This window comes from Streptomyces rugosispiralis, assembly GCF_024505145.1.
Classification (GTDB): Bacteria; Actinomycetota; Actinomycetes; order Streptomycetales; family Streptomycetaceae; genus Streptomyces; species Streptomyces rugosispiralis.
In genome coordinates this window covers 228,898-286,568 of sequence record NZ_JANIAA010000008.1, presented here as the reverse complement: position 1 = coordinate 286,568, position 57,671 = coordinate 228,898, and the positions used below count along the sequence as shown (strand labels likewise).

Here is a 57,671-nt window from a genome sequence, read left to right as displayed (position 1 = left end):
GAGATGTCCGGCGACTTCGGCGACACACGGGTCCTGGGCCTCGGCGGCGAGAGCGCGCAGCCGCTCCTCCGAGGCGTCCATTCCGCGCTCCAGCCGGGCCGTGAGCGCGGGGTCGCCGATGGTGAGCTCCATGGCCATGGAGCCCCTGGGCTCGGTTCTGGCGGACGCGACCATGCCGCGGACCGTAGGCGAGAGGCGTCCCGGAACCCCGAATTCCGTCAGGAAGGTGCCATTTCCGCATCCCAGGCCTTTCCCCAGGCCCCCCGGGAACTCCTCGGCGGGTGCCCGCCCCCTGCCGGTACCGTCAAGCTCGTCGACGCCGACCGTGAGCGAGGAGACCAGCGATGAGCAACCCCTTCGAGAACCCCGACGGCCGCTATCTCGTGCTCGTCGACGAGGAAGGGCAGCATTCGCTGTGGCCCGCCTTCGCCGAGGTCCCCGCGGGCTGGACGGTCGCCCACGGCGAGGACGACCGCCAGGCGTGCCTGGACTACGTCAATGAGCACTGGACCGATATGCGCCCCACGAGCCTGATCAACGCGATGGACGGCGCCTCGGCCTGATCAACACGATGGACGGCGCTTCGGCCTGATCAACGCCATGGACCGCGCCTCGGCCTGATCGCGCCCGCACGCGGTTGGCAGTTTCCGGCCGTATCTCTTCCTTTTTGGCGCCGCATGGCCGTAACGCGTGCCTTACGGTCGTCACGATGCTCACGGCGTTACGTTGGCGAGGTGACGGACGCGAACGCCGACCTTCCGGCGACCATGCGGGCATGGGTGGTCCCCGCCCCGGGCCGGATCGAGCAGGTGGAGCTGCCGGTTCCGCGGCCCGCGGAGGACGAGCTGCTGGTCCGGGTCCGGGCCTGTGGCGTCTGTCGCACCGATCTGCATGTCCGCGACGGCGATCTGCCCCCGCACCGCAGCCCCGTCGTCCCCGGCCACGAGGCGGTCGGCGAGGTCGTCGCGGCGGGCTCGCGGGCGCACGGCCCGCGCCCCGGAATCCGGATCGGCGTCCCCTGGCTGCGGCGCACCTGCGGCCGCTGCCGCTACTGCCTCCGGGGCCAGGAGAACCTGTGCCCGTTCTCCGAGTACACCGGCTGGGACGCGGACGGCGGCTACGCCGAGTACGTCACCGTACCGGCGGCCTACGCCTACGAGCTGCCCTCCGGATACCGCGACGAGGAACTCGCCCCGCTGCTGTGCGCCGGGATCATCGGCTACCGCGCGCTGCGCCGGGCCGACCTCCCGCCGGGCGGCCGGCTCGGCATCTACGGCTTCGGCGGCTCGGCACACCTCACCGCCCAGGTCGCCATCGCGCGGGGCGCCGTCGTCCACGTCCTGACCCGCTCGCCCGCCGCCCGCGCGCTCGCCCTGGACCTCGGCGCCGCCTCCGCGAACGACGCCTACGACCGCCCGCCCGAGCCGCTCGACGCCGCCATCCTCTTCGCCCCGGTGGGCGAACTGGTCCCGGTCGCCCTGGAGTCCCTGGACGCGGGCGGCACGCTGAGCATCGCCGGGATCTACCTCACCGACATTCCGTCACTCGACTACGAGCGGCATCTCTTCCGGGAACGCACCGTCCGCAGCGTCACCGCCAACACCCGGGAGGACGGCCGCGAATTCCTCGCCGCGGCCGCCGAGCACCGCATCAGCGCAACGGTCACGCCGTACCCCTTCGACCGGGCCGACGCCGCCCTCGACGACCTCGCCGGCGACCGCGTCAACGGGGTCGCGGTCCTGACGATGCCGCACTAGCGCGATGGCCCTGGGGCTCGGGTCCCGGGCCTGGTCCTGGTCTTGGGCCTGGACCCGGGAAACCTCCGTGCGTCAGGAATTCGACCAGCCGCGGCGGCACAGCACCAGTCGGTAGCCGTCCGGGTCCTCGATGGTGACGCCCCATTCGTTCCAGTACGGATTGGGGGAGGTGACGCGGGTGCCGCCATGCTGGGTGAGGCGGTCCACCAGCTCCTCGGGGACCGGTTCGTCGAGGTAGATCACCAGCAGATCCTCCTCGGTCGGCCGGGGCTCCACGGGGTGGGCCGCTTCATGCACGAGCTCCAGATGCCAGGCGGCGTCCGGCCGGCACACCATCAGCAGATCGTGCTCCCCGGCCCGGTCACCGCCCTCGACCCGGTACACCACGCTCAATCCCAGCCCCGCACACCAGAAGCGCTCCGCCGCCGCGAGGTCGCGTGAGGGGCGGGCGATGCGGATGTGGCTCTGACCGTCGGCGGGCATGGGCGCCTCCTTCGTCGTGGGGGACCGCATCGACTTCGTTGTCGCGGACCGCATCGACTTCGTCGTGGCGGAATACATCGACGGCACCGTGATCGCACCGATCGCCGGGCCGTGCCCCGAGCCTAGGGACGGGCCCGCCGCCGGAGCATCGGCCGCTCGCCGGGCCTTCCCACGGCCGTGGGACCTACGACCGCGGACCGGCCGGACCGGTCACCTCACTCGCGGACCGGTCACACCGCCTCGCGGACCGGTCAGCTCACTCCGGCGACCCTGGACGGTGGCCGAGCGGGCTGATGCGGCGGTACCCCGCCCGGGCGTTGACGACGCGGGCGAGCGCGGTGCCCGCGACGGCCGCCGCCAGGAGGCAGGCGAGCCACCGGGCGTCGCGGTCGCCCGCCCAGGAGAGCCGGCCCGCGGGCGGAATGGCGAAGCCGTTGAGGAACAGCCAGCACAGCGCCGCCGTACCGGGCGCCGCGACAAAGCGTGCGCACAGCCCCAGCAGGGCCGCCAGCAGCGAGAGCGCGACCAGGGCGAACATCGGGCGGCCATGGCCGCCGAGGAAGTTCAGAGCCGCCACCAGTACCAGCGCGCCCAGGGTGGCCCCGCCCCAGATGACGGGGGTGGCGACCGGATCGGGAACTGGCCTGATCCCGGTGCTGAGCCGCCTCCACTCGATCATGGGCACCATCCCTCCTCCGGGCGCCATCCTCTGCTTGGATGGATGGCCACCCCACCCATACGCGGTCGGCATCGTCCCATCGCACCCTCGTACACCTGCCGTCATTACCAATTCTTTGCCATTCGTTAGGGTGGCACAAGAATCGAGCGACGAGAGGGATGATTGTGGGCGCTCCGCGCATGAGCAGTACGCCATTGCCCGGCATCGGGGTTCGCTACGACCTGACGACACGAGAGAGTAGGCGGCTTTCGGTCATCGCGCACCGCGACGGCGGACGGACGCTGAGTGCGTACCGGAGGGAGGATCCCGATGAGTGTGCCCTGTCCACCAGGCTGACTCCAGGGGAAGCGGAGGCACTCGTCGGAGTGCTGATGCCAAGCCATCACAACCCGAACCTGCTGTCCACCACCGAGCTGGGGCTGGTGGCCGAGCGGATCGAGCTGTCGACCACGTCGTACTGGAACGGGCGGGTGCTCGGCGAGACGCGAATGCGGACGGAGACCGGCGCCTCGATCGTGGCCGTGCTGCGCAGGGCGGAGGCCATCCCCTCCCCGACCCCGGACTTCCGGCTGGCCGGTGGGGACGAACTGATCGTGATCGGCACACGCGAGGGCGTGGAGACGGCCGCGGCGATACTAGGGCGGGAGTGACCCATGCATTCGTCTGCCGTCTTTCTGATCGAGTTCGGCGCGGTCATCCTGGGCCTCGGGCTGCTGGGGCGGCTCGCCGGGCGGCTCCAGTTCTCCCCGATCCCGCTGTATCTGCTGGCCGGACTGGCCTTCGGCGAGGGCGGGCTGCTGCCGCTGGGGGCCAGCGAGGAGTTCGTCGCGACCGGCGCCGAGATCGGCGTCATCCTGCTGCTGCTGATGCTCGGGCTGGAGTACACCGCCAGCGACCTGGTCAGCAACCTCAAGACCCAGTACCCGGCCGGACTGGTCGATGCCATGCTCAACGCCCTGCCAGGCGCCATCATGGCCCTGCTGCTGGGGTGGGGGCCGGTGGCGGCCGTCGTGCTGGCCGGAGTCACCTGGATCTCCTCGTCCGGCGTCATCGCCAAGGTGCTCGGCGATCTGGGCCGGCTCGGCAACCGTGAGACCCCGGTGATCCTCAGCATCCTCGTCCTCGAGGATCTGGCGATGGCCGTCTATCTGCCGATCGTCACCGCCCTGCTGGCCGGTGCGGGCCTGGCGGCGGGCAGCGTCACCCTGGCCATCGCCCTCGGCGTGGCCGGTCTGGTGCTGTTCCTGGCCGTCCGCTACGGACGGCATATCTCCCGCTTCGTCTCCAGCGACGATCCCGAGAAGCTGCTGCTGGTGGTGCTCGGGCTGACGCTGCTGGTGGCGGGGATCGCCCAGCAGCTCCAGGTGTCGGCGGCCGTCGGCGCGTTCCTGGTGGGCATCGCCCTGTCCGGGGAGGTCGCCGAGGGGACCCACCTTCTGCTCAGCCCGCTGCGGGATCTGTTCGCCGCCGTGTTCTTCGTCTTCTTCGGCCTGCACACGGATCCGGCCAGCATTCCCCCGGTGCTGCTGCCCGCCATGACGCTGGCGGTCCTCACCGCCGGTACGAAGATCGCCACCGGCTACTGGGCGGCGCGGCGGGCCGGGATCTCGGTCCGGGGCCGCTGGCGGGCGGGCGGCACGCTGGTGGCCCGGGGCGAGTTCTCGATCGTCATCGCCGGGCTCGCCGTCACGGCTGGTATCGAACCGTCGCTCGGCCCGCTGGCCACGGCGTACGTCCTGATCCTGGTCGTCCTGGGGCCGCTCACCGCCCGCTGGACCGAGCCCGTCGCCCGGCGGGTCACGGCCCGGCTGGCGGCGCGCCGTGAGTCCGCTGCCGCGGCGGCGGCCGAGGGCGGGGGCGACGGTGTCGCGGCGGAGCCGCGAGAGACGGTGGACGACCCGGACGCGGTCGGGCGTCGTTCCTAGCCGTTCGCCGGTGTGTAGAGGGAGGGCCGCGGGACGATCCGCGGCCCTCCGTGGCCCTCCGCGGCGCGTAAAGCCTCCGCGGCGTTCAAAGCCTCCGCGGCGCTCCGGGGCTCAGCCTCGGTTTTCCTCCTCGGCCCCCGAGCTCTCCAAGTCTTCTGTGCCCCCTGAATCCCCTAAGCCCTTTAAGCTCTTTAAGCCCTTTAAATCCCCTAAGCCCGCAAAATCATCTAAGCTCGCCAAGTTCCCTGACGCGTCGCCGAGTCCGGCCGCGACCATGCCGCCGCCCACGGCTCCACCAGCCGCCGTACCGACCGTGGCGCCCGCGATGCCCGCGAGGGCCGCACCGGTGCGGCCCTCGCGGGCATCGCGGGCGGTATGCGTGGCGCGGGCTTCGATGAGCGCCCGGATCCAGGAGTCGACCTCACCGGTCCAGTCGCGCCGCCCGGGGCCCTCATGGCCGCTCACGGTGTGGCGGCCCAGGACGCCGGAGCGCCCGCCGCGCTTGTCGGCCTCCAGGACGACCTCCATGCCGTCGGGCCCGGCGAGAAGGGTCAGTGTGATCTCGTTCACGTCGTGGAGGTACTGAGGGGCGGGGGTGAGCTCGATCTCCTGGTGGAAGGGAAGCCGCTGCCCGGTGCCCGCGATATGGGCGAGCCGCAGATCGGCGGCGACGAGGCCGAAGCCGAGCCGCCCCAGCGCCCCCAGCACGGCCTCCTGGACCGGCAGCGGGCGCACGATCAGCGGTTCCGGATCGCCGTGGTCCTTCGCGCCCGCCGCCGCGACCTCGACCCGGACGCCCAGGACGACACCCAGCGGCTGCCCGGACACCTCGGTGAGCGGTGTTTCCCACGGTATGTGAATGGTGAACGGAATGTCTCTGTGCTCTCGCGCGTCGAGCCGGAACCCACCGCCGAGCCGGAGGCGGTCGAAGACCACACCGCCCTCGTGCCCCTCGCCGCCGTGTCCGGCCTCGACCCCGGCGACCAGCTCCAGCGCGAGGTGCTCGAGATCGCAGGCGTCGCCTCCGCCTCGGAGCCGCACCTGCCCCCGCACCACCCCACCGGGGCGCACAGGCTCCCGGTCCAGGATCGTGTCCACGACGGGTCCGCCGACCCCGAGCGAGCCGAGCACTCGTTTGAACACCATCGCGGCGTTCACTCCTTCACTGTCACTGTGATCGTTCTCTGTTCCGTGTGGGGTGCGTTCGTTCCTGAGTTCCGTGGGGGGCATGCGTGGAACGAACGAGAAGGTAAAGGGATTCCCATGTACGGGTCCTGGGGTGGCAAAACTGGCCAGGGGTGGTGCGGCCCAGGTCGCCGACGGGCCCGACGGCCCGGCTCGGGTGCCCACCCGCTTACGGAGAGCTATCTGAATGGGCCCTCCGGCCACGGGGACCCGTAGTTCGCCTGTGCGGAAGCCGGTGCGAAGAGCCGAGCGCGCCCGGGAAGAGCCGAGCACGTCCGCGAAGAGCCGAGCACGTCCGCGAAGAGCCGAGCATGTCCGCGAAGAGCGAGCACGCCCGCCCGGAGCGCGCCCGCCGAGAGCGGAACACGTCCGCCGAGAGCGGAACGCGCCCGCACCGGCACGCCCTCGAATGCGAGGCACTCATCCCAGAGGACGGGAGAATCCGATGTCACGTGTGCGACGGATGAGATCGGCGCTGCTGAGCGCCGTGGCAATCGTCGTGAGCGCGGGAATCCGGCGATGGCGGCGCAGACCGGCCCACGAGCCGCGCCCGGTACGCCGGTGAATGACCCGGCTTCCACGGCGAGTCGGGTCCGAATTGCCATTCCGCTTCGGGTAATGGTGGGCGAATCGATACATCGAATTCGTCGGCCGGTGCCGCCGGTCGCCCACCCCTGCAGACGGCCGAGGAGCGGACACGGACATGGCGACGACAACCAGGCCCGAATATGAAGCTCCCGCCGAACCCACCAAACTCGGCACCATCGTGGTCGACTGGCTCACCACCACGGACCACAAGAAAATCGGACACCTGTACTTGGTGACCGCGTTCGGTTTCTTTCTGATCGGCGGCCTTCTGGCCATGGTCATGCGGGCCGAACTCGCCCGGCCCGGACTGCAATTGATCAGCCCCGAGCAGTACAACCAGGCTTTCACCCTGCACGGCACGCTGATGCTGCTGTTCTTCGCCACGCCGGTCTTCGCCGGATTCGCCAACGAGATCATGCCGCTCCAGATCGGCGCCCCGGATGTCGCCTTTCCCCGGCTGAACATGCTCTCGTACTGGCTCTTCTTCTTCGGCGGGCTGATCGTGATCGGCAGTCTGCTCACCCCCGGCGGCGCGGCGGACTTCGGCTGGACGGCCTATACGCCGCTCAGCAGCAAGGTGCGGACACCGGGCGTGGGCGGCGACATGTGGGTGATGGGCCTCGCCCTCTCCGGCTTCGGGACGATCCTGGGTGCCGTCAACTTCGTCACGACCGTCGTGTGCATGCGCGCCCCGGGAATGACGATGTTCCGGCTGCCCATCTTCACCTGGAACATCCTCTTCACCTCGATCCTGGTGCTGCTCGCCTTTCCCATCCTGGCGGCCGCCCTGCTGGTGCTGGAGGCGGACCGCAAATTCGGCGCGGTCGTCTTCGAGGGGGCCAACGGCGGGCCGGTGCTGTGGCAGCACCTCTTCTGGTTCTTCGGCCACCCCGAGGTCTACATCATCGCCCTGCCGTTCTTCGGCATCATCACCGAAATCATTCCGGTGTTCTCCCGAAAGGTGGTCTTCGGCTATATGGGTCTGGTGGGCGCGACCATCGGCATCACCGGCCTCTCGGCGACGGTGTGGGCCCACCACATGTTCGCCACCGGAGCCGTACTCCTGCCGTTCTTCTCCTTTATGACGTTCCTCATCGCGGTGCCGACCGGGGTGAAGTTCTTCAACTGGATCGGAACCATGTGGCGTGGCTCGCTCTCCTTCGAGACGCCGATGCTGTGGGCCGTCGGCTTCCTGGTCACCTTCCTCTTCGGCGGGCTGACCGGAGCGATCCTGGCCTCGCCTCCGCTGGATTTCGAGGTCCACGACAGCTATTTCGTCGTCGCCCACTTCCACTACGTGGTCTTCGGCACGGTGGTCTTCGCGATGTTCGCCGGATTCTATTTCTGGTGGCCCAAGTTCACCGGCAGGATGCTCGACGAACGCCTCGGCAAGATCCACTTCTGGACCCTGTTCGTCGGCTTCCACACGACCTTCCTGGTCCACCACTGGCTCGGCGTCATCGGCATGCCGCGCCGCTATGTCGACTATCTGGCCGCCGACGGCTTCACCACGCTGAACACGGTCTCCACCATCGGCTCGTTCCTCCTGGGCCTGTCCACGCTGCCGTTCATCTACAACGTGTGGAAAACCGGGAAGTACGGGAAGCGGGTCGAACTCGACGACCCCTGGGGCTGGGGCCGATCCCTCGAATGGGCCACCTCCTGCCCGCCGCCCCGGCACAACTTCCTGACCCTGCCGAAGATCCGATCGGAATCCCCGGCCTTCGACCTCCACCACCCCGAGGTCGCCCCCCGCGAGGTCCTCACCACCGACCGACCGCTCCTCTCCGAGGCACCGGGCCCCGAAACGGGCGACGAGCCCGGGGGCCGCGAGGGCTGACCCTCGCCGTCGCACCAATACCGAGCCTCCGAATAGCGCGAAGACCCCCTCCGCTACGTGCGTAGAGGAGAGGGTCCGGTGCGCCCCCGGCAGGACTCGAACCTGCGGCCAAGCGCTTAGAAGGCGCCTGCTCTATCCACTGAGCTACGGGGGCCGGTGGTGGTCATGGAGCGGGTGAGCCCCCGGTGCCTGCGGGGCCGACGGGGCGGCCGTGGTGCGGGTGGCCGGGCTCGACGGACCGTGACCTTGCCGGGACAAGGATAGGGCTCCTTGCGCCTCGCCCCGGTTGCTTCACCTCCGTGGCACGTTGTGGAGGTTCGGTGAAGCGGTCTGATAATCGCAGGCAGGTCCGAAACTTGCATCGTTTTTCACGCCTCAAGGAACGGGTGTTGTGCACTCGTTATGCCCGCGCCCCTGCTGTCACGTCTGCCTCGTGCTCCTTTTGGGGTGATCCGGGTGGGTCTCTTTGACGCGCACGAGTGAGCATACGCTTCAAAAAGACACCAAAAGCGGGCATTCTTCACCACGTGGCGATCTTGGACGTACGGCCCCGGCTGCTCGACGCGCTGACCTCACTGCGTGACCGTGTCGACGCCGCTCGGTTTCCGCTCCCCCTTCCCGGCGCCGACCGCGCTCGCCGTAGCCGTGCCGAGCTGCTCGCTCAACTGGACGACTACCTCGTGCCCCGGTTGCGCGCCCCCGAAGCGCCCCTCCTGGCGGTAATCGGGGGATCGACGGGAGCGGGCAAGTCGACCCTCGTCAATTCGCTGGTCGGCCGACGCGTCACCGAGGCCGGTGTGTTGCGGCCCACAACGCGTACGCCGGTGCTGGTGTGCCATCCCGACGACCACCCCTGGTTCGCCGGGCAGCGGGTGCTGCCGCGGCTCACCCGGGTGTGGGTGCCGGCGCAGGGGGAGCGGGCGGAGAGCGCGTACGACGAGGAGGGGCGGGCGCAGGAGGGGCCGGCGGCGCTGCGGGTGGAGACCGACCCGGGGCTGGCACGGGGGCTCGCACTGCTCGACGCGCCCGACATCGACTCGCTGGTCGCGCGGAACCGCGATCTGGCCGCGGAACTGATCTGCGCCGCCGACATCTGGGTGCTCGTCACCACCGCCACCCGCTACGGCGACGCCGTCCCCTGGCATCTGCTGCGGACCGCCAAGGAGTACGACGTCACCCTCGTCACCGTCCTCGACCGGGTGCCGCACCAGCTGGCCGCCGAGGTCTCCCGGCAGTACGCCGGGCTCCTTACGGCGGCCGGCCTCGGCGATGTCCCGCGCTTCACCATCCCCGAGCTCCCGGAATCCGCGGGCGGCGGCAGCGGGCTGCTCCCGGCCACCGCCGTCGCCGCCCTGCGGGCCTGGCTCACCCAGCACGCTCAGGATCCGTACGCCCGTACCGTCGCCGCCGCCCGTACGGCCGCCGGGACCCTCGCCTCGCTGCGCGCCCGGATGCCCGCGCTGGCCGGGGCCGCGGCGGCGCAGCACGCGGCCGCGGTGCGGCTGATCCAGCGGGTCGAGGGCGCGTACGGGGAGGCCGGGGAGCGGGTGCGGCGTGAGATCGCGCAGGGCGCGGCGCTCGCGGGTGGCGCGCTCACCCACTGGCACGGCCTGCCGCACGGCAGCGCCCCCGATGAGCTCCTTACGGCGCTCACCGACGCCCTGGCCACCTTGCTGCGCAGCGCGACCGCCATGGCCGACGAACGGCTCGCGGAGGCCGGGAGGCAGGACCCGGCCGCGCGGGCCGGGCTCGCCCCGTGCGACGCGCGGGGCGCCGCCGAGCGGATCGGCGTGGCCGTACGGCACTGGCGGCGCTGCGCCGAGGAGTTGGCCGAGGAGGAGGCCCGGGTCCGGATCGCCGAATGCGGGGGGAGCTGCGAGCCCGAGGAGATCGCCGCTCTGCTCGCCGCTTCCCTCCTGGGCGGACGCCGTGCCCGTAAGGCGGGCGAGAAGCTCGCCGAGACCCTGGGCGCGCATGCGGCGTTGCGCCTGGGCGACCGCGGTGGACGGCTGCTCGACGGCTGTGTCACCCGTGTCATCCGGGCGGAGCGCGACCGCAGGCTCGCCCCTCTGGACGCCCTGGACATGTCCCCGGAACTCCAGGTCGAGCTGATCGCCGCGCTGTCCGTACTGCAGAAGGAGAGGTGACCGCAGGTGACGGCCACGGAGGGCAACGGCGGCAACGAGGGCGGCGGGGGAAACCGGGCGGTGGGGGGCCGCCACACCTGGGACGACGGCCTGATCGCCCGGCGCGTGCACCGCCGGGCCGCCGGGCGCGCCGCGGGCCGCCCGGCCCGAGCGATGGACCAGGGAGCGGCGGAGGAGGCAGCACCGGACATCCCCGGAGCCACGGCGGGCTTCTTCCCGGCGGAGGACTCCGGGCAGCGGTCCTTCGGCGGCCCTCCGTACGCCGTGTACCAGGCCGGCGTCCGCAGCTTCGCCACGGGCACCCTGCGGCCCCGTCTGGAGGCCCTGCGCCAGCTCGTCGGGCTGTCCCGGTCCCGGCTCGAGGGGCGCACGCTCGCCGGTGCCGCGCGGGTGCTCGACGAGGCGGACGCGCGGGGACGGCATCCTTACGGACACACCGTGGTCGCCGTCGCCGGGGCCACCGGAAGCGGTAAGTCGACACTGTTCAACGCCCTCGCCGGAGCCCCCCTCTCCGAGACCGGCATCCGCCGTCCGACCACCGCCACGCCCCTGGCCTGCGCGTGGACCGACCACGCGGATGGCCTGCTGGACCGGCTCGGCATCCCCGCGGTGGACCGGCGCAACCCGGGATATCCGTACGACCCCGCGCTGCGCGGCCTGGTCCTGCTCGATCTGCCCGACCACGACTCGGCCGCCCCGGGCCACCGGGAGCGGGTGGACCGGCTGCTGGGTCTCGTCGACGCGGTGGTGTGGGTCGTGGACCCCGAGAAGTACGCGGACGCGGTCCTCCATGAGCGCTATCTGCGGCCACTCGCCGGATATGCCGAGGTGACCTTCGTCGTGCTCAACCAGGTGGACCGGCTCCCCGGCGAGGCCGCGGACCAAGTGCTGGACGATCTGCGGCGGCTGCTGGACGAGGACGGGCTCGCCCTCGGGGAGCACGGGGAGCCCGGGGCAGCCGTGCTCGCGCTGTCCGCGCTGACCGGCGAGGGCGTCCGGGATCTCCGGGAGATGCTCGCGCGGCTCACGGCTGAGTGCGGGGCGGCCGAGCGCCGGCTTTCGGCGGACGTGGACGGCACGATGACGCGGCTGCGGCCGCAGTATGTGGCGGACAGCGGGCCGGTCGGGCTCACCGAGCGGGCGCGGGCGGAGTTCGAGGACCGGCTGGCCGAGGCGGCGGGCGCGGGCGCGGCGGGGAAGGCGGCCGAGCGCGCCTGGCTGAGGGACGCGGAGTGGGCGTGCGGAACGCCGTGGGGGCGGCTGCGGGGGAGGAAGGGCCGCGTGTCAGGGGGCTCTCGAGGCGGCTCTCGAGGCGGCTCTCAGGGCTCGCGAGCCATGGGGGACGGGGAGTGGATGGAGATCCCGGGCGCGCGGGCGCGCACGCTGGCGGTGGAGGCGGTCACGGCGCGCCCCGCGGTGGAGGAGGCGGTACGGACGCTCGGGGACGAGGCGACGGTCGGGCTGCCCGGTCCGTGGGCCCAGGCTGTCCGGGAGGCGGCGGGGTGGGGCGGCAGAGGGCTGGCGGAGGCGGTCGACGAGGCGGTGGCGGCCGAGACGGCGCACCGGCGGCCGGTCCGGCCCGTGTGGTGGTCGATGGTGGCGGCGGCTCAGGTGACCGTGCTGCTGGCGCAAGTGTTGGGGGCGCTGTGGCTGTTGGGCGCCATGGCCGGGGCGTTCGACGGGGCGGAGTGGTGGATGCCGGCGCTGCTGGTGCTGGGCGGCGCCGCGGTCGGCCCGATGCTGGCCTGGGGCTCCCGGGCGGCCGCACGGGGGCCCGCCCGGCGCCACGCCCGATCGGTGGAGGGCCGCCTGCGGGAGGCGGCGGCCGAGTGCGGGCGCAGACGGGTACTGGAGCCGGTGGAAACGGAACTGGCGCGGTACGGGGAGGTACGCGCGCAGTACGTGGTCGCGGCGGGCGGGGCGTAACGGGCGATCACTCGTCCGGGTGGCCGAGTTATCCACATTCGCGTGGTCGTGCACAGGCCCCGGCGGGGTTTCGTGAGGCCGGGCAGCATGGTCCACGAACGGCGCGGGAGAGCCGCGAAGTGATGGGGGAGGCGTAGCCGGTGAACGAGAGCTGGGTGACCGTGGTGGGGAATGCCGCGACGCGGCCGGACTTCTGGGAGACGGCGGCAGGTGTCGCGGTGGCCCGGTTCCGGCTGGCGGTGACGGTGCGCCGCTGGGACCGGGGGCGGGACGCGTGGGCGGACGCGTACACGAGTTTCTACACGGTCTGGACGTGGCGGTCGCTCGCCGCGAATGTCGCCGGGTCGGTATCGCTCGGTGAACCCCTCGTCGTCCATGGGACGTTACGGGTGTGGGAGCGCGAATGGGACCGGGAGCGGGAGAGGGACCGGCCGCTTCAGGGAGAAGAAGGAGGCGCGGTCATGCCTCCGCCCCCGGCCCCGGGCGGGGATTCCGGTGGCGGGGCGCAGCAGCCCAGGCGCTGGGTCACCGCGGAGATCGACGCGGTGGCGGTCGGACACGATCTCACGCGGGGTACATCCGCATTTCGCCGGGTTTCACAGGCCAAACCGCTTCTAAACACGCCGACCGGGGCAACTTCCCCGTGAGCGGCCATGACCATGGGAGATTTGTCGATAATCCCAGGTCATATGGGATCTGGAGATTAGATAACGATTCCGATTCGGATCGGTTGGGTCTAGGTATTCCCGGGGAGCGTGCGGTTCCTTTCTCCCTAGTATCCCTGCGTGCCCAACGGGGGTTCCTGAGTTTTGAGTTCGCTGGCGAGGCGCACCAACTGACTGGCGCTCGCCCGGAGGGGAAACCATGATTTCTGTAAGGAGGCGGGGCGCTGCCCGCCTTGCGGCCGCCGTTCTGGCGTCCGGTCTGGTCGCGGCGGGCGCGATAGCCACCGCCGGTACCGCCGCCGCCGATGACGTGCCCCCGGGGCAGGGCGGTGCCACCGCCACGCTGGACGGTCTCAAGACGTTCGACAAGGCCATCATCCACGACAACGGCAAGGACCAGCAGGTCGGCGCCGGTCTCTTCGAGATGTCGGTCGACAACGGCGGTTCCATCCAGACGTACTGCATTGATCTACATAACCCGACGCAGAGCAAGGCGAAGTACGAGGAGAAGTCCTGGGCCGAGACGTCCCTGGCGAACAACCCCAACGCGGGCAAGATCAACTGGGTTCTGCAGAACTCCTACCCGCAGGTGAACGACCTCGGCGCGCTGGCGAAGACGGCGGGCACCGGCCCCCTCACCGAGAAGACCGCCGCCGCGGGGACGCAGGTCGCCATCTGGCGCTTCTCCGACAACGCGAAGGTGGACGCGGCCGACCCGCAGGCCGAGAAGCTGGCCGACTACCTGGAGAAGAGCGCGCAGAACCTCCAGGAGCCCAAGGCGTCGCTGAGCCTGGACCCGCCGGCCGTCTCCGGCAAGGCCGGTGAGCGGCTCGGCCCGGTCAAGGTCCACACCAACGCCGACAGCGTCACCCTGGCTCCGGGCACCGAGTCCGCGGGCGGCGGAGTCAAGCTCGTCGACAAGAGCGGCAAGACCATCACCAGTGCCGCCGACGGCGGCGAGGTGTACTTCGACGTCCCGGAGGGCGCGTCGGACGGCTCCGCCACGCTGACCGCCCAGGCCGCCACCAAGGTTCCGGTGGGCCGCGCGTTCGCCAGCGCCACCAAGAGCCAGACGCAGATCCTGGCCGGCTCCAGCGAGAGCACCGTCTCCGCCACCGCCACCGCGAACTGGGCGAAGAAGGGCGCGGTCCCGGCGGTCTCCGCGGAGAAGGACTGTGCCAAGGGCGGCGTGGACATCACGGCCACCAACAAGGGCGACGAGGCGTTCACCTTCGAGCTGCTGGGCCAGAAGTACACCGTCGAGGCGGGTCAGTCGAAGACCGTCACCGCCCCGGTGAAGGAGGACGAGAGCTACAAGTTCACGATCACCGGTCCGAACGGCTTCGAGAAGACCTTCTCCGGCGTTCTCGACTGCAAGACCACCAGCAGCGGCGGCAGCAGCGACACCCCCTCCTCGCAGCCGAGCCCCGCGTCGGCCGGTGGCAGCACCGGTGGTGACACCTCCGGTGGCGACCTCGCCGAGACCGGTAGCAGCAGCAACACCCCGATGATCGCGGGCATCGCCGTGGCGCTGGTCGTGGTCGGCGGCGGCGCGATCTTCTTCGTCCGCAAGAAGAAGGCGCCCGCGGGTGAGTGAACGCCAGGGCGGCGACGCCAGGGCGGCAGTGATCGCTGAGTGAAGCGACGGTCACCGGATGTGGTGATCATCGAAGAACGCGGTGATGGAGGGCCGGAGCCTCGCGGAGGCTCCGGCCCTTCGTGTCACCGGGGGACGGCGAACGCGGGACCCATGCCGCACGCGGGACCAAACGGGTTTCCGCCTCGGGCGGGCTGTACGGCAAGATGGCTGTATCTGCCCTCACGCGGTGGAGCCGCCACGGATATGGACACCGCGGCGGAGCCGCACCTCGATACCTACCAGATTGCCGGACGGTTTCTCTTGGCTGAGTTCATCTACACCATGCGCAAGACGCGCAAGGCGCACGGCGACAAGGTGATCCTCGACGATGTCACGCTGAGCTTTCTGCCCGGCGCGAAAATCGGTGTCGTGGGCCCCAACGGCGCCGGTAAGTCGACGGTGCTGAAGATCATGGCGGGCCTGGAGCAGCCGTCCAATGGTGACGCCTTCCTCTCACCCGGCTACAGCGTCGGCATCCTGCTCCAGGAGCCCCCGCTGGACGAGTCCAAGACCGTGCTGGAGAACGTCCAGGACGGCGTGGCGGTCACCAAGGGCAAGCTGGACCGCTTCAACGAGATCGCCGAGCAGATGGCGACCGACTACAGCGACGAGCTGCTGGAGGAGATGGGCAAGCTCCAGGAGGACCTGGACCACGCCAACGCCTGGGACCTGGACGCCCAGCTCGAGCAGGCCATGGACGCCCTCGGCTGCCCGCCCGGCGACTGGCCGGTCACCACCCTCTCCGGTGGTGAGAAGCGCCGCGTCGCGCTCTGCAAGCTGCTGCTCGAGGCCCCCGACCTGCTGCTGCTGGACGAGCCCACCAACCACCTCGACGCCGAGTCCGTCAACTGGCTGGAGCAGCACCTCGCCAAGTACGCGGGCACCGTCGTGGCCATCACCCACGACCGGTACTTCCTGGACAACGTCGCCGAGTGGATCCTGGAGCTCGACCGCGGCCGCGCCATCGGTTACGAGGGCAACTACTCCACCTACCTGGAGAAGAAGCAGGCCCGTCTGAAGGTCGAGGGCCAGAAGGACGCCAAGCGCGCCAAGCGCCTCAAGGAGGAGCTGGACTGGGTCCGCTCCAACGCCAAGGGCCGCCAGGCCAAGTCCCGGGCCCGGCTGACCCGTTACGAGGAGATGGCCGCCGAGGCCGAGAAGACCCGGAAGCTGGACTTCGAGGAGATCCAGATCCCGCCGGGCCCGCGCCTGGGCAATGTCGTGGTCGAGGTAAAGAACCTCTCCAAGGCGTTCGGCGAGAAGGTCCTGATCGACGATCTCTCCTTCACCCTCCCGCGGAACGGCATCGTCGGCGTCATCGGCCCCAACGGCGCAGGTAAGACCACGCTGTTCAAGATGATCCAGGGACTGGAGACCGCCGACGCGGGCAGCATCAAGGTCGGCGAGACCGTCAAGATCTCCTACGTCGACCAGAGCCGCGCCAACATCGACCCCAAGAAGACGCTGTGGGCGGTCGTCTCCGACGAGCTCGACTACATCAACGTCGGCCAGGTCGAGATGCCCTCCCGCGCCTATGTCTCCGCCTTCGGCTTCAAGGGCCCGGACCAGCAGAAGCCGGCCGGGGTGCTCTCGGGCGGTGAGCGCAACCGCCTCAACCTCGCGCTCACCCTCAAGCAGGGCGGCAATCTGCTGCTCCTCGACGAGCCCACCAACGACCTCGACGTGGAGACCCTCTCCTCGCTGGAGAACGCGCTGCTCGACTTCCCCGGCTGCGCCGTGGTCGTCTCCCACGACCGCTGGTTCCTCGACCGCGTCGCCACCCACATCCTGGCGTACGAGGGCGAGTCCAAGTGGTTCTGGTTCGAGGGCAACTTCGAGTCGTACGAGAAGAACAAGGTCGAGCGGCTCGGCCCGGACGCGGCCCGTCCGCACCGCGCCACCTACAAGAAGCTGACCCGGGGCTGAGTGGATGGCGCGCCATATCTACCCCTGTCCCCTGCGCTGGTCCGACATGGACGCGTTCGGCCACGTCAACAACGTGACCTTCCTCCGCTATCTGGAGGAGGCCCGGGTCGACTTCATGTGGCGGCTGGCGCCGGGGAACGGGAGCGACGCGTTCACCGGCGGCGTGGTCGTGGCCCGGCACGAGATCGACTATCTGAAGCCCCTCGTCCACCGGCACCGTCCGGTGACGATCGAGACCTGGGTGACGGAGATCAAGGCCGCGTATCTCACCCTGCGCTATGAGATCAAGGACGAGGACGCCCTGTATGTGCGTGCCGCCACCCGCATCGTGCCCTACGACCTCGACCAGGGCCGCCCGCGCCGGGTCACCCCGGAAGAGGAGAAGTTCCTGACCGAGTACCTGGAGCCGGACCCGGTGAAGAAGGGCGCCGCCAAGAAGGCGTCCAAGGCGCCCGAGGCGGCCACGGAGCCCGCCGGATCCGCCGATGGCGCCGAGCGGGCGGAGGGGGCCGTCTCGGTATGACGGCCTCCAGCCAGGAGCTCCACTTCGCCGACGCCGGGGAGGCGGCCGATCTCGCCGCCTTCCTGGCCCGGCTGATCCACTACGACCGGGCGGCGGCGGTGCGGCTGCAGGCGGGCGGCGGTGTGCTCGCCGTCTTCGGCCGGCCGCCGTCCTTCGAGGTCCTCGCGATCCGTACGGCGCGGCTCGAGGCGATCGTCAGCACCGAGGCCGCGTCGGCCGCGTCGGACACGTCGGCCGGGGCGGGCGCCCTGGACGCGACCGTCTCGGCGGGCGAGTTCGCGGACGCGCTGGACACGGCGCGGGCCGAGCGGACCACCGACGGTTCCGAAGGCCGCGTCCGGGGCCTGGTGGTCCCGGTGCCGCAGGCCGTCACCGGGCCGCCATGGGCCGGGGTGCTGCCGCCGCGCGGCGGCTGGCGCCGGGTGAACGGGCTGCCGGGCGTGGACGAGGTGCGCGGGGCGGTCGCCGCCGCCGTCGCCGAGTTCCGGGCCCGTGACGCGGCGCTCCCCGAGGAGGGCCGTACGCGCGCCGAGCGCGACCGCATCGGCCATGAGATCTGGTCCCGCACCCTCGGCGACACCGGGCTTCCGCTGCGCGCCGTGCACGCCGCGCAGTCGCTGGGCTTCCTGCGCCCGGTCCGGGCGGCGGCACCGGCCGCCACCGCCCACGGGAGCGGCGTGGCCACCGCCGCGCCCGAGCCCCTGGCGCTGCTCGCCGCGGGCGGCTGGCTACGGCTGCGCACGCCGTACGGTTCGATCGCGGTGCGTACATCGGGTGTGTCCAGCGGCCTGTCCGGGCTGTCCGTCACGCCCGCCTGAGCCCGCCGGGGCGGCCCTCCACGGCAGCCCGCTGTTCAGCCCCCGGGTCCCCCGGGGGGCGACCCGCCGGGTCAGCCCTCCGTGTTGATCATGGAGGCGGCGGCGTAGGTGAGGTAGTGCCACAGCTGGCGCTCGAGCTCCGGGGCCAGCTCCAGCTCGTCCACCGCGTCGCGCATATGGCGCAGCCAGGCGTCATGGGCTGCGCGGTTCACGGTGAAGGGGGCGTGGCGCATGCGGAGCCGGGGGTGGCCGCGGTTGTCGCTGTAGGTGCGGGGGCCGCCCCAGTACTGCATCAGGAAGAGTGCGAGCCGCTCCTCGGCCGGTCCCAGGTCCTCCTCGGGGTACATCGGCCGGAGCAGCGGGTCCTCCGCGACCCCCTGGTAGAAGCGGTGGACCAGGCGCCGGAAGGTCTGCTCGCCACCGACCTGCTCGTAGAAGGTCTGCTCCTGAAGTGTGCCTCGCGGAATCTCTTTCACGCCTCCATGCTCTCAGACGCCCCCGTCCGGAAAAGGGGGCGTGGGTCGCGGCCGGGGGCCGGGCGCAGGAGAGTGGAGTCATGGGCAGCACGGGCGGGAGTACGCGCAGTGCGCCGGACGCCGCGGAGCGTGTGGCGCGGCGGAGGCCTGCGGGCCGGGAGGCCGATGGGCACGCCGAGGAGGCCGCGGCGCTGCGGACCGGGCTGGTCCGGGGGATCGTGGCGGGCGGCGGACTCACCGACCCCGCCTGGCGGGCGGCCTTCGAGGAGGTGCCGCGCCATCTCTTCGTGCCCTACTACTACGAGGCCGGGGACGCGGCCGCGGCGGCCGCACCGCAGGACACCAGGACAACACGGGCAGGAGAGGTGAGCGCGGCGCACGGGACGGTCGGCTACACCCGGCTGTGGCGCGACGACCCCCACCCGCTGCGCCGGGCCCGCTGGCTGGCCGGCGCCTACGCGGACGCCCCGCTCGCCACCCGGGTGCGCGACGGTGAGCTGATCACCTCCAGCAGCCAGCCGTCGCTGATGGCCCGGATGCTCCAGGCGCTCCGGGTGCGGGACGGGGACCGGGTGCTGGAGATCGGCGCGGGCACCGGCTACAACGCCGCGCTGCTGGCCCATCGGCTCGGCGACGCCCACGTCACCACCCTCGACCTCGACCCGGAGATCACCGAGGCCGCCCGCAACCATCTGGCCGCGGCCGGATTCCGCCCCGCGGTCGTCACCGGCGACGGGGCGCGCGGCTGTCCGCTGCACGCCCCCTACGACCGGATCATCGCCACCTGCGCCGTGGCGTCGATCCCGTCCGCATGGCTCGGCCAGTGCCGGCCGGACGCGCTGATCCTGACGCCGCTCGGGACCGGGCTGATCGCCCTGCGGGTCGCCGACGCCCGCCATGCCGAGGGTCACTTCCTGGCCATCCCCGCGTACTTCGTCCCGCTGCGCGGCGGCGGCCCGCCGACTCAGGTGCCCACCCACGGGCTGCCGTCCCGGCCGCTGCTGGACGACTCCTTCCGCTTCCTGCTGAACATGGCCGCGGGCCATATGGAGCCGGTCGAAGCCCTCGCGCTGTGGGAGCACGAGGGCAGGCCAGGGCGGGAGCGCTACGGGGTGACGGTGCGGGGCGAGCGCCAATGGGCCTGGCTGGACGATCCGGAGGGCGCCTACGGCTGGCCGCTGGGCCCTCCCGGCCGTCCTGAGCCCTTCGGGGGTCTCAGCCCCGTCGCACCGTGATCGTCGTCCAGGCGCCGACGTGGACGCGGTCGCCCTCCCGGAGCGGCACCGGTACGAACGGCTGGATCGGCTCCTCGCCGCCGTTGATCGTGGTCCCGTTGGTCGAGTCCTGGTCGACGACCGCCCAGACGCCGTCCTGCTGCTGGACGAGGAGCGCGTGCTGGTGCGAGACGCCCGGGTCCTCGGGCGGCCGCCCGAGGTCGATGTCGGGAGCCTCACCGGTGCTGTGGCGGCGCCGGCCGATGGTGATCTGGTGGCCGTTGAGCGGGAGCTGCTGCTCGGGGGAGTAGGCCGGGAGGTTCAGCCCGGCGGCCTCCGGGCCGCTGCGGTTCATCATCGCCATGAAGTACTCACGGTCCGGGGCGACGACGGCTATCCAGTTGCCGGGCGCCTGCACCGGGGCCCCGCCCTGGCCGAACTGGGCGCCGCCGGGGTGCTGCTGCTGCGGGGCACCGGGGTGCTGCTGCTGGGGTGGCTGGTGGCCCGGCCCCTGCTGCTGGGGCGGCGGGGCGTACCCCTCGTTCCCGTACGGCTGGGCGGGGGGCGCCTCGTTCCCGTACGGCTGGGCCGGGGGCGCCGGGGCCTGGGGGTAGCCGTAGCCGTACTGCGGGGCCTGGGGCGCGCCGTGGCCCGGGACGCCCTGCTGCGGGGCGCCGTGCGGGGGCGTGCCCGGGTGCGGTGCGCCCCCCTGCGGCGGCGGAAGCGTCCAGTCGCTGTCGCCGCCGAAGCCGGGGGGCTGACCGCCGCCCTGCGCCGGGTGCGGGCCCTGCGGCCCCCCGGGGCCGGGCTGCGGCGGACCGGGCTGCGGCGGCGGCGCGTATCCGCCCTGCGGCGGGCCGTACGGAGACGGCGCGTGCGTCTGGAAGTTGAAGCGGCACTCTTCGCAGAACGGGGCCTGCGCCTCACGCGGCGTACGGCACTGCGGGCACAGCTCCTGCTGCTGTGCCGGATAGCCGTAGCCCCCCGCGCCGCCGGGCGGCGGTGGGCCGCCCGGCCCGGGACTCCCGTAGCCACCCGGTGGCACGGGAACACCGGGCCCGTTCGGCGTGGGTGGAGGTGGCGGGACGGCGCCGGAGGGCATGGGTGTCCCCGACATCCGGTGCCCACACACCTCGCACCAGTCGTCGGCCGCCGATTGGTGGCCGTTGGGACAGGTCGGCATGTCGGATCCCCCTCTGTGGCGTTCTTGGCGTTTCTGCCGAGAAGAGCTACGTGAGTGCTGGTTATGTGCTACTTCTTGACGCGAACTGTCTTGGTGGAGCGCGTTTCGAGTGTCATCTCGTCCGCCTCCGCGACCTTCGCCTTCAGTCGCACAGTACCTGCCGCCACATCGAGCACGTCCACCACCTTCGCAAGCAGTTTCGCCGTGTCTTCGTTCCCCGATGCGGCCGCCAGCTGTACGGCACGCCCCAGCTTCGCGGTCGCTTGTTCGGCATCGCCGGACTTGCGGGCATTCATGCCCTGTTTGATGGCCTGTGCCAGTTCGGCCTGGCCCGTATAGTGCGCCACCTGCGGATTCATCGCGGTGGAGACGGCCAGATCATCGGTCCACACCGCGCGCACCAGCCCCTGCGCCAGAGGGCTCGGCGGGCTGCCGACCCCCTCGGGCGCCGGCTGAACCAGGGAGATCCTGGCCGCGAGCATCTCCTGGCCGACCTCGGCCGCCGGAACCCGCACACACACGTGGTAGTCACGGGACTCATCGCCCCAGGACCCGGTGGGGTAGTCGCCCGCGCGCGGGCCGGCCTCGACGCGCCGGGCGGTCAGATCCTCCACCGTCGGCGCGACCTGTTTCACATACGCCACCTCGGCGCCCTTGGGGGTCCACAGCCGGAGGCCGACGTCGGCGATCTCCTTGCCCATCGCCGTCTCCATCATCCGCGTGAAGTCCGCGGCGAGCCCGGCGGGATCGGCCACGATGTCCGCCGTTCCGAGCAGGGCGGCGGCGATCCCGGTGACCTCCTCGACCTCCCAGTCCGTGCCCACTCCGCGGGCGTCGCAGGTGAAGCGGCCCGCGCAGGCGTCGAGCACGGTCCTCAGCCGCTGCGGCTCCTCGTGCTCGTTCCGCCCGTCGGTGAGCAGGATGCAGTGCCGTATCTCGGCGTCGGTGGAGTCGAACAGCAGGTCGGCCTGGAGCAGCCAGGTGCCGATCGCGGTGCCGCCGCCCGGACTCAGGCTCCGCAGCGCGTCCTTGGCCTGGGCGCGGGTGAGCGGATCGGCGGTGGCCAACTGCCCGTTGCCGGGGAAGACCTCGACCGCCTTGTGGGTGCCCGCCACCACGGAGAAGGCCACGCCGTCGCGCACCGTGTCGATCGCTGCGGCGGTCGCGTCCCGCGCGTGGCGCATCTTCGTCGGCGGATAGTCCATCGAGCCGGAGCAGTCCACCATGATCACAACGGCCGCGCGGGCGGAGCCGCCGCCCCGGCCGGACGCGCTGTCGTACGCACCGGGAGCGTCCTGGTACGCGCTGGGAGCGTGCTGGTACCTACCAGGAGCGTCCTGGTACGCGCCGGGGGCGGGTATCGGCGGCCCTGCCGGGGCCCCGCCGCCGGCCGAGGTGACGGTGATGATCGCGTTCACCTCGCGGCCTCCCTCGGGGAGGTACTCGTTCTGGTGGACCTCGACCGAGAACCGCGGCGCATCGGGCGTGGAGAAGTGGGCCATGTCATCCGCTCCTTGGCGACCGTCAGGCGGATCCTGCCCGGCCCGGGGCGGCGGGGAACGGCACGACCGCCACTGTTACGTTGTCGTGGCCCCCGCCGTCCAGGGCGTGGCCGACCAGGATCTGCGCGCTGTTCAGCGGCCGGGCGCGGGCGTCCGGCGGCACCGCGCGGGCCATCTGCTCCGCCGATTCGGCGTAGTTCCACAGCCCATCGGTGCACACCACCACGACGCCCGGCCGGTCCGGCTTGTACGAGGCGGTGTGGGGCTCCAGCTCATAGGCGTCCGCCCCGAGCCAGCCGGTGATGGCGTGGGCGCGCTCGTCCGCGTACGCCTCCGCCTCCGACATCAGCCCCGCGGCCACCATCTGGGCCGCCCAGGAGTCGTCCTCGGTGAGCCGCGCGGGCGGGGCCGTACGGTCGTCGGGGACCCAGTAGGCGCGGCTGTCGCCGACCCAGCCGATGGTGAGGATGTCGCTGGTGACGACGGCGCTGACGATGGTGCACGCCGGTGCGTTCTGATGGCGCTGCCCCTCGTGGTGGGGGGCGGCCGCGCCGGTGTCCAGGGCCAGGGAGTTGACCGCGTCGGCGGCGGCGATGATCGCCTCGTTCATGGCCTGCTGGGGGTGGGCGCCGCGCGGCAGCGCGGCCTGCAGCGCCTGACCCGCGGCATGGGCCGCGGCGGCCGAGGCGTCGTCGGGCCGGGTGGCCGAGGAGACCCCGTCGCACACCACGGCGACCATGACCGGTGTGCCGTCGGGCAGCGCGGCGGTGGACACCGAGAACGCGTCCTCGTTGCGGTGGTGGCGCAGCCCCCGGTCGCTGGCCGCCGCGACTCCCTCCAACTCACTCTCCATATGGTCGCGTGTCCGTGCCTGGGCGTGCCCGCAGCGCTCGCAGTATCCGTCCTGGTCGATGGTGCCCTCCTGGCACGCGGCGCACCGGGGGCGGTGCTCGCCGCCGGGCAGCCGGGGGTCCGCCCCGGCGCCGGTCCCGCTGTCCGTGCTGCTCGCCGCGCTGGTGTGGGTACTCGCGTTGGTCTCCGGGTGGCTGCCGGACTCGCCGGGTGCCTCGGGCGCGCCGAGCGCCGCCGCGGCCCGCGGGTCGGCCACCTGGCCGTACCCGCCGGAGGTCGGGGCTGCCAGCTCGTAGTCGTCCGGCTCCGGCCCCGGGTGGCTGGACCACGCCGCCCCGTTCACCCGCGGCGGCACCGGCAGGTCGCCGTACGCCTCCGGCTGGTCGCCGTACGCCTCCGGCTGGTCGCCGTACGCCTCCGGCTGGTCGCCGTACGCCTCCGGCCGGCCGCGGTGCGCCTCCGACCGGTCGGCGATCGCCTCCGCCGACAGTGCGGCCTCCGCCGCCAGCGCGGCGGCCACCGTCAGATCGGCACCGCACCGATCGCAGTATCGGTCTCCCGCCTGCGGCGGCTCATCACAGGTCGGGCAGGCTGACAGCTGGGGCGGCTGCGGCATCTGCGACATCGATCACACCCACGTCCTGGGGCGGAAACGGTTGGCCCGCTCCACCAGTTCGATCCTCTCCTCGCCTCGCTGCGCGAGTCTGGCGAGTACACGGTACGAGCGCTCCAATCCGAAGCGCAGCCCACGCTCGTCCAGGCTGCTGCCGAGCAGAGGCGGCCGGTTGTGTCCCGGGGGCGCCCCGCTGCTGCCGGACAGTACCCAATCCAGGGCGCTGCCCAAGACCTCGGTACGCAGCCGCTCGCGCCGCACCGCGTCCAGACCGAACTCGCCCAGCCGCTCGACCTGGACCGCCGAGGCCGTCAGATCGGTCAGCAGGGCGTCGTACGGGGCACGCTGGCGCAGCCGGGCCCGTACGGCGGCGACCCGCGCCGCCGTGTAGTGGATCGAGGACTCCGGCACCGACTCCAGGGCGCGCACCGCGCTCGGGCGGTCCCCGGAGCACAGCAGGACCCGGGCGAGGCCGAAGGCGGCGCTCACGAAGCTGGGGTCGGCGGCCCAGACCAGCCGGTAGTACTCCGCCGCGTTGTCCAACTGGCCCAGAACCTCGGCGCAGACGCCGAGCGCCAGCTTGGGCGCGGGCTCACCGGGGAACGCGTCGTAGACGGCGTCGAAGGAGAGCGCGGCCGTCTCGCGGTCGCCGGTGGCCAGCGCGTGCAGCCCCCGGTACCAGACGATCCGCCAGTCGTCGCTGTACGCGGCCTCCAGACCGGTGAGCGCGACGCCCGCGTCCTGCTCCTGGGCCAGCTCCAGCTGGGCGCGCACCCGGCGCAGCCGCAGCTCGACCGAATCGACGGGCGCGGTCCGCAGCGCGGCGCTCACCTCGGCGGGGTCGGCGGCCAGCAGACCGGCCAGGAACCCGGCGTTGGGGTCCTCGGAGTCCACCAGCGGCACCGGGAGCGCCAGCGCGGTGGCCCGCCCGTCCAGCGTGGCGATGGCGGGCACCGGCAGGGCCAGGGGGCCCGGCGGGCGCTGTGCGGGGATGAGGGGCTCGGTGGTGGCGCCGCCGATGGACCGGGCGCCCAGCAGGGACGGATCCTTTCCGTCGTCGGCGAACAACTCGGTGTCCACGACGCGCGGTTCCGGTCCGAAGAGCGTGGACAGGGCCGGCCGGGGCCGCCCGGTCTGCAGCGCCACGACCTCCCGCAGCACCCCGGTCAGCTGGTCGGCCATCTCCCGCGCGGAGGCGAAGCGGCGCCCCGGGTCGGGATCGGTGGCCCGCACCAGCAGCCGGTAGAAGGATTCATAGCGCCGGAAGACCTCGATGTGCTCGGGGTCCGGCAGGCTGTCCACGAAGACGTTGGTATAGCCCTGGAAGTCGAAGGTGAGCACGGCCAGGGTGCGCGCCACCGTGTAGAGGTCGGAGGAGATCGACGGGCCGGACTCGGAGATCTCGGGGGCCTGATAGCCGACCGTGCCGTAGATGGGGCTGTCGTGGTCGTCCATCCGCCGGACCGCGCCCATGTCGATCAGCTTGAGCTGGTCCTGCTGCTGAATGGCGTTGTCGACCTTGAAGTCGCAGTAGAGCAGATTGCGGCTGTGCAGATGGCCGAGCGCCTCCAGGGCCTCGATGCCGTAGGCGCACGCCTGCTCCACCGGCAGCGGATCGCGGCGGCCGTCCGTGGTGCGGCGGGCGTTGGCGATGTCCTTCAGGGACTTGCCGCCCACGTACTCCATGACGATGTAGCCGTCGAGGCTGCCGGTGCGCTGGTCGAGGTGCTCGACGAAGTTGTAGATCCGGACGATGTTGGAGTGCTCGATCTCGGCGAGGAAGCGGCGCTCGGAGACGGCGGCCGCCAGGGCCTCCTCGTCGCCCGTGTCCAGCAGGCCCTTGAGGACCACCCAGCGGTCCGACACCGCGCGGTCGATGGCCAGATAGATCCAGCCGAGCCCGCCGTGCGCCAGACAGCCCGCGACCTCGTACTGGCCGTGGACGATGTCACCGGGGTTCAACTTCGGTACGAACGAGTACGGATGGCCGCACTTGGTGCAGAACCCCTCCGTACGGCCCGGCCGTACGCCGCGGGCGCGGCCCACCGGGGCGCCGCAGTCCCCACGGCTGCAGAACCGCTTGCGCTCGGGGACCTCGGGGTCCGCCAGCACCGCCGTCCGCGGATCGGGGCGCGGCACATCCGGGACGTTGACCAGACCGGCGCCCAGGGCGTTCCGCCCCGAGGAGGCCGAGGTGGAGGAGCGGGAGCTGCGCACCGAGACCGAACGGGACGAGGTCCGCCCGGACATGGAGCGGGACAGCCGCCCGGACACCGAGCGCCGGGACGAGGAGGAGCGGGCCGAGCGGGACCGGCCCGAGGTGCCGGACGAGGAGTCCCGGCCGGTCGCCGAGGAACGCCCGCTCCGTGCCGACGAGCCTGCGCTCCGTGCCGACGAGCCCCCGCTCCGTGCCGACGAGCCCTCGCTCCGGGACGAGGAACTTCCGCCAGGACCGGCCTGGCCGGTGATCCCGGTGGGCGGTGAGGCCACCATCCCCTGCGGTGAGACGACCGGGGCCATACCGCACACATCGCAGTACAGCTCGCCTCCGCCCACGTCCTCGTAGGACCCGCCGCAGTCACGCCGCTGGCAGGCGACGACCGCCGCATTCATTCCGTGCCTCCCTCGATGCCTTGCCCGGCCGGGCCCGTCTGGCGTGGCACCAGGGCCTCGGCCGCCGCCTGCTGGTAGCGCAGCACGGCCTGCTCGGCCACCCGCAGATCGCACGGGGCGCTCCACAACATTCGGCGGGCCACGTCATACCGCTCCACCAGGAACGGATCGCCCGCCATGCCATGGCGGGCGACCTTCGCCTTGTACGCGTCGAGTCGGCCGCGCAGCTCGGCGCGGACCGCGAGCGGCGCGGTGACCGCGGTCAACGACTCGCGGGCCCGCAGCAGCTCGTCGTCGGCGCGCTGCTCCAGGCTCTCCAGCAGCGGCGAGAGCCGGTGCCACTGCGAGCGCCTGCGGTAGTCGGCGGCGGCGACCAGCTGCTCGTGCAGCGCGGTCGGCGGGCCGCTGACGGCCGGAACCTCCGATGCCGCGATCTTCGCGAGCACCTCACCGCGCGCCTGGCGCGCCTCCGCCAGGGTGCGATCGGCGCGGGAGAGCACATCCCGCAGCCGCATCAGCCGCCGCTCGGCGTCCTGCCGCACATCCAGGACCGCCTCGATCTCCCGGCGCACATCCTCCAGGGCGCGGGCGGCGCGGTCATAGCGCTCGGTGTCGGGACTGCCGCCGCCGGGAGCGGAGCTGCCGCTTGCCGGGTTCCAGAAGGCCAGCGGGTCGGAGACCACTTCGGCGCGCAGCGCGGTCAGCTCGGCGGTGATCTGCTCCAGATCGTCCCCCGAGGGGTGCTCACCGGGGCGCACCCCCACCGAGTGGGCGAGCGAACGGGTGCGGTGCAGCTCGGCGGAGAGCATGTCGATTCGGGCGGGCAGCGCGGACCATACGGCGTCGGCGCTGACGATGACGTCGATGGCCTCCGCGTACCAGCGGTTCATCCGGTCGACCAGCCGGTCCAGGCCCAACTCCTCGCTGAGCAGCGGGGAACCGCCGAGGGTGGCGCTGCTGGGCAGGGTGATCGCGGTGCCGCACAGCAGCTCGGTGAGCTCGGTCAACTCGTCCTGCGTCGGCCAGCGGTGACGGGAGCGCACCTCACGGGCCCGGGTGAGGGCCTCGCTGTACGCGTCGAAGTAGCTCCACAGGAGAGAGATGGCCTGCTCGGTGGTGGACCAGCGGTCCTTGGTGACGCCCGTGAGCTCGGCGCCCTCGAGGAGCCTTCTGCCCGCGTGGTCCTGGAGGGCGAGCAGCGAGGACTCGATCGCCTCGTGTTCGGCGGCGAGCTTCGCCAGTGCGCGGTCCACCTCCTCCCGGCCCATGACCGGGCCGTCGGGTGCCCCCGCGAAACTGGGGAAGGGTCCCGGGACCCCCATCGATCACCTCTCCATGTCCGTAACCGTTATGTGATCCGTCTGCTGCGTCATCCCTACGCGTGTGAGGCGGGTGCTAATCCTTGCCGGTCCGTGATCCTTGCCCTTACCCGATGTGTCCGGGTCCGTCGTGCTCGTGCGCGCTGGTCGGCGCCGGTCCTGCTCCGTGCCGGTCCTCGTCCGCGCTAGTCCTTGTACTGGGGGACGGGCGGCGTCGGGTTCTCCTGTGTCGTGCTGAAGTCCTTGGCGAGCCACTTCCGGTAGGCCTGCATCCACGGGCTGCCCGCCCCGCCCTGGCGGTAGTTCTCCAGAACCTTGTTGACCCGGCGTACCAGGTCGTCGTCGTTCTTGTTCATCGCCACGCCGTAGAACTCATCGGTGAATCGCGAGCCGACGAGCTTGACGGAGGGGTCCTGGGCCGCCTGGCCGGCCGCCAGCGCATTGTCGGTGATCACCGCGTCCACCTGGCCCAGCTGCAGTCTTACCAGGCAGTCCAGCTGGTTGGGCACGGGCTTCACCTTGATCGCGCCCAGATGCGCGGCCCCGGTGTCCGGCTTGTCCAGCTCGGCCTCGGCGGTGGAACCCTGCGCGGTGCAGATCCTCTTGCCGCGCAGGGTCTTGTTGTAGCCGGTGATGGACGAGTCGTCGGGGGCCAGCACCTGCTGCCCGGCCTGGAAGTACGCGGTGGAGAACGCCACGTCCTTGATCCGGTCGCAGTTGATGGTCATGGTGCGCACCACGACGTCGACCTTGCCCTGCTGGAGGGCCTTGATGCGCTGACTGGTGGGTATGGTGCGGAAGATGACCGCGTCCGGATCGCCGAAGATGTCGTCGGCGATGGCGCGCACCAGGTCGATGTCGAAGCCGGTGAGGTCGCCGGTGGCCGGATCGCGGTATCCCCAGCGGTAGCTGTTCTGGTCGACACCGGCGATCAGCTTGTTGAGCTTGTGCCCGTTGACCTTACGGTTCTTGATCCGCTTGATGGCCGGGCCGCTCGCGCTGGACGGGCGCAGGCTCGCCTCGGGATCGCGGCAGCTGTCCGCCGCCGCGGCCTCGGCGCCGGTCCGCACCGTATGCGGCTGCCGCGCACCACCCTTGCCGTCGCCGTCCCCGCCGTCGTCCACCATCGCCGGGACCGCGATGGCCGTGGCCACGCCCAGGGCGCATACCGTCACCGCGGCGGCCGATCGCAGCGATCGCATGCTTCCGCCCCCCATCGTCCTCATCGGTACTCCGACAGTCTGCGGCCTATGCCCAGCACCGCTCCCGCGGCCCCCAGCACGGCCAGCACCCCGGCGCCCAGGGCCATGGCGGTGAACGCGCCGCGCCCGTCGTCGGCGGCCTGCTGGAACTCCCGCTGCTCATGGTCGAGGGCCTTGGCCAGCTGGCTGTCCACCGCGTCGAAGGACTCGCCGGTGCTGTCCTTGGCGCCTATGACCTTCGTCAGCGCCGTCTTGTAGTCGCCGCCGTCGTCTGCGGCGCGGGCGGCCTTGTGCCGCACCTGCCACTCCCGGATCCGCTCGCCCGCCTTCTCCACCGGCTCGCGGCCCTCGTCGTCGTCCGCGAGGGAGCGCGCCTTGTCCAGCAGGCTGCCGTCCGAGGGACGGTCGCCGGACGCCTTGCCGACGAGCGCGGACATCCGCGAGCCATAGCTGACGTCGTAGGCGTCCTTGCCCTTGTTGGCGCCGTCCTCGTCCACGACGACCGCGCCGCGCGCCACCAGGGTCAGGTTCTCGTCGGCGCGGGCCCGCAGGGAGTCGATCCGCGCCTCGTTGAGCACCTGGAGGGACTTCGCCCCGTGATCGTTGGAGTCGCTGAGCTGGGTGCTGGCGACCGCGTGGCCGACCACCAGCCACAGCATCACCACCGTGGAGGCGGCCGTGGCGGTGAGCAGACCGCGGTTGAGCACCCGGTTGGTCCGCTGGAACTCACGGCGCTGGGCCCAGCCCAGCGCGCCCAGCGCGACCAGGCCGGTGGCGATCGCCACCCACGGCCATGCCTCGGCGTCCTCGTAGTCCTCCCCGAGACGGGCGGTCTCCGCCTGGTAGAGCCTGCCCGCGGCGGGCAGCAGCTTGTCGCGCATGGTGTCGTTGGCATAGCGCAGATACGCGCCGCCCAGCGGCAGCCCCTGGCGGTTGTTGGCACGCGCGGAGTCGATCAGACCGGTGTAGACCGGCAGCATCTGATTGATCTTCTGTATCTCGTCGCGGGCGGAGGACGAGCCCTCCGTATTGGCCGCGGCCCGCACCAGCAGCTTGGACGCGGTGTCGATGTCCCGCACGAACCGCTGCCGGACCTGGGGAGGCTCCTGGCCGCCCGCCAGGAAGCCTCCGGTGGCCGTGGTGTCCGCGTCGGCGAGGGAGCGGTAGATCTGCGCCGCGTCCGCGCTCAGCGGCTGACTGCGCTCGGCCACGGCGTCCGCCGCGGTCTGGCGGTCGGAGACCTGCCACGCCGTGACCGCGCCGAACGCGACCACCAGCGCGGCCAGCACCGCTCCGATGACGCGCAGCCGGCCGGGCTGCGTCGTCGCCGCCGCCCGCGCCCGGTCGAGCCCCTCGGCCCACGCGGTCCGCGGCGGGGCCGCGGGCGCGGGCGGCGGTGCGGCTCTGCCGGTGGTCGGCGGGTATGACACAAGACCTCCCCCTTGGCCCGGATTCCTGGTTGGTGTCGCGGTCGGTGTCGCAGCAGTATGGACCGCGGCGCCAGGAGAGGTCACCGGTCGAGCCTGGATCTTGTTCGGATCGCGATCTTCCCTCCCCCTTTCATTACGCTTCGGAAGGACTTTCGGTTCCACTTTCCGCGTCATCCGCCGGGGCGTAGTGCGCACGCAGCCGGGCGTACGCCGACTCCGGCGCGCCGGTGCGGTCCAGGCCCAGCAGCGCGGCGCCGAGTACCGGCGGTGCGGTGACCACCCGCGGCTCGGCCTTCGGGGCGCGCTCCGCGAGCAGTTCGCGGATCCGGTCGTCCAGCAGCGGATGGCGGGCCGCGAGCACCCCGCCGCCCAGCACCACCGGGGTCTCCTCGCCCAGCAGATCGAGCCGTCCGAGGGCGACCACCGCCATGGTCACCACTTCCTCCCCCTGGCGGTCGACGATCGCCCGCGCGATCTCGTCGCCGGCCCCGGCCACCGCGAAGAGCACCGGCGTCAGCTCATGCCGCCGCCCCGGCTCCAGCCGGCCCAGATGCAGCGCCTCGATCAGCTCGTACATGGTGGTGAGGCCGAAGTGCGCGGGCAGGGCGCGGGCCAGCTCGGTCGGCTCGCCGCGGCCGTCCTCCGCGCGTGCCGCCCACCACAGCGCCTCCTCCGACAGATAGCCCCCGCCGCCCCAGTCGCCGGAGATCCGGCCGATGGCGGGGAAGCGGGCCACCCGGCCGCCGTGACCGATCCCGGCGCAGTTGATCCCCGCGCCGCAGACCACGGAGACGCCGGTCGGCTCGCCGTCGTCCCCGACCCCGGCCCGTAGCAGGGCGAAGGTGTCATTGGCGACCGTGACGGTGGCGCCCCAGCCGCGCTCGGCCAGGACACCCGTCAACTCCGCCTCCTCGCTGGGCAGATCGACGTTGGCCAGACAGGCCGAGACATGCCCCGCGCCCGCCGGACCGGACCGTCCCGCCTGCCGCGCCACCTCCTCCACCAGCGGCGCGAGCGAGCCGACGGCCTGCTCGGCGCCCACGACGGGCGGCCGGAAGCCGCCGCCGCGGGCCGCGCCGAGCACGGAGCCGTCCCGGCCGATGAGTGCCACGTCCGTCTTGCTGTTGCCCGCGTCGATCGCCAGGACCGACCCGTCAGGCGGGGACGCGGACGAGGGGGAGGTGGACGAAGGGGACGGAGAGGGGGTCGATACGGACTGGGTCAGGCCCACGCCAGATGCTCCCGGTTGTGCGCGATGAGGTCGTCGGTCAGCTTCTCGGCGTATTCGATCTGGCCGATGAGGGGGTGGGACAGCAGCGCCTGGAAGACCCGCTCCCGGCCACCCTTCAACGCCGCCTCCAGCGCCAGGCGTTCGTACGCGGTGACATTCGCGACCAGACCGGCGAACAGGGGCTCGAGGGGGCGCACGGGCAGTGGCTTCGCGCCCTGTGCGTTGACGGCCGCCGGGACCTCGATCACCGCGTCGTCCGGCAGGAAGGGCAGCGTGCCCTCGTTGAACGTATTGACGATCCGCACCTCACCGGTGTCGCCCAGCAGGGACGAGGTCAGATCGACCGCCGCCTCCGAGTAGAACGCGCCGCCGCGCTTGCCGAGCAGCTCGGGCTTCTCGTCCAGCGCCGGATCGCCGTACATCTCCAGCAGCTCCCGCTCGATCGCCGCGACCTCCGCCGCCCGGGACGGCTTGGTGCGCAGCTCCCGCACCACCGCGTCGTGCCGGTAGTAGTAGCGCAGATAGTAGGAGGGGACGACGCCGAGCCGGCTCACCAGCGTGCGCGGCATCCGCAGGTCCTCGGCGATCGCCTCGCCGTGCTCCGCGAGCAGCTTGGGCAGCACGTCCGCACCGTCGGTGCCGCCGATGCGCACCGCGCGCTCCCAGGTGAGGTGGTTGAGGCCGACGTGCTCCAGCGTCACCTCGCCGGGCTCCACGCCCAGCAGCTTGGCGAACTTCCGCTGGAAGCCGATGGCCACATTGCACAGGCCGACCGCCCGGTGCCCGGCCGTGAGCAGCGCCCGGGTCACGATCCCGACCGGGTTGGTGAAGTCCACGATCCAGGCGTCGGGGTTGCGGCGGCGCACCCGCTCGGCGATGTCCAGCACCACCGGGACGGTGCGCAGCGCCTTGGCCAGCCCGCCCGCGCCGGTGGTCTCCTGGCCGACACAGCCGCACTCCAGCGGCCAGGTCTCGTCCTGGTTCCGCGCGGCCTGGCCGCCGACGCGCAGCTGGAGCAGGACCGCGTCCGCGCCGTCCACGCCCGCGTCCAGGTCGTCGGTCCAGGAGATGGTCCCCGGGTGGCCCTGTTTGGCGAAGATCCTTCGCGCCAGCCCGCCGACCAGCTCCAGCCGGTCGGCGGCCGGGTCGACCAGGACGAGCTCCTCCAGCGGGAGCACGTCCCGCAACCGGGCGAATCCGTCGATGAGTTCGGGGGTGTAGGTGGACCCACCCCCCACGACTGCGAGCTTCAACCCTTGACTCCTGTCAGTGTGACGCCTTCGACGAAGGCTTTCTGAGCGAAGAAGAAGACGATGATGACGGGGGCCATGACGAGCAGCGTCGCGGCCATCGTCAGATTCCAGTTGACGCTGTGCGCGCTCTTGAAGCTCTCCAGGCCGTAACTGAGGGTCCAGGCGCCCGGATTCTGCGAGGCGTAGATCTGCGGGCCGAAGTAGTCGTTCCAGCAGTAGAAGAACTGGAACAGCGCGACGGCCGCGATCCCCGGCTTGGCCATCGGGATCACGATGCGCAGCAGCGTGCCGAATTCCCCGCTGCCGTCGACCTTCGCCGACTCCAGGTACTCCCGGGGAATCGTCAGCAGGAACTGGCGCAGCAGGAAGATGGAGTACGCGTCGCCGAACGCCATCGGGATGATCAGCGGCCACAGCGAACCCGACAGATGGAGCTGCTGGGCCCAGACCAGATACATCGGTATCACGATCACCTGCGGCGGCAGCATCATCGTCGAGATGACCAGCAGCATGGCGGTGCGGCGGCCGCGGAAGCGGAATTTGGCGAGGGCGTAGGCCACCGGAATGGAGGAACAGACGGTGAAGAGGGTGCCGAGCCCGGCGTATATCAGTGAATTGCGCCACCAGTCCAGGAAGCCCGGGGTGTTGAAGACATCGGCGTAATTCGACCAGTTCCATTCGGTGGGCCACAGGTCGCCGCTGAGCGCCTGGTCGTCGCTCATCACCGAGGTCAGGAAGACGAAGACGAACGGCAGGATGAAGAAGAGCGCGGCGGCGATGGCGACCGTGTGCACGGCGATCCAGTGCAGCGCGGCGCGGCGGCGGGCGGCGGGGGCGGGGGAGCGTCCGGCGGCGGGGCGCGCGGGCGCGGACGGCGCCGAGAGGGCGGTGGTGGCGGTCATGGCGAATCGGTCCTCTCAGTCCTCGGCTCAGTCATCGATGTCCTCGGCTCAGTCATCGGCCGACAGCAGTCCGGCACGCTTGCGCATCAGCAGCGTCGTCACGGCCATCGCGATCGCGAACAGCACGAGCGAGAGCACGCAGGCGGCTCCGGTGTTGAAGTTCTGGAAGCCGAGCGAGTAGACGAGCTGCGGCACGGTGAGCGTGGAGTGGTCGGGGTAGCCGGGCTGGATGACCGAGCCGGGCCCGACGCTGACCCCGGAGGCGAGCTTTCCGGCGACCAGCGCCTGGGTGTAGTACTGCATGGTCTGGACGACGCCCGTCACGACCGCGAACATCACGATCGGGGTGATCGACGGCCAGGTCACATAGCGGAACTTGTGGAACGCCCCGGCGCCGTCCAGCTCGGCCGCCTCGTACTGCTCCTTGGGGACGTCCAGCAGGGCCGCCATGAAGATGACCATGAGATCCCCGATGCCCCACAGGGAGAGCAGTACGAGGGACGGCTTGGCCCAGGCCGGGTCGTTGAACCAGTTCGGGGCGTGGATCCCGATGCTCCCGAGAATGTCGTTCACCGGGCCGGTGCCGGGATTGAGAAGGAAGACGAAGGCGACGGTGGCCGCCACCGGAGGGGCGAGATACGGCAGATAGAAGGCGGTGCGGAAGAATCCCACCCCGGACTTCACCTTGGTGACCAGCAGTCCGATGCCCAGGCCGAAGACGACCCGCAGCGCCACCATGACCACGACCAGCCAGAGCGTGTTCCACAGCGCCGGTCCGAACAGCGGCATCTGCTCCAGCACATAACGCCAGTTGCGCAGCCCCACGAAGGTTGGGGCCTCGATCTGGTTGTAGTGCATGAAGGAGAAATAGACGGTGGCGATCAGCGGATAGCCGAAAAAGACGGTGAAGCCGACCAGCCAGGGGGAGAGAAAACCGAGGGTGCGCAGCCGCTCGCGCCGCGCCTTACGGCGCAGGGCGGGGGCGTTCGTCAAGGTGGCCATGTCGCACTCCGTCAGTTCTGTGCCTGGAGATTGTCGGCGTCTATCTCGTCATCGAGTTTTCGTAGCCCGGCGTCCAGATCGTGCACCTTGCCCGCCTCGACGCCGTAGGAGAAATCCTGCAGCGAGGTGACGTACTGACCGCCGTTGATCGAGGGCGGCAGGGCGGTGCTGTAGCGGTTCTGCGCGATATCGAGGAAGGCCCGGAAGGTGGGATCCGAGTCCAGCTTCGGGGAGGTGAGCGCCGCTTTGGTGGACGGCACATTGTGAATGGCGTTGGCGAAGGCGACCACCTGATCGGTGTTGGCGGTCAGGAACTTCACCAGCTCCCAGGCGGCGTTCTGATGGGTGCTGCTGTGCGCGATGCCGACCACCGTTCCGGTGAGATAGCCGCGGCCATAGGTCTCGGGCCGGTCGTCGGGCACGGGCAGCGGGGCGGTGCCCCATGTGAACTTCGCACCCTTCATGAAGAGCCCGCGCCATTCGCCGTCCATGTGCATCGCGAGCTTTCCGGTGAGAAAGGCGTTCTGCGACGACATCTCATCGCCGAAGGAGGTACGGAACGTCTCCAGCGGGCCATAGCCGCCCTGGCTCCGCATCAGCTCCCCGGTGGTGGCGTAGAACTCCTTGGCCGCCTTGCCCTTCGCCAGCCGCGCCTTGCCGTCCTTGCCGAAGTACGAGGGGCCCCACTGGGCGAGGAACCGGTCCGGGCTGTTCTGGTAGAGCCGGAAATTGGGCATGAAGCCCACCCGCTCATAGCCGCCGCTCTTGGTGCGCTTGGTCAGCTTGACGGCGTCGCGCCGCAGCTCGGACATGGTGCGGGGCGGCCGCTTGATACCCGCCTCGGCGAAGGCGTCCTTGTTGTAGTACATGCCGTACGCGTCGGCGAGCAGCGGGAGGGCGCACTGGTCGCCCTGGTAGCTCGTGTAGTCCAGCAGCGTTTTCGGGAAGACCTTTGCCTTGTCAAGACCGGTCTTCTTCATGAACGGATCGAGGTCCACCCACATACCGGAGGAGCAGTACTGCCCCACATTGTTGGTGGTGAAGGAGGAGACGACATCGGGGGCGTCGCCGCCGCCCGCCCGCAGCGCCTGGTTCACGGTGGCGTCGGTGACATTCCCGGTGGCCTTCACCTTGATATTGGGGTGGAGCTCCTCGAACCGGGCGATGCCGGCATCGATCGCCTTGACCTCGCTGTCCTCCGACCAGCCGTGCCAGAACTTCAGCGTGACGGGCTTGGTCGGATCGTCCTCGGCGCTGCCGGTACTGGGATTGGCGCAGCCCGTGAGGAGCAGGGCGCCGGCGCTCAGTGCTGCGGCGAGAGCGGCCAGTTTTCGTGCCATGGGGAGACTTCCTTTACTGCGGTGCGAGGGGACGGCAGGGGAAGCGGCGGTGAGGGGCGCCGGACAACGGACAACGGGGACAACGGGGAGAACGGGCGAAGGGGATATGCGGCCAGGGCCTGAGAAGGGACGGAGGGAAAAAGAGAAGGGACGTACGAGGTGGTGGAGGCGCCCGGTGACTCAGGCGTCGAACCGGGCGGTGTCGAAAACGGTCTGACGGGCATCGGCGACCGCCGTCCGCAGCGCGCCGATGAGAATCGGATCCCCCTCGATCTCACTGATCCGCAGTTGCGGCCGGGGCAGCGCGAGACCGGTCATCTCGGCCTCGACCAACTGCCGCAGCCGGTCCCCGCCGGCCTGCGCGACCTCACCCGAAAGGACGACCAGCTCCGGGTCGACCACGGCGACGACGGAAGCCAGCCCGGTGGCCAGCCGACGGGCCAGCTCGGTCAGCACCTCGTCACCCGGGCCGGGGGTGCGCAGCGCGGCGGCGAGTGCCTTGGTGGCCGTGGGCGCGTCGATCCCGTGGTCGCGGGCGAGTTCCACGACGGCGGGCGAGCCGACCAGCTTCTGGAACCCCCCACCCCCGTCCGGCCGGGCGGCGGCGTCCGGTCCGCCCCGGGCCAGCGGGGCGCCAGGCAGCGGCATATAGCCGATCTCCCCGGCCCCGCCGGTGGCACCCCGCAGCAGGGTGCCGTGGAGCACGATGGCCGCGCCGACCCCCTCGTCGGCCCAGACCAGCGCGAAGTCGTCGAAGTCCTGGGCGGTGCCGTGGTGCTGTTCGGCGATGGCGGCGAGGTTGACGTCGTTCTCGATGACGATCGGTGTGTGCAGCACCTCGGCCAGGTCGTCCCGCAGGGTGCGGGACTGCCAGCCGGGCAGATGCGGGGCGTAGCGCAGCGTCCCGGTGCGCGGGTCGAGCGCGCCGGGGGTGCCGATCACGGTGGAGTGCAGATCGTCCCGGCCGAGCCCGGCGGCGGCCAGTGCCCCGTCCACCGCCTCGGCGACCAGTTCCCCGGTCCGGTTGGTCACGCTCGCGTCGGTCGCCGGGGCCGTCACCCGGTGTTCTCCCACGACCTGACCGGTGATGTCGGCGACGGCTGCGGTGATGCCCTCCTGGTCCACGGCGAGCGCGGCCACATGGGCGGCGGCCGGATCGATCTCGTACAGCTGCGCGTTGGGCCCCGGCCGTCCGGTGACGTTCCCGGTGGTGCGGACCAGGCCGACGGACTCCAGGCGGGTCAGCAGCTGGGAGGCGGTGGGCTTGGACAGCCCGGTCAGCTCCCCGAGCCGGGTCCGGGTGAGCGGTCCATGGGCGGCCAGCAGCTCCAGTGCGGCGCGGTCGTTCATGGCGCGGAGGACGCGGGGGGTCCCGGGGGTGCCGCCCTGCGAATTGCTGCCGGGTGATGCGGCCATGGTGGTGCCCCCGTCTCACTCTGTTAAGAAAGTTTCCTATTGATGAATAGCAAGCTAGGGGGCGGACCGGGGCGGCGTCAATGGGTCATGGGCGGGCTTTCCTTGGCGGGTTCTTGGCGAAGAGATGGATCATCCATGTACCTGGCATGGACAAGACACCGTAAGAGTGGCCTCCGGTGGGGTGACTGTGATCGTCGGCCCCCACCGTCATGCGACGACTCGAATCGCAAGGGGGCTAGGTGAGATCTATATCTTCCCGGGAGCGCACAGCCCGCTCCAGAAAGCGCGCGGCCCTGGGGTTGGCGGCGGCGCTGCCGCTGGTGGCCGGTGCGCTGGCGCTCGGCATACCCACGGCCCAGGCCGACTCCGCACCGCACGGCCGTGACACCCTGAACGGCACCAAGCCCGCCTGGGCGACGGCACGTTCGGACCGCGGCGCGACCGATGACGGCAACAAGGTCACCGCGCGCGTCTATCTGGCCGGACGGGACGCCAAGGGGCTGGCCGACTACGCCAAGGCCGTGTCCGACCCCTCCTCGCCGCACTACGGAACGTTCCTGTCGGCCCGGCGGACCCAGGCACGTTTCGGACCGACACGGCAGCAGAAGGACGCCGTGACCGCCTGGTTGAAGGGCGCCGGGCTCGCCGTCACCGGCGGCAACCAGCACTATCTGTCGGTCACCGGCGAAGTGTCCGCCGCCGAGCGGGCGTTCGGCACCCAGCTGCACAACTACACCAAGGACGGCAAGGTCTACCGGGCGCCGTCGAACGCGGCCACCGTGCCCGCCTCGCTCCACGGCGCCGTGCTGACCGTCGTCGGCCTGGACAACGCGCCCAAGCGGGCCAAGCACGACGAGACCCTCCCGCCCCCCGGACCGGTCTTCAAGAACGCCGGGCCGTTCTCCTCCTACTACGGTTCCCGGACCGACCGGAGCCTGCCCTCGGCCTACGGCGCCAAGCAGCCGTACGCGATCAAGGGGTACACCGGCAAGGAGTTGCGCGCCGCCTATGGCGCCAAGAGCCGTAACACCGGTAAGGGCGTCACCGTGGCCATCACCGACGCCTTCGCCTCGCCCACCATCGCCGCGGACGCCGCCCAGTACGCCAAGCGCAACGGCGACCCGGGCTACCGCAAGGGCCAGTTGACGCAGGTGCTGCCGGCCGACTACCGGTACACCGAGGAGTGCGACGCCGGCGGCTGGTACGGCGAGGAGACCCTCGACGTCGAGGCGGTGCACGCGGTGGCGCCCGCGGCCGACATCGTCTATGTCGGCGGAGCCTCCTGCACCGACGACGATCTGCTCGACTCGCTCGCCAAGGTCGTCGACAACCGGCTGGCCGACATCGTCTCCAACTCCTGGGGCGATGTGGAGGCCAACGAGACGCCGGACGTGGCCGCCGCCTACGACCAGATCTTCCAGCAGGGCGCGGTCGAGGGCATCGGCTTCTACTTCTCCTCCGGTGACAACGGCGACAACGTGGCGTCCACCGGCACCAAGCAGGTCGACACCCCGGCCAATTCGGCGTGGGTGACGGCGGTCGGCGGCACCTCCCTGGCCGTCGGCAAGGGCGGGAAGTACCAGTGGGAGACCGGCTGGGGCACCACCAAGGCCACCCTCTCGGCCGACGGCACCAACTGGGGCGGACTGCCCGGCGCGTACACCTCCGGCGCCGGAGGCGGCACCAGCAAGACCGTCGCCCAGCCCTTCTACCAGCGCGGCGTGGTGCCGGACGCGCTCGCCCTGGCCAACGGCGGCACCGCCAAGCAGCGGGTGACCCCGGACGTCGCGGCCGTGGCCGACCCCAACACCGGCTTCCTGGTGGGCCAGACCCAGGCCTTCCCGGACGGGTCGCTCCAGTACGGCGAGTACCGCATCGGCGGCACCTCGCTGGCCGCGCCCGTGATCGCCGGTGTCCAGGCGCTCGCCCAGCAGGCGCGCGGTGGCCAGCCGATCGGTTTCGCCAACCCCTCGCTGTACGACCGGTACGGCACCGCCTCGTACCACGATGTGACCGACCACCCGCTGGGCGCCGGTGTCTCGCTGGGCGTGGTCCGGGTCGACTACGTCAACAGCCACGACGACACCGGCGGGCTGGTGACCTCGCTGCGCAGCCTCGGCCGGGACAGCTCGCTCCACGCGGTCGTGGGCTATGACGACGTGACCGGTGTGGGCACGCCGGCGGCCGGTTACCTCACCTCGTTCGGCGGACACCACCGCCGCTGAGCGGCCCGGCCCGGCTCCTTACGGTTCGCATGAGGCTCCCGTCCCTCCCCGGGGCGGGAGCCTCGTCATGTCCGCCGTGTCGTGTCCGCCGTGTCGTGTCCGCTGTGCCGAAGCCCGCCGCGGTCACTTCGCCGCGGGCGGCGGCACCGTCGCGGAGGGGGCGGCCGGACCGGTGCCGGGAGTGAGCGGACTGGCCGCCGCCGACTGCGGCGAGTCCGGGTTGGCCAGCGCCGACGGCGCCGCCGCGGCGGCGCTCGGGTCGCCGGCGTCGGTCTGGAGCTCCGGGTCCAGGGGCCGGCCGACGAGCTGGATGCCCGCCTCGTTCAGCGCCTTCTTGATCCGCCAGCGCAGCTCCCGCTCGACGCCGAGCGCCTTGCCGGGCATGGTCCGCGCGGACACCCGGACGATCATCGACTCCAGATAGACCGCGTCGAGCCCCAGGACCTCGATCGGCTCCCAGAGCCGCTCGTTCCACGGCTCCTCCTTGGCCATGTCCACACCGACCTGCGTGATCACGGCCCGGACCTGGTCCAGATCCTCCTCGGCCCGGACCTGGACGTCGAGCGCGGCCGTCGCCCAGCCCTGGCTGAGGTTGCCGATCCGCTTGACCTCGCCGTTGCGCACATACCAGATCTCACCGTTGTCCCCGCGCAGCTTGGTGACGCGCAGGCCGACCTCGATCACCTCGCCGGAGGCCACCCCGGCGTCGACCGAGTCGCCGACCCCGTACTGGTCCTCGAGGATCATGAAGACACCGGAGAGGAAGTCGGTGACCAGATTGCGGGCGCCGAAACCGATCGCCACACCCGCGACCCCGGCGCTGGCGAGCAGCGGCGCCAGATTGATCTGCAGTGCGGAGAGGATCATCAGCGCCGCGGTGCCCATGATCAGGAACGAGGCCACGGAGCGCAGCACCGAGCCGATCGCCGCGGACCGCTGGCGCCGTCGCTCCACATTGACCAGCAGTCCGCCGAGCGCGGTGCCGTCGACGGCCTGGGCCGTGCGGTTCATGCGGTCTATCAGCTTGGTGATCGCCCGCCGGACCACGGACCGGAGCACGAAGGCGATGATCAGGATCAGGGCTATGCGCAGCCCGATGCCGAGCCAGGTGGACCAGTTCTCCTCCACCCAGCCCGCGGCGTTCGTGGCGCTCTTCTGCGCATCGTCGAGAGTCGTGGGACGAGGCGTCGAGTCAGCGGCCAGAGCAGCGGACCAGAACACAGCAGAAACCCTTCGTATGCGACATGCCCGCACGGATCACCCGCGCGTGCAACCTCTCACACACTAGCCGGGCGCGAGGTGCGCCGTTCCTGTGTTCGAGAGCGCGCGAGCGCGGCCGGGGGGCGCATATGAGCGGGTCCGGAGGCGGCAATTCCATGTTCTGCCCCGGCCGGGGCCGTGCGGCGGCACCGGCCGGGGCGGGCCGTGATTCTTGCCACTTCGCGGTGGTATCCCGCTCCCTGCGCACCTCGTGCGCAAGGTGGCCGGAGGGCCGACAGGGCAGTGGTCAAGCGGTCGGTGTCGTCGCCGCGTACGGAGGGTATACGTGCGGTACGCGGAAATGCCTCTCAACCGTTAACCCGGTGATAGTGGCGTTCCGGCCAGGGTTCAGGGGAAACTGGGGGAGATCGTCCCGGCGCGAGCCACGCGCCGCCGGCGTACAAGGAGGCCCCCGTGCCGCATGTCCTGGTCCTCAACGCGTCGTACGAGCCCCTCGGCGTCGTACCGCTCCGCCGCGCGCTCGTACTCGTCCTCAATGACAAAGCCGTCAGCCTCGAGGACTCAGGCGCCCTGATGCACAGCGCGACCCGCGCGATCCCCGCACCCAGCGTCGTTCGGCTGAAGCGCTTTGTGCGGGTGCCCTTTCGCGGCCCCGTTCCGCTCACCCGCCGCGCCCTGTTCGCCCGCGACGGCGGCCGATGCGCCTATTGCGGTGGCGTCGCAACCAGCGTCGATCACGTCATCCCGCGCAGCCGTGGCGGGCAGCACACCTGGGAAAACGTGGTCGCCGCGTGCCGTCGCTGCAATCACGTCAAGGCCGACCGCCATGTCGCCGAGATCGGCTGGCGGCTGCGCCATCAACCCGCGCCGCCATCGGGGCTCGCGTGGCGGATCATCGGCACGGGCCATAGGGACCCGCGCTGGCTGCCATACCTGCAGGCATACGGCGCGGAAGACGCCATGGCCCGGATCGACGGCAAATCTGCCTGAGACCGGGCCATTACTGTGTCTGCCCGCGGGAGCCCCTGGGTCCTGTCCGGCGGATCTTCACGGACCCGTGAAGATCCGCCGGACAGGACCCAATCCTTCTGCGCCGCTCGCGAGCGTGCGTGCCACGCCCCGCGAGCCCAGATCACAACCCCAGACAGGCCCTAGTCCTTCCGCACCGCGTAGGCGGCGACCGACCAGAGGGAGTAGCCGAAGCGGGTGGCGCGCTCGACGCCCTGGACCCGGATGAACCGGGTGTCCGGGGCGTCCATGCCGATCGACTCCCGGCCGCCCTTCCCATGGGCGACCGTCGCCGCGTCCCGCCAGGTGCGGCCGTCCTTGGAGACCTGGACGCGGTAGCGGGAGGCGTACGCGTCCTGCCAGTTCAGCTCCAGGCGGCCGATCCGGGCCGGGTGGGCCAGCTCCAGCTGGAGCCAGGCGCCGTCCTCGGCCCGGGATGACCAGCGGGTGTCCGCCTTGCCGTCGATCGCGGCGGACGCCGGGAAATCGGCGGCCTCATCGCCGGACGAGGTCGCCTTCGTGCCCTTCGCCCGGGCCAGGTCCGGGCCGCCGGGACGTGGCAGCGCCCTTACGGTCAGCATGCGCTCCTCGGAGCCGAAGCGGACCGGGAGGGAGTAGCTGCCCGGCTTGGTGCCCTTGGCCACCGATATCTCCAGCCGGGCGGTCGCCGTACCGCCGCGCGGGGCCGTCACCCCGTCGGGGGCCCGGACCGTGATGCCGCGCGGCGCCTTCACCGTAAGGTCGCCGTTCACATCGCCGGGGCGGTGGGAGACCAGCTGGGCCTCGACCACGGCCGCGTCGCCGCCTATCTGCGCGTCCGCCGTCCTGTGGGACAGCGTGAGCCCGGCGTCCGGGGTGTCGCCGAACCAGGGCGTGATCTCGTGCACGGCCGGCGGGGTGGTGCCCTCCGGCCAGCTCAGCCGGATCGCGTCCGCCGACAGGTCCTTGTCCCCGTCCGCCGCCCTGACCTGGGTGAAGCCGCTGCCGGAGAGGGCGCCGATACGGCGCCAGCCCTCACCGGGGACATGCGCCTCGACGGTACCGGGTGCGGCGTCCCGGACCCGGGCGGTGAGCGCGGAGACCGAGGAGAGCGGACGGCTGCGGCCGAAGCGCACGGTGACCGGGCGGCCGGGCGAGGACACCTCGGTGGCCGCCTTACCGTCGGCCGCCGCGCGGTCCTCCTTGCCGGTCCGCAGCCCCAGCTTCGGGGTCCGGTCCACGCCCGACCAGGCGTCCGCCCGGATCAGGGCCTTGGCGAGGAAGGGGTCGAGGACGCCCTTGCCGACCGTGACCCGGCTGTCCCCGATCCTCTCGCGCAGCGCATCCACCGCGAGCTGGGCCTTCCAGGCCGCAGCCCCGTCGCCGCGCGCCTGGGCGGTGAGCATGTCCACGGCCCGCACCCCCGCGTCGCCGTACCGGCTCAGCTGGTCGAGCCAGGGCCGCACATCGTCGCCCAGCGTGCGGGCCAGCCGCTCGGGGGCGTCACGCATCGTCGTGAAGGCGCCGCGCAGCCGGTCGGCCGCGCGCTCCAGCCGCTCCACGTCCGTACCGCCCACGGCCGTCCAGAAGGCGTCGATGAGCGGGCGCAGATACGCGGACTCGTCCCCGCCGAGCACCGAGGAGGCGTCGTTCCCGGCCAGGGCGCGCAGGGCGGCGCGGGTCTTGGTGTCCGGCCCGGCGAGATCGTCGATGGCCGCCTGCCAGGACTCCTGGGGGCGGTAGCCGCGCGGGTTCCAGGCGAAGTCGGCGGCGGTGAACAGCGGGATCCGGGAGGCGGTCGGCTGCTCCATGGCGTTGGCCAGCAGCGCCGCGGACTGGGTGGCCACCGCCGGGTCGCGGCCGGTGTACGGGCCGAGGAAGATCCGGTCCTGCGCCCAGTCGTTGACCGGGTAGTTGTCCATGGTGACCAGGCGGTGGCCGAACGCCGACCGGGCACCGGCCAGCTCACCGCCGGTGATGGTCCTGGGCACCACCCCGACCCCGGTCCAGGCGACCTCCACGCGCTGGTCGAGCCCGCCGCCCAGCGCACGCCGGAACTCGGTGTCGCCGTCCTGGTAGTACTCGGTCGGCATCAGGGACAGCGGGGCCGAGCCGGGGTAGCGCTCGGCCAGATGCCGGGCGAGGGCGTTGGCCACCTTGGCCTGCGCGGTGGCGGCGGCCTCCGGGCCGGAGCCGAATTCGTCGGCGTCGGCGCCGCAGTGCCACTCGCTGTAGCTGACGTCCTGGAACTGCAGCTGGAAGGAGCGCACCCCGAGCGCCCACATGGCGTCGACCTTCCGCAGCAGCGCCTTGAGGTCCTTCGAGGACGAGAAGCACATCTCCTGGCCGGGGGAGACCGCCCAGCCGAGGGTCACATGGTTGGCTCGGGCGCGCGTGGCCAGCTCGCGGAACTCCTCGCGCCGCTCGGCCGGGTAGGGGTCGCGCCAGCGGGCCTGCCGGTAGGTGTCGTCGCCGGGCGCGTAGAGATAGCGGTTCTGCTTGGTGCGGCCCATGAAGTCGAGCTGGGCCAGCCGGTCGCGGTGCGACCACGGGGAGCCGTAGAACCCCTCCGTCATCCCCCTTGCGCCCGCCGCGGGCCAGTCGCGGACGGTCACCCCGGCGAGGGCGGAGCCCCGGCCCTCCCGCTTCACCAGCAGCTGGCGCAGGGTCTGGACGGCGTGGAAGAGCCCGTCCGGGCCGACGCCGGACAGCGCGACCGTGGGGTGCCCGTCCACCGGGCCCGTGGCCAGCAGATAGCCGCCGGAGGGGAGGTCGCCGCGCTCGGGGGCGCGCAGGGCGCGCAACGCGTTCGTCGCGCCCTTACCGCCGACATGCACCACCAGCCCGCGCGCCGGGGCCTTGCCACCGGGCGTGGCCTCGTTGACGGTGCGCACCCCCGCGTCGTGCAGCAGGCCGCGCAGCGCGTCCAGGGCGTACGGATCGGCGTCGCCGTCGGCTATGAGCGTGGCCTCGTCCCCCAGCGCCAGCTCCGCCCCCTGCGCCCGCAGCGACTGGGGGCGCGGCCATACGGGCGGTATGCCCTCGCTGCTGTCGCGCTCCGGTGTGGTGGCACCCGGGGCGCCGTGGTCCACCGGTGCCGCGGTGGCCGCCGGGGCACCGCCGAGCAGCCCCCCGATGACCGCGGCGGCCATGGCCGTCGCGCCCGCTGCCCTGGGCCTCTTCCCCCCGAACTGCACGGGCCTCTCCTCGATCCAGATAGCCGGTCCCCGTAGATATGGCGCCGATAGGCGAGAGCCCACCACCAGGCCGGTGAGGGTGTCAACGCGAACGACCGAAGTGTCGGCATTGCCGCGTGCGCCGCGCCTCGGGCGCCTGGCGCCGGGCCTCGGGCGGCCCGCGCCGGGCGCGGCACGCCCGGCGCAAGTCTGACGGATGAAGGGCGGTCCTGTTCGTAAACTCTGTGCCCCCGATCCCTTCCCGCCGTTAAATCGCCGCCCAGAGGGGATGTGACCTACAGCACGTCCGGGGGGCGTTTACGTCTGCGTCCGCCCGGAGTGGGTAGAGCTGGGAATGACCCACTGCCGACAACCCCACGGAGGTCCGTGTGGCCGCGTCAGCTCAACTCCTGCTTTCCGCTCTGTCCAAACCCGGCCCCGAGGCGTCCAGCGAACCGGATCCCTTCGACGGGGTCTCCGACCCCGACTGCGGACTGTGCGGCCTGGACGGCTTCGGGTCCGGAAGCGCCACCGAGGCGCCCCTCACCAGCGAGCCCCCGCTCTCCGACAACATTCCCCTGACCAGCGAGCCTCCGCTCGCCGCCGAACCTCCCCTGACGAGTGAGCCGACCGCCGTCCTTGCCGGCGCGGGCGCGGGCTGCGAGCCGATGGAGTACTGATGGGCAGAGCGCGGCTCGCCGAGCTGCACGGTGTCGCCACCTCCTACGAGCCCGCCCCGGGCCGCACCGTCCAGGTGCCCGAGGACACGGTCGTCGCCGTGCTCGCCGCGCTCGGCGTGGACGCCTCGACCCCCCGATCCGTACGCGAAGCGCTGGACCGGCATGACGGCCGACTGCGCGACCGGCTGCTGCCCCCCTGTGTGGTGGTGCGCCCCGGCAAGGCGCCCCGCCTGAGCCTGCCCGAGGGCACGGCGCTGCGGGTGCGCCCCGAGGACGGCGCACCGCACCCGCGGGGGCGGGCGGCCGCGCGGGCGTTACGGACCGGTGGCCCCCTGCCGAAGGGCACCCGCGAGGACGGCGCTCTCGCGGCCGGAGTTCGCACGGACGGCGTCCTCATGGAGGGCGTCCTTACGGAGGGCGCCATCGCCGATGGCCTCCTTACCGCGCTCGCCGCGCTGCCGCCCGGCGCCCACACCCTGCTCGCCGAGGCCCCTGACGGCCGCCGCGCCACCGCCTCCCTCATCGTGGCCCCCGACCGGATGCCGTTGTCCCCGGTCCGCAGCCACGGCTTCCTGGTGCAGCTCTACTCGCTGCTCTCCGCGCGTTCCTGGGGCATGGGCGACCTCGGCGACCTGGCCGATCTGGCCGCCTGGTCCGGGCGGGCGCTCGGCGCCGGCTTCGTCCAGATCAACCCGCTGCACGCCGCCGTGCCCGGCACCCCGGCCGCGCCCACCGACCCCTCGCCGTACCGCCCGTCCTCGCGGCGCTTCCCCGACCCGGTCCATCTGCGGATCGAGGACGTGCCCGAATACGCGCATCTGCGCGGCCGCGCCCGTGCGCGGGCCGATCAGCTGCTGGAGGCCGCCGCCGCCCTCCGTACGGCCGTCCTGCGCGAGGGCGCCCTCATCGACCGGGACGCCGTCTGGGCCCTCAAGCGCGAGGCGCTGGAGCTGGTGCGGACGGTCCCGCTCAGCCCCGGCCGCCGCGCCGCCTACTGCGACTTCCTCGCCGAGCGCGGCCAGGCCCTGGAGGACCACGCCCTGTGGTGCGCGCTCGCCGAGACCCACGGCCCCGAATGGCGCGCCTGGCCCGACGGCCTGGCCGACCCGGGCTCGGCGGGCACCGCACGGGCGCGGGCCGAGCACCTGGACCGCACCGACTTCCACTGCTGGCTGGCCTGGCTCACCGACGCCCAGCTGGCCGCCGCCCAGCGCGCCGCGCGCGAGGCGGGCATGGGCATCGGCCTCGTCCATGACCTGGCGGTCGGGGTCCATCCCTCGGGCGCCGACGCCTGGGCGCTCCAGGACGTCTTCGCCTCCGGCATGTCGATCGGCGCGCCCCCGGACGCCTTCAACTCCCGGGGCCAGGACTGGGGCCTGCCGCCGTGGCGCCCGGACGCCCTCGCGGCCACCGGCTACGCCCCCTACCGCGAGCTGCTGAGTGGCCTCTTACGGCACGCGGGCGCGCTCCGCATCGACCATGTGATGGGCCTCTTCCGGCTGTGGTGGGTGCCGGAGGGACGGGAGCCGGCCGAGGGCTGTTACGTCCGCTACGACGCGGAGGCGATGCTCGGCGCGCTCGCCCTGGAGGCGCACCGGGCCGGGGCGGTCGTCATAGGGGAGGACCTGGGGACGGTCGAGCCCGGTGTGCGGGAGGAGCTGGAGCGGCGGGGGGTGCTGGGCACCTCGGTGATGTGGTTCGAGCGGAACTACGACGGGGCGGGCGCGGCCCGGCCGCTGGCGCCGGAGGAGTGGCGGGCGGACTGCCTGGCCACCGTGACGACCCACGATCTGCCGAGTACGGCCGCCCGGCTCACCGGCGAACATGTCGAGCTCCGCCACCGGCTGGGCCTGCTGAGCCGCCCCCTCGCCGAGGAGCGGGCGGCGGACGCGGTCGAGGTCGCCGAGTGGCTGGGGCTGCTGGGGCGGCTCGGGCTGCTGCCGGAGGGGCCGGGCGACGAGGAGGCGGCGGTCAAGGCGGTCCACCGCTTTCTGCTGCGCACCCCGGCGAAGATGGTGGGCGTCTGGCTGCCGGACGCGGTGGGGGACCGCAGACCGCAGAATCTGCCGGGCACGTGGGATCAGTACCCCAACTGGCGACTGCCGATCGCCGACGCCGAGGGGCGCCCGATGTCCCTGGAGGAGCTGGTCGCCTCGCCCCGGCTGCGCACGCTGATGGACGAGGTGGCCCGGCTCGCGCCTCGTCCTTCCGGTGCGCCCGTCGCGTAGCCGCTCGCTCCGGGGGCCCGTCGGATCGTGACGCCTGCGGCGGGCTGTTCCCCTCCCCGCCCCTTCCCGTAACCGGGGCTCCGCCCCGGACCCCGGAGCCCCTGGCAGCGGGGCGGGGAGGGGCGGGGGAGGCCTCCCGTACCGGCCGTCGGCCAGGCGGTGTCCGTGCCGTTCCCAGGCGGTGTCCGTGCCGTCCCGGCGGTGTCCGGTGGATCGTGCCACCTGCGGCGGGAACCCCATAGGTGGGACCTCTGTGGTGCGTGGTCTCCCCAGAGCGCATCTCCTCTGTCAGGCTGTCATGGACACCGCCATAGAGATCCGATCAATGCCGATCGGAGATCTGGATCGGAGACCTGGAGGGGACCATGGCCCGACCTCTGGACGGAACGCCCGGCGCCCACAGAACCCGCGGACGGCGGCGTGCGCTGCTCGCGCTCCGCGCCCTCGCCCTGGCCGCCCTCGCGGCCGCCGCCGTCCCTCCCGTCCCGGCCGAGGCCGCGACGAAGGCCCCCGCGCGGGCCGGATGCGAGGGGCCCATCACCCCCGCCCCACAGCAGGTCGTCGAGGACTGCGACACCCCCGCCCGCATCATCGACAAGGCCGCCCACACCGTTCCCACCCCCGGGCAGCGGGCCTGGCAACAGCGCGAGATCACCGCCTTCACGCACTTCGGCATGAACACCATGACCGGCCGCCAGTGGGGCTCCGGAGCCGAGGACGAGAAGCTCTTCGACCCGCCCGAGCTCGCCGTGGACCAGTGGATGCGGGCGTACCAGGCCGCCGGTGCCCGGCAGGTCATGCTCACCGCCAAGCACCACGACGGCTTCACGCTCTACCCGAGCCGCTACACCGACCACGACGTCGAGGCCAGCCCCTGGTGGACGAAGGGCCCCGGCGGCCGGAACCCCGACGGCGATGTCCTGGGCGCGTACGTCAAGGCCGCCCGTAAGGCGGGACTCAAGGTCGGCGTCTACCTTTCGCCCGCGGACGGCGCCGAGCTGCCGCACGCCTGGCACGCCCAGTGGGTCGAGAAGATCCGCGAGAAACAGCAGAACGGCGAGGAACTGTCGCTGCCCGAGCGGATGGCCCTGGAGGACGGCGACCGGGCACCCGCCGGTCAGGGGCGCTACGGCAACGGCAGCAAGCCCACCGAGCGCACCATCCCCACCCTCGTCCCCGGCGACGACCGGGCGGCCAAGGTCGCCTCCGGCGCGCTGCCCACCTTCCGCTTCGCCGCCGACGACTACGACGCGTACTACCTCAACCAGATCTACGAGATCCTGACGCAGTACGGCCCCATCGACGAGTTCTGGCTGGACGGCGCCAACCCCTGGGGCGGTGCCGGCGTCACCCAGCACTACAACGTCAGGAACTGGTTCGAGCTGATCCACGCGCTCTCCCCGAACTCCGTGATCTTCCAGGGCGCCCAGGGCGTGCGCTGGGTGGGCAACGAGGACGGCATCGCCAGGGAGACCGAGTGGTCGGTGACCCCGTCCGCGGTCGACCCCTGGACCGTCATCGGCGGCGGGCTGCCCAATGACTCCACCGACGCCGACATCGGCTCGCGCGCCAAGCTGACCGCGCCGGGCGTGCGCTATCTGCAGTGGTATCCGGCCGAGGCCGATGTCTCGATCCGCCCCGGCTGGTTCCACGACCCCGCGGAGCGGCCCAAGACCCCCGACCAGCTGATGTCGCTGTACGAGCGCAGCGTGGGCCGCAACGCCTCGCTGCTGCTCAACGTCCCGCCCGCGAAGAACGGCCGGATCGACGACGCCGATATGGCCTCCCTTACGGCCTTCGGCAAAGCCGTAAGGACGACATACGGCACCGGCTCCCGGCCGGTGACCGGCCATCCGGCCACCTTCGACCGGGTGCGGCTCGGCGAGGACATCCGCCAGGGGCAGCGGGTGGAGGAGTTCACCGTGCAGGCCCGGGTGGCGGGAACCTGGCGGGACATCGCCTCCGGGACGACCATCGGGGCCCGGCGCATCCTTCCGCTGGCCGCGCCCGTCACCGCCGACGGGCTGCGGATACGCGTCCTCGCCTCCCGCGCCGCGCCACGGCTGCTGCCGCCCACGGTCCACCTCGGCGAGGCGGGCCGCCGCTGAGCCGGCGATCCCGGGCCCGTGTCATGGTCATCTCAGCATCGTGTTAAGGCCACCCCGGGCACGCGGCGCCGGGGGGCGTCGGATAACTTGAGTCCGTGAGCAACAAGGTCAAAAAGAACGCCGTGCGCGCCGGTGCAGTCATCGCCGCGACGACGGCGATGCTGCTGATGTCGTCCCCCGCGTTCGCGCTCACCCGCGACGACGGTGACGACCCGGGTCCGGGCCTGAGTGTCGCCGAGACACTGGGCCTCTATGTCGCTGCTCCGATCATCCTCTTCCTGGTGATCGCGGGTCTGGTGATGGCGGGAGACAGGAAGTCCCGTAAGCAGACCGACTGACGCGATCGATCGACGAAGCGCGCACGCCGCTGCGGAGCGCCCCGGCCATCCGGCCGGGGCGCTTTTGTTGTGTACGGGGCGAGCCGTACGGGGCGGGCCGTGCGAGGCGAGCCGCACGAGGCGAACCGTACGGGGCGAATCGCCTTCCGGCCGCGGCCGGGCCGTCGCCCCCGATCGCCAAGTGGGGGCGCGTCACGCCGAGTTCACCGTGTGCCATCCACATGCCCTGGCCTGTTTATTTTCGCTTTAACCTACGGTGTCGTAACCTACGGTGCCGTAGGTATAGCCCGTCGCCCCCGTCCCCTGGAGCGCCACCCGTGACACTTGCCCCCACTCACCGCCACGGTCAGGCCGTCTGGAGCGATACCCAGCTCCTGTACGCACTCGAAGAGGTCGTCGAGACCGAGCTCAACCGGCATCTGAAGGTCGCCAAGGAGTGGATGCCGCACGAGTACGTCCCCTGGAGTGACGGCCGGAACTTCGACGGGATCATGGGCGGTGAGGCGTGGGCGCCCGACCAGTCCAAGGTGAGCGAGGTCGGCCGGATAGCGCTGGTGGTCAACCTCCTCACCGAGGACAACCTCCCCAGCTACCACCACGAGATCGCGACCCTCTTCGGCCGGGACGGCGCCTGGGGCACCTGGGTGCACCGCTGGACGGCGGAGGAGGGCCGCCACGGCATCGTGATGCGGGACTACCTGCTGACCAGCCGCGCCGTCGACCCGGTGGAGCTGGAGCGGTTCCGCATGACGCACATGTCCGAGGGGTTCGAATCGGACAACCAGCACAGCATGCTGCACACCGTGGCGTATGTCGCCTTCCAGGAGCTGGCCACCCGCATCTCGCACCGCAACACCGGCCATCACTCCGGCGACCCGGTGTGCGACCGGATGCTGGCGCGCATCGCCACCGACGAGAACCTGCACATGATCTTCTATCGGAACCTGCTCGGGAAGGCGTTCGAGCTGGCCCCCGACCAGACCATGTGCGCGGTCCGCGATGTGGTGGTCAACTTCCGCATGCCGGGCCACGGGATGCCCGGCTTCGAGCGCGCCGCCGCCAAGATCGCCATCGGCGGCATCTACAACCTGCGCATCCACCACGACGACGTGCTCCAGCCGGTACTGCGCTTCCTGAAGGTCCTGGAGATCGGCGGGCTCGGCCCGGAGGGGCTCAAGGCGCAGGAGGAACTGGGGCTCTACATGGGCGGATTGGACGATCAGGCCACCAAGTTCGACGAGCGGCGCGAGGCGCTGCTGGCCCGTCGCAGGGCCCGTGCCGAACGAGCGTGATCACTCTGGCACCATCGGGTGATGGTCGAACATTCATCGCAAGATGCGGCGGTGGATCCGGAAGCCGAAGCGGCCCGGCTGAGGGCCGCGGCGGCGGCCGGGAAGCCGGGCGCGTACCGGGCCTACGCCGAGCTCCTCACCGGCCGGGGCCGCCTGGACGAGGCCCTGCCCTGGTGGGCCAGGGCCGCCGACGCCGGGGACGCGGACGCCTCGCGCACGCTCGCGATCTGCCATAAGGACCGGGGCGAGTTCGCCGAGGCCGAACGGTGGTACCGCACGGCCGCCGACCGCGACGGCGGCTGTGCGTTCGGTCTGGCCCGGCTGCTTCAGGAGGCCGGTGACACGGCCGGCGCCGAGCGGTGGTACGAGCACGGGGCCGCGCTCGGCAGCATCGAGTGCAAGACCAACGGCGCGGTGCTGCTGGCCGCGCGTGGCGAATGGGACACCGCGCTCGCGCGGCTGGCCGAGGCGTCCGCGGAGGGCGACGACGTCGCCGCCCACAGCCGCCGGGCCATCCAGAACATGCTGAGGGACCTGGACGGCTGGCGCGCGGCCCTGGCCCGAGCGGAGGCCGAGGGCGACCCCGAGGAGGCGTACGAGGCGCTGCGCGAGCTGCTCGACCCGGAGCGCAGGGCGATGTTCGAGCGCTACCCCCGGATGGTCGCGGAGGCCGAGGCGCTGTACGCCGGGGCGGCCGCGGTCGGCAGTGCCAAGGCGCTGGTGGACCAGGCCCTCTTCATCGCCCGCGACGACGGCCGCTGGGCCGAGGCCCGCGCCCTCGTCGAACGCGCCCATGAGCGGGGCTACGACGGCGCGGCGTACGTCCTCGGCGTCTGGGCGGAGGAGAACGGCGAGCTCCGTACGGCCGAGGAGTGGTACCGCACGGCCGACGAGGCGGACGGCGGCCATATGTGGGCCTGCTTCAACCTCGGGGTGCTGTGCGTGCGGCAGCGGCGGCTGGAGGAGGCGGAGCGGTGGCTGCGGGCCACGGGGGCGGACGGTGCCGCCGGTGTCGCCGGTGCCGACGAGGAGGATGGCCCGAGCCCGTTCGACGAGGGTGAGGAGCGGATCGTCCAGGCGCTGCGGGACATCGCCGCGATCCGGGCCGACCCCGAGCGGATGCCGCCCCCCGAGTGGGAGGAGCGGCTCCCCGGGCTGCGGGCCCGTGCCGAGGAGGGTGGACCGGACGCCTGGTTCGCGTACGCCGACGCGCTCGACCGGCTGTACCGGCTCCCGGAGGCCGCCGAGTGGTACCGCAAGGCGGGCACCCCGCGCGCCCTGCTCGCCCTCGGGCGGATGCTGTACGAAGGGGGCGGCGCCAAGGGGCTGCGGATGGTGCCGTGCTACGAGCCCGCGGCGGCGGAGGGCGACGCCGGCGCGGCGTATGACATCGGCCGGATCCACGACGAGGCGGGGGACCGGCGCACCGCCCAGATCTGGTTCCGCCGGGCGGCCGACCTGGGGCATGGGCGCGCCGCGTGGTGGCTGGGCTGGACGTCTGAGGAGCGCGGCGGGGATCCGCAGCACGCCGAGCGGTGGTACGTGCGCGCCGCGCGCAGCGGTCTTGTTCCGCCCGCGTTTCTGGCGGGGCGGAGCATGGTGCGGCGGGGGGCGTGCGCGGAGGCGGAGCCGTTGTTGCGGGTGGCGTGTGAGGGGGCGCATGAGGAGGCGCCGTACTGGCTGGCGGAGGCGTTGCGGGGGCTGGGGCGCGCGGAAGAGGCGGAGCGCTGGCTCCGGGTCGCCGCGGATGCGTACCCGGACCTCCTCCACCGATACGGCGAAATGGCCCGCCTGGCCTTACGAGACCCTGGGTGAACAGGTTTGTGGGCAATCGTTCCGCAGGGCGGAACGGGTGGGCACAAACCGGCCACCGGCCGGTACCCGGCAACGAAACCCTGGCCAGGGACGAGCCGACGCGGTGCGGCTCAGCTAGGCGCTGGCTGAGCCATCGCTCCCGGGTGCCGCCCGGTGGGTGGGTTGTGCCCACCCGTTCCGCCCCGCGGAACGCATGCCCACAACCCACCGATCGCACCGCGGTCAGCTTGCCGCCGCGTCCGCCGCCTGGGCGCGGATGGCGCGGTCGACGCTCGCCCGCGACTCCGTCATCAGACGCCGCAGCGCCGCCGTGGGCTCGGCGGACGCGAGCCACGCGTCCGTGGCGTCCAGGGTCTCCTGCGAGACCTGGAGCGCCGGGTACAGGCCCACCACGATCTGCTGCGCCATCTCATGGCTGCGGCTGTTCCAGACGTCCTTCGCCACCGCGAAGTACTTCTCCGTGTACGGCGCCAGCAACTCCCGCTGATCGGTCTGGATGAAGCCCCCGATCACGGCTTCCTGCACCGCGTTCGGCAGCTTGTCGCTCTCCACGACCGACGCCCACGCCTCCGCCTTGGCCTGCGGCGTCGGCCGCGCGGCCCGCGCCGTCGCGGCGTGCCGCTCGCCCGCGGAGGTCTTGTCGCGCTCCAGCTCCGCCGCGATCGCGGCCTCGTCGGCCCGCCCCGTGGCGGCGAGCCGCTCCAGCAGCGCCCAGCGCAGCTCGGTGTCGATGACCAGGCCCTCGATCGCCGCGGTGCCCTCGAGCAGCCCGGAGACCAGGTCCAGCTGGGCGTCGGTGCGGGCGGTCGTGGTGAAGGCCCGCGCCCAGGCGAGCTGGTGGTCGCTGCCCGGCGCCGCCGCCCGCAGGTGGTCGAGCGTGGCCTCGGTCCACCGGGCCAGGCCCGTCTCGCGCCAGTCCGGCGCGGCGTACAGCTCCAGGGCCAGCTTCACCTGGCGGTGCAGCGACTGGACGACGCCGATGTCCGACTCCTTGGCGATGCCCGAGAGCACCAGCGCGAGGTAGTCGCGGGTGGCCAGTTCGCCGTCGCGGACCGTGTCCCAGGCCGAGGCCCAGCACAGCGCGCGGGGCAGCGACTCCTCGAAGTCGCCGAGGTGCTCGGTGACCACGGCCAGCGAATCCGGGTCCAGCCGGACCTTCGCGTAGGTGAGGTCGTCGTCGTTGAGCAGGATCACCGCGGAGCGCTTCGTGCCGATCAGCTGCGGCACCTCGGTCAGCTCGCCGTACACGTCCAGCTCGATGCGCTCGGAGCGGATCAGCTTGCCGGTCGGGTTCAGGTCGTAGAGCCCGATGGCGATGCGGTGCGGCCGCAAGGTGGGCTCGCCCTTGGCGCCGGACGGAAGCGCCGGGGCCTCCTGCCGCACCGCGAAGGAGGTCACCGTGCCGCTCGCGTCCGTCTCGATCTCCGGCCGCAGCACATTGATGCCCGCCGTCTCCAGCCACTGCTTGGACCAGGTCTTCAGATCGCGTCCGCTGGTCTCCTCCAGCGCGCCGAGCAGGTCCGACAGCCGGGTGTTCTGGTAGGCGTGGCGCTTGAAGTACGCCTGGACGCCACGGAAGAACTCGTCCATCCCGACGTACGCGACCAGCTGCTTGAGCACCGAGGCGCCCTTGGCGTACGTGATCCCGTCAAAGTTGACCAGGACGTCGTCCAGGTCGTTGATCTCGGCCATGATCGGGTGGGTGGACGGCAGCTGGTCCTGCCGGTAGGCCCAGGTCTTCATGGAGTTGGCGAAGGTGGTCCACGAGTGCGGCCACCTGCTGCCCGGCGCGTGGGCCTGGCAGGCGATCGAGGTGTAGGTGGCGAACGACTCGTTCAGCCACAGGTCGTTCCACCACTCCATGGTGACGAGGTCGCCGAACCACATATGGGCCAGCTCGTGGAGGATGGTCTCGGCGCGCGTCTCGTACGCGGCGTCCGTCACCTTGGAACGGAAGACGTACTGGTCGCGGATGGTGACCGCGCCCGCGTTCTCCATCGCGCCCGCGTTGAACTCCGGCACGAACAGCTGGTCGTACTTGGCGAACGGGTACGCGTAGTCGAACTTCTCCTCGAACCACTCGAAGCCCTGCCGCGTCACCGCGAAGATCGCGTCCGAGTCGAGGTACTCCGCGAGCGAGGGACGGCAGTAGATGCCCAGCGGCACCGAGCGGCCGTCCTTCTCGTAGGAGCTGTGCACGCTGTGGTACGGGCCGACGATCAGCGCGGTGATGTACGTGGAGATGCGCGGGGTCGGCTCGAACCGCCAGACGTTGTCCTTCGGCTCCGGCGTCGGCGAGTTCGAGATCACCGTCCAGCCCTCGGGCGCCGTCACGGTGAACTGGAACGTGCCCTTCAGGTCGGGCTGCTCGAAGTTGGCGAACACCCGGCGGGCGTCGGGCACCTCGAACTGGGTGTAGAGATACGCCTGCTGGTCGACCGGGTCGACAAAGCGATGCAGCCCCTCACCGGTGTTGGTGTAGGCGCAAGTAGCGACCACCCGCAGCTCGTTGTGCCCGGCCAGCAGCCCCGGCAGGGCGATCCGCGAGTCCTTGAAGACCTCGTTCGGGTCGAGCGCGTCGCCGTTGAGCACCACCTCGTGCACCGTGGGCGCCACCAGGTCGATGAACGACTCCGCGCCCGACTCGGTGGCGTCGAAGCGCACCGTGGTCACGGAGCGGTAGGTGCCGCCCTCCTGGGCGCCGCTCAGGTCCAGTTCGATCTCGTACGCGTCCACCGTGAGGAGGCGCGCCCGCTGCTGCGCTTCCTCCCTTGTGAGGTTGGTGCCAGGCACGTCGGCTAACTCCCGTTCGTCATGTGCGGTACGCCATGCGTCAGGCGGATGGCCATCCTCGCATGTCGGACGGTCTGCGCCGGTGGACCGGTTTGTCCACGCGCGAGGGGAACGGCCGTTTCGGCCGCTCCCCTCGCGGGCGAGTCGCGGGCGAGTCGCGGGTGAGTCTCGGGCGGGACGCGGGCGTCAGGTCAGGTCGGCCGCCACCAGCTCGGCGATCTGCACCGCGTTCAGCGCCGCGCCCTTGCGCAGGTTGTCGTTGGACAGGAACAGCGCGAGACCGTGCTCGACCGTCTCGTCCACCCGGATCCGGCCCACATAGCTGGGGTCCTGGCCCGCGGCCTGGAGCGGGGTCGGGATCTCCGAGAGCGCCACGCCCGGGGCCCCGGCCAGCAGCTCATGGGCGCGCTCCACGCTGATCGGACGCTCGAAGCGGGCGTTCACCTGGAGCGAGTGGCCGGTGAAGACCGGGACCCGGACACAGGTGCCGGACACCTTCAGCTCCGGGATCTCCAGGATCTTGCGGCTCTCGTTGCGGAGCTTCTGCTCCTCGTCGGTCTCGAACCGGCCGTCGTCGACGATCTTCCCGGCCATCGGGAGCACATTGAACGCGATCGGGCGGGCGTACACCCCGGGCTCGGGGAACTCCACCGCCGCGCCGTCGTGGGTCAGCTCGGCCGCGCGGTCGGCGGTCTTGCGGATCTGGCCGTCGAGCTCGGCCACGCCGGACAGCCCGGAGCCGGAGACGGCCTGGTAGGTGGTGGCCACCAGGGCGGTGAGCCCGGCCTCGGCGTGCAGCGGGCGCAGCACCGGCATGGCGGCCATGGTGGTGCAGTTCGGGTTGGCGATGATGCCCTTGGGGCGGTCCACCGCGGCGTGCGGGTTGACCTCGGCGACGACCAGCGGCACCGCGGGGTCCATCCGCCAGGCCGAGGAGTTGTCGATCACGACGGGGCCCTGGGTGGCGACCTTCTCGGCCAGCGCCTTGGAGGTGGCGCCGCCCGCGGAGAACAGGACGATGTCCAGACCGGAGTAGTCGGCCGTGGCGGCGTCCTCGACGGCGATCTCGGTGCCGCGCCACGGGAGCGTACGACCGGCCGAGCGGGCGGAGGCGAACAGCCGCAGTTGCTCGGCCGGGAAGTCACGCTCGGCGAGCACC

The 57,671-nt window shown here is 71.8% G+C and carries 43 protein-coding genes and 1 tRNA gene (2 of these 44 only partly in view); 21 read left to right on the top strand and 23 right to left on the bottom strand.

Features of this window, described 5'->3' with window-relative positions:
- On the bottom strand, positions 1 to 174 hold the 5' end (the start) of the coding sequence (locus NP777_RS16455; protein ID WP_256650880.1) for a polyprenyl synthetase family protein. It extends 918 nt beyond the left edge of the window; 174 of the gene's 1,092 nt are visible here — the first part of the coding sequence; its start codon is at positions 172 to 174; the stop codon falls past the left edge of the window.
- Positions 175 to 344: 170 nt separating this feature from the next.
- On the opposite strand from NP777_RS16455, the gene NP777_RS16450 reads away from it, so the two are divergent.
- Both NP777_RS16450 and NP777_RS16445 read left to right on the top strand, forming a co-directional pair.
- Positions 345 to 563, top strand: coding sequence for an MbtH family protein (locus NP777_RS16450; protein WP_256650879.1), 219 nt, complete (start codon positions 345 to 347; stop codon positions 561 to 563).
- Between the two features lie 204 nt (positions 564 to 767).
- A complete protein-coding gene (locus NP777_RS16445; protein ID WP_256650917.1) occupies positions 768 to 1,757 on the top strand; it encodes a zinc-binding alcohol dehydrogenase family protein in 990 nt (329 codons plus the stop codon).
- 72 nt (positions 1,758 to 1,829) lie between these two features.
- On the opposite strand, the gene NP777_RS16440 is transcribed toward NP777_RS16445, so the two are convergent.
- Together NP777_RS16440 and NP777_RS16435 are read right to left on the bottom strand one after the other, a co-directional pair.
- Positions 1,830 to 2,240 carry a VOC family protein gene (locus NP777_RS16440; RefSeq protein WP_256650878.1) on the bottom strand — a complete coding sequence of 137 codons (411 nt, stop codon included), beginning with the start codon at positions 2,238 to 2,240 and terminating at the stop codon, positions 1,830 to 1,832.
- A gap of 256 nt (positions 2,241 to 2,496) precedes the next feature.
- Positions 2,497 to 2,919, bottom strand: coding sequence for a hypothetical protein (locus tag NP777_RS16435; protein WP_256650877.1), 423 nt, complete (start codon positions 2,917 to 2,919; stop codon positions 2,497 to 2,499).
- A 179-nt stretch (positions 2,920 to 3,098) separates the two neighbouring features.
- On the opposite strand from NP777_RS16435, the gene NP777_RS16430 reads away from it, so the two are divergent.
- Positions 3,099 to 3,569 carry a cation:proton antiporter regulatory subunit gene (locus tag NP777_RS16430; RefSeq protein WP_256650876.1) on the top strand — a complete coding sequence of 157 codons (471 nt, stop codon included), beginning with the start codon at positions 3,099 to 3,101 and terminating at the stop codon, positions 3,567 to 3,569.
- A 3-nt stretch (positions 3,570 to 3,572) separates the two neighbouring features.
- Entirely contained in the window at positions 3,573 to 4,844 is a 1,272-nt protein-coding gene (locus tag NP777_RS16425; RefSeq protein ID WP_256650875.1) for a cation:proton antiporter, read from the top strand.
- Positions 4,845 to 4,955: 111 nt separating this feature from the next.
- Here NP777_RS16425 and NP777_RS16420 read toward each other — a convergent pair whose 3' ends face one another.
- Positions 4,956 to 5,990 (bottom strand): sporulation protein, encoded by a 1,035-nt coding sequence (locus NP777_RS16420; protein WP_256650874.1) that lies wholly within the window; start codon positions 5,988 to 5,990, stop codon positions 4,956 to 4,958.
- A 742-nt stretch (positions 5,991 to 6,732) separates the two neighbouring features.
- Between NP777_RS16420 and ctaD the strand changes: the two genes are divergently transcribed.
- Positions 6,733 to 8,457: an aa3-type cytochrome oxidase subunit I gene (gene ctaD / locus NP777_RS16415; RefSeq protein WP_256650873.1), complete on the top strand. Its 1,725-nt coding sequence runs from the start codon at positions 6,733 to 6,735 to the stop codon at positions 8,455 to 8,457.
- 81 nt (positions 8,458 to 8,538) lie between these two features.
- On the opposite strand, the gene NP777_RS16410 is transcribed toward ctaD, so the two are convergent.
- Positions 8,539 to 8,611, bottom strand: a tRNA-Arg gene (locus tag NP777_RS16410).
- 382 nt (positions 8,612 to 8,993) lie between these two features.
- Here NP777_RS16410 and NP777_RS16405 point away from each other — a divergent pair.
- The 7 genes from NP777_RS16405 to NP777_RS16375 all read left to right on the top strand — a co-directional run bounded on the left by NP777_RS16405 (position 8,994) and on the right by NP777_RS16375 (position 18,101).
- Positions 8,994 to 10,604, top strand: coding sequence for a dynamin family protein (locus NP777_RS16405; RefSeq protein ID WP_256650916.1), 1,611 nt, complete (start codon positions 8,994 to 8,996; stop codon positions 10,602 to 10,604).
- 6 nt (positions 10,605 to 10,610) lie between these two features.
- Positions 10,611 to 12,530, top strand: a complete 1,920-nt coding sequence (locus tag NP777_RS16400; protein WP_256650872.1) for a GTPase — start codon at positions 10,611 to 10,613, stop codon at positions 12,528 to 12,530.
- A 140-nt stretch (positions 12,531 to 12,670) separates the two neighbouring features.
- Positions 12,671 to 13,177, top strand: a complete 507-nt coding sequence (locus NP777_RS16395; RefSeq protein ID WP_256650871.1) for a single-stranded DNA-binding protein — start codon at positions 12,671 to 12,673, stop codon at positions 13,175 to 13,177.
- A 217-nt stretch (positions 13,178 to 13,394) separates the two neighbouring features.
- Positions 13,395 to 14,792, top strand: coding sequence for a Cys-Gln thioester bond-forming surface protein (locus tag NP777_RS16390; protein WP_256650870.1), 1,398 nt, complete (start codon positions 13,395 to 13,397; stop codon positions 14,790 to 14,792).
- 303 nt (positions 14,793 to 15,095) lie between these two features.
- Positions 15,096 to 16,760 carry an energy-dependent translational throttle protein EttA gene (gene ettA, locus NP777_RS16385; protein WP_256650915.1) on the top strand — a complete coding sequence of 555 codons (1,665 nt, stop codon included), beginning with the start codon at positions 15,096 to 15,098 and terminating at the stop codon, positions 16,758 to 16,760.
- Between the two features lie 4 nt (positions 16,761 to 16,764).
- Positions 16,765 to 17,283, top strand: a complete 519-nt coding sequence (locus NP777_RS16380) for an acyl-CoA thioesterase (protein ID WP_256650869.1) — start codon at positions 16,765 to 16,767, stop codon at positions 17,281 to 17,283.
- Positions 17,280 to 18,101: a hypothetical protein gene (locus NP777_RS16375; protein WP_256650868.1), complete on the top strand. Its 822-nt coding sequence runs from the start codon at positions 17,280 to 17,282 to the stop codon at positions 18,099 to 18,101. The genes NP777_RS16380 and NP777_RS16375 overlap by 4 nt, the downstream gene beginning before the upstream one ends.
- 71 nt (positions 18,102 to 18,172) lie before the next feature.
- Here NP777_RS16375 and NP777_RS16370 read toward each other — a convergent pair whose 3' ends face one another.
- The gene (locus NP777_RS16370; RefSeq protein ID WP_256650867.1) at positions 18,173 to 18,577 is read right to left on the bottom strand and encodes a globin; all 405 of its coding nucleotides are present in this window, start codon (positions 18,575 to 18,577) and stop codon (positions 18,173 to 18,175) included.
- 80 nt (positions 18,578 to 18,657) lie between these two features.
- On the opposite strand from NP777_RS16370, the gene NP777_RS16365 reads away from it, so the two are divergent.
- On the top strand, positions 18,658 to 19,812 hold the full coding sequence (locus NP777_RS16365) for a methyltransferase domain-containing protein (protein ID WP_256650866.1): 1,155 nt from the start codon (positions 18,658 to 18,660) through the stop codon (positions 19,810 to 19,812).
- On the opposite strand, the gene NP777_RS16360 is transcribed toward NP777_RS16365, so the two are convergent.
- The 13 genes from NP777_RS16360 to NP777_RS16300 form a co-directional block, all read right to left on the bottom strand.
- The gene (locus NP777_RS16360; RefSeq protein ID WP_256650865.1) at positions 19,793 to 20,974 is read right to left on the bottom strand and encodes an FHA domain-containing protein; all 1,182 of its coding nucleotides are present in this window, start codon (positions 20,972 to 20,974) and stop codon (positions 19,793 to 19,795) included. The two genes, NP777_RS16365 and NP777_RS16360, sit on opposite strands and share 20 nt — an antisense overlap.
- Positions 20,975 to 21,042: 68 nt before the next feature.
- Positions 21,043 to 22,476 carry a vWA domain-containing protein gene (locus tag NP777_RS16355; protein ID WP_256650864.1) on the bottom strand — a complete coding sequence of 478 codons (1,434 nt, stop codon included), beginning with the start codon at positions 22,474 to 22,476 and terminating at the stop codon, positions 21,043 to 21,045.
- A 22-nt stretch (positions 22,477 to 22,498) separates the two neighbouring features.
- Positions 22,499 to 23,953, bottom strand: coding sequence for a PP2C family protein-serine/threonine phosphatase (locus NP777_RS16350; protein ID WP_256650863.1), 1,455 nt, complete (start codon positions 23,951 to 23,953; stop codon positions 22,499 to 22,501).
- A gap of 3 nt (positions 23,954 to 23,956) precedes the next feature.
- Complete coding sequence (locus NP777_RS16345) at positions 23,957 to 26,554, bottom strand: serine/threonine-protein kinase (protein WP_256650862.1); 2,598 nt, start codon at positions 26,552 to 26,554, stop codon at positions 23,957 to 23,959.
- Positions 26,551 to 27,876 carry a hypothetical protein gene (locus tag NP777_RS16340; RefSeq protein WP_256650861.1) on the bottom strand — a complete coding sequence of 442 codons (1,326 nt, stop codon included), beginning with the start codon at positions 27,874 to 27,876 and terminating at the stop codon, positions 26,551 to 26,553. The genes NP777_RS16345 and NP777_RS16340 overlap by 4 nt, the downstream gene beginning before the upstream one ends.
- Before the next feature lie 182 nt (positions 27,877 to 28,058).
- Positions 28,059 to 29,075 (bottom strand): glutamate ABC transporter substrate-binding protein, encoded by a 1,017-nt coding sequence (locus NP777_RS16335; protein WP_256650860.1) that lies wholly within the window; start codon positions 29,073 to 29,075, stop codon positions 28,059 to 28,061.
- 20 nt (positions 29,076 to 29,095) lie between these two features.
- Entirely contained in the window at positions 29,096 to 30,505 is a 1,410-nt protein-coding gene (locus tag NP777_RS16330; protein WP_256650859.1) for a hypothetical protein, read from the bottom strand.
- 133 nt (positions 30,506 to 30,638) lie between these two features.
- Positions 30,639 to 31,649, bottom strand: coding sequence for an N-acetylglucosamine kinase (locus NP777_RS16325; RefSeq protein WP_256650914.1), 1,011 nt, complete (start codon positions 31,647 to 31,649; stop codon positions 30,639 to 30,641).
- 77 nt (positions 31,650 to 31,726) lie between these two features.
- Positions 31,727 to 32,989 carry a 6-phospho-beta-glucosidase gene (locus NP777_RS16320; protein ID WP_256650858.1) on the bottom strand — a complete coding sequence of 421 codons (1,263 nt, stop codon included), beginning with the start codon at positions 32,987 to 32,989 and terminating at the stop codon, positions 31,727 to 31,729.
- On the bottom strand, positions 32,986 to 33,891 hold the full coding sequence (locus NP777_RS16315) for a carbohydrate ABC transporter permease (RefSeq protein WP_256650857.1): 906 nt from the start codon (positions 33,889 to 33,891) through the stop codon (positions 32,986 to 32,988). The genes NP777_RS16320 and NP777_RS16315 overlap by 4 nt, the downstream gene beginning before the upstream one ends.
- Positions 33,892 to 33,939: 48 nt before the next feature.
- Positions 33,940 to 34,893 (bottom strand): carbohydrate ABC transporter permease, encoded by a 954-nt coding sequence (locus NP777_RS16310; RefSeq protein ID WP_256650856.1) that lies wholly within the window; start codon positions 34,891 to 34,893, stop codon positions 33,940 to 33,942.
- Positions 34,894 to 34,904: 11 nt separating this feature from the next.
- The gene (locus NP777_RS16305; RefSeq protein ID WP_256650855.1) at positions 34,905 to 36,233 is read right to left on the bottom strand and encodes an ABC transporter substrate-binding protein; all 1,329 of its coding nucleotides are present in this window, start codon (positions 36,231 to 36,233) and stop codon (positions 34,905 to 34,907) included.
- Between the two features lie 180 nt (positions 36,234 to 36,413).
- A complete protein-coding gene (locus NP777_RS16300; protein WP_256650854.1) occupies positions 36,414 to 37,649 on the bottom strand; it encodes an ROK family transcriptional regulator in 1,236 nt (411 codons plus the stop codon).
- Between the two features lie 239 nt (positions 37,650 to 37,888).
- Between NP777_RS16300 and NP777_RS16295 the strand changes: the two genes are divergently transcribed.
- A complete protein-coding gene (locus NP777_RS16295) occupies positions 37,889 to 39,874 on the top strand; it encodes a S53 family peptidase (protein ID WP_256650853.1) in 1,986 nt (661 codons plus the stop codon).
- A 123-nt stretch (positions 39,875 to 39,997) separates the two neighbouring features.
- Here the strand turns inward: NP777_RS16295 and NP777_RS16290 are convergent, their stop codons facing one another.
- Complete coding sequence (locus NP777_RS16290) at positions 39,998 to 41,095, bottom strand: mechanosensitive ion channel family protein (RefSeq protein ID WP_256650852.1); 1,098 nt, start codon at positions 41,093 to 41,095, stop codon at positions 39,998 to 40,000.
- A 453-nt stretch (positions 41,096 to 41,548) separates the two neighbouring features.
- Here NP777_RS16290 and NP777_RS16285 point away from each other — a divergent pair, with 453 nt between their 5' ends.
- Positions 41,549 to 42,085, top strand: a complete 537-nt coding sequence (locus NP777_RS16285) for an HNH endonuclease (protein WP_256650851.1) — start codon at positions 41,549 to 41,551, stop codon at positions 42,083 to 42,085.
- A gap of 161 nt (positions 42,086 to 42,246) precedes the next feature.
- Here the strand turns inward: NP777_RS16285 and NP777_RS16280 are convergent, their stop codons facing one another.
- On the bottom strand, positions 42,247 to 45,234 hold the full coding sequence (locus tag NP777_RS16280; protein WP_256650913.1) for a beta-N-acetylglucosaminidase domain-containing protein: 2,988 nt from the start codon (positions 45,232 to 45,234) through the stop codon (positions 42,247 to 42,249).
- A 413-nt stretch (positions 45,235 to 45,647) separates the two neighbouring features.
- Between NP777_RS16280 and NP777_RS16275 the strand changes: the two genes are divergently transcribed.
- The 6 genes from NP777_RS16275 to NP777_RS16250 all read left to right on the top strand — a co-directional run bounded on the left by NP777_RS16275 (position 45,648) and on the right by NP777_RS16250 (position 53,719).
- On the top strand, positions 45,648 to 45,938 hold the full coding sequence (locus tag NP777_RS16275) for a hypothetical protein (RefSeq protein WP_256650850.1): 291 nt from the start codon (positions 45,648 to 45,650) through the stop codon (positions 45,936 to 45,938).
- Positions 45,938 to 48,166: a 4-alpha-glucanotransferase gene (malQ, locus tag NP777_RS16270; protein WP_256650849.1), complete on the top strand. Its 2,229-nt coding sequence runs from the start codon at positions 45,938 to 45,940 to the stop codon at positions 48,164 to 48,166. The genes NP777_RS16275 and malQ overlap by 1 nt, the downstream gene beginning before the upstream one ends.
- A 365-nt stretch (positions 48,167 to 48,531) precedes the next feature.
- Positions 48,532 to 50,274, top strand: a complete 1,743-nt coding sequence (locus NP777_RS16265; protein WP_256650848.1) for an alpha-L-fucosidase — start codon at positions 48,532 to 48,534, stop codon at positions 50,272 to 50,274.
- A 95-nt stretch (positions 50,275 to 50,369) separates the two neighbouring features.
- Positions 50,370 to 50,612 (top strand): hypothetical protein, encoded by a 243-nt coding sequence (locus NP777_RS16260; protein ID WP_014060726.1) that lies wholly within the window; start codon positions 50,370 to 50,372, stop codon positions 50,610 to 50,612.
- Between the two features lie 317 nt (positions 50,613 to 50,929).
- The gene (locus NP777_RS16255; protein ID WP_256650847.1) at positions 50,930 to 51,904 is read left to right on the top strand and encodes an acyl-ACP desaturase; all 975 of its coding nucleotides are present in this window, start codon (positions 50,930 to 50,932) and stop codon (positions 51,902 to 51,904) included.
- Between the two features lie 51 nt (positions 51,905 to 51,955).
- Positions 51,956 to 53,719 carry an SEL1-like repeat protein gene (locus tag NP777_RS16250; protein ID WP_256650846.1) on the top strand — a complete coding sequence of 588 codons (1,764 nt, stop codon included), beginning with the start codon at positions 51,956 to 51,958 and terminating at the stop codon, positions 53,717 to 53,719.
- A gap of 222 nt (positions 53,720 to 53,941) precedes the next feature.
- Here the strand turns inward: NP777_RS16250 and pepN are convergent, their stop codons facing one another.
- Together pepN and NP777_RS16240 are read right to left on the bottom strand one after the other, a co-directional pair.
- Positions 53,942 to 56,512, bottom strand: a complete 2,571-nt coding sequence (gene pepN, locus NP777_RS16245) for an aminopeptidase N (RefSeq protein ID WP_256650845.1) — start codon at positions 56,510 to 56,512, stop codon at positions 53,942 to 53,944.
- 186 nt (positions 56,513 to 56,698) lie between these two features.
- Positions 56,699 to 57,671 carry the 3' portion of an aspartate-semialdehyde dehydrogenase gene (locus tag NP777_RS16240; protein ID WP_256650844.1) on the bottom strand. It continues 53 nt past the right edge of the window, so the window shows 973 of its 1,026 coding nt (coding positions 54–1,026); the start codon falls outside the window, past its right edge; the stop codon is at positions 56,699 to 56,701.

What these genes read in the sequence shown, in the direction of transcription:
- NP777_RS16450 (WP_256650879.1), top strand. Translation starts at nt 345, where the DNA reads ATGAGCAACCCCTTCGAGAACCCCGACGGCCGCTATCTCGTGCTCGTC.
- NP777_RS16445 (WP_256650917.1), top strand. Translation starts at nt 768, where the DNA reads ATGCGGGCATGGGTGGTCCCCGCCCCGGGCCGGATCGAGCAGGTGGAG.
- NP777_RS16440 (WP_256650878.1), bottom strand. Translation starts at nt 2,240, where the DNA reads ATGCCCGCCGACGGTCAGAGCCACATCCGCATCGCCCGCCCCTCACGC.
- NP777_RS16435 (WP_256650877.1), bottom strand. Translation starts at nt 2,919, where the DNA reads ATGATCGAGTGGAGGCGGCTCAGCACCGGGATCAGGCCAGTTCCCGAT.
- NP777_RS16430 (WP_256650876.1), top strand. Translation starts at nt 3,099, where the DNA reads ATGAGCAGTACGCCATTGCCCGGCATCGGGGTTCGCTACGACCTGACG.
- NP777_RS16425 (WP_256650875.1), top strand. Translation starts at nt 3,573, where the DNA reads ATGCATTCGTCTGCCGTCTTTCTGATCGAGTTCGGCGCGGTCATCCTG.
- NP777_RS16420 (WP_256650874.1), bottom strand. Translation starts at nt 5,990, where the DNA reads ATGGTGTTCAAACGAGTGCTCGGCTCGCTCGGGGTCGGCGGACCCGTC.
- ctaD (WP_256650873.1), top strand. Translation starts at nt 6,733, where the DNA reads ATGGCGACGACAACCAGGCCCGAATATGAAGCTCCCGCCGAACCCACC.
- NP777_RS16390 (WP_256650870.1), top strand. Translation starts at nt 13,395, where the DNA reads ATGATTTCTGTAAGGAGGCGGGGCGCTGCCCGCCTTGCGGCCGCCGTT.
- NP777_RS16380 (WP_256650869.1), top strand. Translation starts at nt 16,765, where the DNA reads ATGGCGCGCCATATCTACCCCTGTCCCCTGCGCTGGTCCGACATGGAC.
- NP777_RS16375 (WP_256650868.1), top strand. Translation starts at nt 17,280, where the DNA reads ATGACGGCCTCCAGCCAGGAGCTCCACTTCGCCGACGCCGGGGAGGCG.
- NP777_RS16365 (WP_256650866.1), top strand. Translation starts at nt 18,658, where the DNA reads ATGGGCAGCACGGGCGGGAGTACGCGCAGTGCGCCGGACGCCGCGGAG.
- NP777_RS16360 (WP_256650865.1), bottom strand. Translation starts at nt 20,974, where the DNA reads ATGCCGACCTGTCCCAACGGCCACCAATCGGCGGCCGACGACTGGTGC.
- NP777_RS16355 (WP_256650864.1), bottom strand. Translation starts at nt 22,476, where the DNA reads ATGGCCCACTTCTCCACGCCCGATGCGCCGCGGTTCTCGGTCGAGGTC.
- NP777_RS16350 (WP_256650863.1), bottom strand. Translation starts at nt 23,953, where the DNA reads ATGTCGCAGATGCCGCAGCCGCCCCAGCTGTCAGCCTGCCCGACCTGT.
- NP777_RS16345 (WP_256650862.1), bottom strand. Translation starts at nt 26,554, where the DNA reads ATGAATGCGGCGGTCGTCGCCTGCCAGCGGCGTGACTGCGGCGGGTCC.
- NP777_RS16340 (WP_256650861.1), bottom strand. Translation starts at nt 27,876, where the DNA reads ATGGGGGTCCCGGGACCCTTCCCCAGTTTCGCGGGGGCACCCGACGGC.
- NP777_RS16335 (WP_256650860.1), bottom strand. Translation starts at nt 29,075, where the DNA reads ATGCGATCGCTGCGATCGGCCGCCGCGGTGACGGTATGCGCCCTGGGC.
- NP777_RS16315 (WP_256650857.1), bottom strand. Translation starts at nt 33,891, where the DNA reads ATGACCGCCACCACCGCCCTCTCGGCGCCGTCCGCGCCCGCGCGCCCC.
- NP777_RS16310 (WP_256650856.1), bottom strand. Translation starts at nt 34,893, where the DNA reads ATGGCCACCTTGACGAACGCCCCCGCCCTGCGCCGTAAGGCGCGGCGC.
- NP777_RS16305 (WP_256650855.1), bottom strand. Translation starts at nt 36,233, where the DNA reads ATGGCACGAAAACTGGCCGCTCTCGCCGCAGCACTGAGCGCCGGCGCC.
- NP777_RS16300 (WP_256650854.1), bottom strand. Translation starts at nt 37,649, where the DNA reads ATGGCCGCATCACCCGGCAGCAATTCGCAGGGCGGCACCCCCGGGACC.
- NP777_RS16280 (WP_256650913.1), bottom strand. Translation starts at nt 45,234, where the DNA reads ATGGCCGCCGCGGTCATCGGGGGGCTGCTCGGCGGTGCCCCGGCGGCC.
- malQ (WP_256650849.1), top strand. Translation starts at nt 45,938, where the DNA reads ATGGGCAGAGCGCGGCTCGCCGAGCTGCACGGTGTCGCCACCTCCTAC.
- NP777_RS16265 (WP_256650848.1), top strand. Translation starts at nt 48,532, where the DNA reads ATGGCCCGACCTCTGGACGGAACGCCCGGCGCCCACAGAACCCGCGGA.